The 40,580-nt window shown below is 75.0% G+C and carries 31 protein-coding genes and 1 pseudogene; 15 read left to right on the forward strand and 17 right to left on the reverse strand.

Annotated features, from left to right (window positions below; translation table 11 throughout):
- The first annotated feature begins 411 nt into the window (after positions 1-411).
- Positions 412-861 (forward strand): PTS sugar transporter subunit IIA, encoded by a 450-nt coding sequence (locus tag ACZ63H_RS21960; protein WP_469867469.1) that lies wholly within the window; start codon positions 412-414, stop codon positions 859-861.
- A 78-nt stretch (positions 862-939) separates the two neighbouring features.
- Positions 940-2,610, forward strand: coding sequence for a phosphoenolpyruvate--protein phosphotransferase (gene ptsP, locus ACZ63H_RS21965; protein ID WP_469867471.1), 1,671 nt, complete (start codon positions 940-942; stop codon positions 2,608-2,610).
- Positions 2,611-2,697: 87 nt separating this feature from the next.
- Here ptsP and ACZ63H_RS21970 read toward each other — a convergent pair whose 3' ends face one another.
- Together ACZ63H_RS21970 and ACZ63H_RS21975 are read right to left on the reverse strand one after the other, a co-directional pair.
- Entirely contained in the window at positions 2,698-3,591 is an 894-nt protein-coding gene (locus tag ACZ63H_RS21970; protein WP_469867473.1) for a hypothetical protein, read from the reverse strand.
- A gap of 199 nt (positions 3,592-3,790) precedes the next feature.
- Positions 3,791-5,767: an acetoacetate--CoA ligase gene (locus ACZ63H_RS21975; RefSeq protein WP_469867474.1), complete on the reverse strand. Its 1,977-nt coding sequence runs from the start codon at positions 5,765-5,767 to the stop codon at positions 3,791-3,793.
- 213 nt (positions 5,768-5,980) lie between these two features.
- Here ACZ63H_RS21975 and ACZ63H_RS21980 point away from each other — a divergent pair, with 213 nt between their 5' ends.
- Positions 5,981-8,341 carry a glycoside hydrolase family 31 protein gene (locus ACZ63H_RS21980; protein WP_469867476.1) on the forward strand — a complete coding sequence of 787 codons (2,361 nt, stop codon included), beginning with the start codon at positions 5,981-5,983 and terminating at the stop codon, positions 8,339-8,341.
- An 11-nt stretch (positions 8,342-8,352) separates the two neighbouring features.
- On the opposite strand, the gene ACZ63H_RS21985 is transcribed toward ACZ63H_RS21980, so the two are convergent.
- Positions 8,353-8,889 (reverse strand): NUDIX domain-containing protein, encoded by a 537-nt coding sequence (locus ACZ63H_RS21985; RefSeq protein ID WP_469867478.1) that lies wholly within the window; start codon positions 8,887-8,889, stop codon positions 8,353-8,355.
- 360 nt (positions 8,890-9,249) lie between these two features.
- Here ACZ63H_RS21985 and ACZ63H_RS21990 point away from each other — a divergent pair, with 360 nt between their 5' ends.
- The gene (locus ACZ63H_RS21990) at positions 9,250-10,899 is read left to right on the forward strand and encodes an EAL domain-containing protein (protein ID WP_469867480.1); all 1,650 of its coding nucleotides are present in this window, start codon (positions 9,250-9,252) and stop codon (positions 10,897-10,899) included.
- A 336-nt stretch (positions 10,900-11,235) separates the two neighbouring features.
- Here the strand turns inward: ACZ63H_RS21990 and ACZ63H_RS21995 are convergent, their stop codons facing one another.
- The 5 genes and pseudogenes from ACZ63H_RS21995 to ACZ63H_RS22015 form a co-directional block, all read right to left on the reverse strand.
- Positions 11,236-11,841, reverse strand: coding sequence for a GTP-binding protein (locus ACZ63H_RS21995; protein ID WP_469867481.1), 606 nt, complete (start codon positions 11,839-11,841; stop codon positions 11,236-11,238).
- Positions 11,822-12,007 (reverse strand): annotated as a pseudogene (locus ACZ63H_RS22000) (hypothetical protein); the annotation flags it as partial. The gene ACZ63H_RS21995 and the pseudogene ACZ63H_RS22000, both read right to left, overlap by 20 nt.
- A gap of 84 nt (positions 12,008-12,091) precedes the next feature.
- Positions 12,092-12,487, reverse strand: a complete 396-nt coding sequence (locus ACZ63H_RS22005) for a DUF742 domain-containing protein (RefSeq protein WP_467942106.1) — start codon at positions 12,485-12,487, stop codon at positions 12,092-12,094.
- Positions 12,488-12,496: 9 nt separating this feature from the next.
- Positions 12,497-12,931: a roadblock/LC7 domain-containing protein gene (locus tag ACZ63H_RS22010; RefSeq protein WP_467942107.1), complete on the reverse strand. Its 435-nt coding sequence runs from the start codon at positions 12,929-12,931 to the stop codon at positions 12,497-12,499.
- Entirely contained in the window at positions 12,928-15,732 is a 2,805-nt protein-coding gene (locus tag ACZ63H_RS22015; protein ID WP_469867484.1) for a nitrate- and nitrite sensing domain-containing protein, read from the reverse strand. The genes ACZ63H_RS22010 and ACZ63H_RS22015 overlap by 4 nt, the downstream gene beginning before the upstream one ends.
- 420 nt (positions 15,733-16,152) lie before the next feature.
- Here ACZ63H_RS22015 and ACZ63H_RS22020 point away from each other — a divergent pair, with 420 nt between their 5' ends.
- Together ACZ63H_RS22020 and ACZ63H_RS22025 are read left to right on the forward strand one after the other, a co-directional pair.
- Positions 16,153-16,662: a hypothetical protein gene (locus ACZ63H_RS22020; RefSeq protein WP_469867486.1), complete on the forward strand. Its 510-nt coding sequence runs from the start codon at positions 16,153-16,155 to the stop codon at positions 16,660-16,662.
- Between the two features lie 200 nt (positions 16,663-16,862).
- Positions 16,863-17,702, forward strand: coding sequence for an IclR family transcriptional regulator (locus ACZ63H_RS22025; RefSeq protein WP_469867487.1), 840 nt, complete (start codon positions 16,863-16,865; stop codon positions 17,700-17,702).
- A 106-nt stretch (positions 17,703-17,808) separates the two neighbouring features.
- Here the strand turns inward: ACZ63H_RS22025 and ACZ63H_RS22030 are convergent, their stop codons facing one another.
- From ACZ63H_RS22030 to ACZ63H_RS22045, 4 genes are all read right to left on the reverse strand, one after another.
- Positions 17,809-22,440: a hypothetical protein gene (locus ACZ63H_RS22030; RefSeq protein ID WP_469867489.1), complete on the reverse strand. Its 4,632-nt coding sequence runs from the start codon at positions 22,438-22,440 to the stop codon at positions 17,809-17,811.
- 38 nt (positions 22,441-22,478) lie between these two features.
- Positions 22,479-23,357, reverse strand: coding sequence for a hypothetical protein (locus ACZ63H_RS22035; RefSeq protein ID WP_469867491.1), 879 nt, complete (start codon positions 23,355-23,357; stop codon positions 22,479-22,481).
- 31 nt (positions 23,358-23,388) lie between these two features.
- Complete coding sequence (locus tag ACZ63H_RS22040; RefSeq protein ID WP_469867493.1) at positions 23,389-24,918, reverse strand: hypothetical protein; 1,530 nt, start codon at positions 24,916-24,918, stop codon at positions 23,389-23,391.
- Positions 24,919-25,113: 195 nt separating this feature from the next.
- A complete protein-coding gene (locus ACZ63H_RS22045; RefSeq protein ID WP_469867495.1) occupies positions 25,114-25,821 on the reverse strand; it encodes a GntR family transcriptional regulator in 708 nt (235 codons plus the stop codon).
- 124 nt (positions 25,822-25,945) lie between these two features.
- Here ACZ63H_RS22045 and ACZ63H_RS22050 point away from each other — a divergent pair, with 124 nt between their 5' ends.
- The 4 genes from ACZ63H_RS22050 to ACZ63H_RS22065 all read left to right on the forward strand — a co-directional run bounded on the left by ACZ63H_RS22050 (position 25,946) and on the right by ACZ63H_RS22065 (position 29,673).
- Complete coding sequence (locus tag ACZ63H_RS22050; protein ID WP_469867497.1) at positions 25,946-27,268, forward strand: MFS transporter; 1,323 nt, start codon at positions 25,946-25,948, stop codon at positions 27,266-27,268.
- A gap of 122 nt (positions 27,269-27,390) precedes the next feature.
- The gene (locus ACZ63H_RS22055; RefSeq protein ID WP_469867498.1) at positions 27,391-28,149 is read left to right on the forward strand and encodes a LamB/YcsF family protein; all 759 of its coding nucleotides are present in this window, start codon (positions 27,391-27,393) and stop codon (positions 28,147-28,149) included.
- Positions 28,146-28,763, forward strand: a complete 618-nt coding sequence (locus ACZ63H_RS22060; RefSeq protein ID WP_469867500.1) for a 5-oxoprolinase subunit B family protein — start codon at positions 28,146-28,148, stop codon at positions 28,761-28,763. The genes ACZ63H_RS22055 and ACZ63H_RS22060 overlap by 4 nt, the downstream gene beginning before the upstream one ends.
- A gap of 40 nt (positions 28,764-28,803) precedes the next feature.
- On the forward strand, positions 28,804-29,673 hold the full coding sequence (locus ACZ63H_RS22065) for a 5-oxoprolinase subunit C family protein (RefSeq protein WP_469867502.1): 870 nt from the start codon (positions 28,804-28,806) through the stop codon (positions 29,671-29,673).
- Positions 29,674-29,800: 127 nt separating this feature from the next.
- Here the strand turns inward: ACZ63H_RS22065 and ACZ63H_RS22070 are convergent, their stop codons facing one another.
- The 4 genes from ACZ63H_RS22070 to ACZ63H_RS22085 all read right to left on the reverse strand — a co-directional run bounded on the left by ACZ63H_RS22070 (position 29,801) and on the right by ACZ63H_RS22085 (position 34,470).
- Entirely contained in the window at positions 29,801-30,979 is a 1,179-nt protein-coding gene (locus tag ACZ63H_RS22070; protein WP_469867504.1) for a glycosyltransferase, read from the reverse strand.
- Positions 30,976-32,103 carry a glycosyltransferase family 4 protein gene (locus ACZ63H_RS22075; protein ID WP_469867506.1) on the reverse strand — a complete coding sequence of 376 codons (1,128 nt, stop codon included), beginning with the start codon at positions 32,101-32,103 and terminating at the stop codon, positions 30,976-30,978. The genes ACZ63H_RS22070 and ACZ63H_RS22075 overlap by 4 nt, the downstream gene beginning before the upstream one ends.
- Positions 32,104-32,357: 254 nt before the next feature.
- A complete protein-coding gene (locus ACZ63H_RS22080) occupies positions 32,358-33,776 on the reverse strand; it encodes a HEAT repeat domain-containing protein (protein WP_469867508.1) in 1,419 nt (472 codons plus the stop codon).
- A gap of 301 nt (positions 33,777-34,077) precedes the next feature.
- A complete protein-coding gene (locus ACZ63H_RS22085) occupies positions 34,078-34,470 on the reverse strand; it encodes an ankyrin repeat domain-containing protein (RefSeq protein WP_467942125.1) in 393 nt (130 codons plus the stop codon).
- A gap of 301 nt (positions 34,471-34,771) precedes the next feature.
- Between ACZ63H_RS22085 and ACZ63H_RS22090 the strand changes: the two genes are divergently transcribed.
- Positions 34,772-34,966, forward strand: coding sequence for a hypothetical protein (locus ACZ63H_RS22090; RefSeq protein WP_469867510.1), 195 nt, complete (start codon positions 34,772-34,774; stop codon positions 34,964-34,966).
- Between the two features lie 40 nt (positions 34,967-35,006).
- A complete protein-coding gene (locus ACZ63H_RS22095) occupies positions 35,007-36,632 on the forward strand; it encodes a hypothetical protein (RefSeq protein ID WP_469867512.1) in 1,626 nt (541 codons plus the stop codon).
- 61 nt (positions 36,633-36,693) lie between these two features.
- Here the strand turns inward: ACZ63H_RS22095 and ACZ63H_RS22100 are convergent, their stop codons facing one another.
- The gene (locus ACZ63H_RS22100; RefSeq protein WP_469867514.1) at positions 36,694-38,202 is read right to left on the reverse strand and encodes an SCO1417 family PLP biosynthesis transcription factor; all 1,509 of its coding nucleotides are present in this window, start codon (positions 38,200-38,202) and stop codon (positions 36,694-36,696) included.
- Positions 38,203-38,305: 103 nt separating this feature from the next.
- Here ACZ63H_RS22100 and yczE point away from each other — a divergent pair, with 103 nt between their 5' ends.
- The 3 genes from yczE to ACZ63H_RS22115 all read left to right on the forward strand — a co-directional run bounded on the left by yczE (position 38,306) and on the right by ACZ63H_RS22115 (position 40,437).
- Complete coding sequence (gene yczE / locus ACZ63H_RS22105; RefSeq protein WP_469867516.1) at positions 38,306-39,004, forward strand: membrane protein YczE; 699 nt, start codon at positions 38,306-38,308, stop codon at positions 39,002-39,004.
- Positions 39,001-39,777: a glycerophosphodiester phosphodiesterase gene (locus ACZ63H_RS22110; protein WP_469867518.1), complete on the forward strand. Its 777-nt coding sequence runs from the start codon at positions 39,001-39,003 to the stop codon at positions 39,775-39,777. The genes yczE and ACZ63H_RS22110 overlap by 4 nt, the downstream gene beginning before the upstream one ends.
- A 285-nt stretch (positions 39,778-40,062) precedes the next feature.
- Positions 40,063-40,437, forward strand: a complete 375-nt coding sequence (locus ACZ63H_RS22115) for an RNA polymerase-binding protein RbpA (RefSeq protein ID WP_003977404.1) — start codon at positions 40,063-40,065, stop codon at positions 40,435-40,437.
- Positions 40,438-40,580: the final 143 nt, after the last annotated feature.

Here is a 40,580-nt window from a genome sequence, read left to right on the forward strand (position 1 = left end):
TTTGGCACGCTGTTGAGTTCTCAAGGAACGGTCGCTTCCTTTGTACTCACCCTCTCGGGCTTTCCTCCGGGCGCTTCCCTTCGGTCTTGCGTTTCAAACTCTACCAGGCTTTTTCCGTCTCTCTGACCACCCTCCTGCGAGCATGCAGAAGAAGATCCGAGATCAGGATCTGATGAGTTTGGTTGCCGCCCGGAGCCGGACACTGTTTCGCGTCTCTCTGCCCCGAGCAGGAGTACGACTGTACACGCGGCTCGGAACGCCATGCAAATCGCCATGGTTGGTGGTCTAGACCACTAGCTGGTAGCTTCTATCCGGAACCGCCAGTTCATTTGACATACGCTGCTGCTCAGTGCGCCGTCCGGGACAGGCGGTGACGGTCCGCGAGCAGCTCCACTCCCTGGGAGGCTTCCCATGACCACCGTGACGTCCCCTCTCGCCGGACGGGCCATCGGGCTGGCCGCAGTGCCGGACCCGGTCTTCTCCGGGGCCATGGTCGGCCCGGGTACCGCGATCGATCCCGTGCGCGAGGCCTCCGAGGCGGTGGCGCCGGTGGACGGTGTCATCGTCTCCCTGCACCCGCACGCGTTCGTCGTGGTCGACGAGAGCGGCCACGGCGTGCTCACCCACCTCGGCATCGACACCGTCCAGCTCAACGGCGAGGGCTTCGAGCTGCTCGTCAACAAGGGGGACAAGGTCGCCCGCGGTCAGGCGGTCATCCGCTGGAACCCGGCCGCCGTCGAAGCCGCCGGCAAGTCCCCGGTGTGCCCGGTCGTCGCCCTCGAAGCCACCGCCGAGTCCCTCTCCGAGCTGCGGGAGAGCGGCGACGTGGAGGCCGGCGAGGACCTCTTCTCCTGGAAGTGACGGCCGTGCCGTCGCAGGGCGGCGAACAGGACAACCACCGCGGCGGCGGGGCCCGCCGCACTATCGGAGACGGGTGAGATGGAGACAACGCTGCGAGGCGTCGGTGTGAGCCACGGTGTGGCGATCGGCGAGGTTCGGCACATGGGCACGGCGGTGCTGGAACCGCCGGCGAAGCAGATCCCGGCCGAGGACGCCGAGCGGGAGCAGGGGCGTGCCCGGCAGGCCGTGGACGCCGTGGCCGCCGACCTGATGGCGCGCGGCAACCTGGCGGGCGGCGAGGCCCAGGCCGTGCTGGAAGCGCAGGCCATGATGGCGCAGGACCCCGAGCTGATGGCGGACGTGGACCGGCGGATCGCCGTCGGCAGCACCGCGGAGCGGGCGGTGTACGACGCGTTCGCGGCGTACCGGGAGCTGCTGGCCGGCGCCGGTGAGTACCTCGCGGGCCGCGTGGCCGACCTGGACGACGTGCGCAACCGCATCGTCGCCCGGCTGCTGGGCGTGCCGATGCCGGGTGTCCCGGACAGCGACCAGCCCTACGTCCTCGTGGCCCGGGACCTGGCTCCGGCCGACACCGCTCTGCTGGACCCGTCGCTCGTTCTCGGTTTCGTCACCGAGGAGGGCGGTCCGACCAGCCACAGCGCGATCCTCGCGCGGGCGCTGGGCGTGCCCGCCGTCGTGGCGCTGCCGGGCGCCGGTGAGCTGGCCGAGGGCACGCTCGTCGCCGTGGACGGCAGCACGGGTGATGTCTTCGTGAACCCGAGCGAGGAGCAGAAGGCGCGGCTTTCGGCCGCGGCCGCCGAGCGCAAGGCGGCGCTGGCCGCCTCCACGGGTCCGGGTGTGACCGCGGACGGGCACAAGGTGCCGCTGCTGGCCAACGTGGGCGGTCCGGCCGATGTGGCGGCGGCGGTCGAGGCCGGTGCCGAGGGCGTCGGCCTGTTCCGCACCGAGTTCCTCTTCCTGGACGACAGCAAGAAGGCTCCGTCCGAGGAGAAGCAGGTGGAGGCCTACCGGCAGGTGCTGGAGGCGTTCCCCGAGGGCCGTGTGGTCGTGCGGGTGCTGGACGCGGGCGCGGACAAGCCGCTGGACTTCCTGACGCCGGCGGACGAGCCGAACCCGGCGCTGGGCGTGCGGGGCCTGCGGACGCTGCTCGACCACCCGGAGGTGCTGCGCACCCAGCTGACGGCGCTGGCGAAGGCCGCCGAGGGGCTGCCCGTCCACCTCGAGGTGATGGCGCCCATGGTGGCGGACCGGCAGGACGCCAAGGCGTTCGCGGACGCCTGCCGGGAGGCGGGGCTCCAGGCGAAGTTCGGCGCGATGGTCGAGATCCCCTCGGCCGCGCTGCGGGCGCGCTCGATCCTGCGGGAGGTCGAGTTCCTGTCGCTGGGGACCAACGACCTCGCGCAGTACACGTTCGCCGCGGACCGGCAGGTGGGTGCGGTGTCGCGGCTCCAGGACCCGTGGCAGCCGGCGCTGCTCGACCTGGTCGCGCTGTCCGCCGAGGCGGCGAGGGCCGAGGGCAAGAGCTGCGGGGTGTGCGGTGAGGCCGCGTCCGATCCGCTGCTGGCCTGTGTGCTGACGGGCCTGGGTGTCACCTCCCTGTCCATGGGTTCGGCGTCGATTCCGTACGTCCGCGCCACGCTGGCGAAGTACACGCTGGCGCAGTGCGAGCGGGCCGCGGCGGCGGCGCGTGCGGCGGACAGTGCCGAGGAGGCGCGCGGCGCGGCCCAGGCGGTGCTGTCCGGCGAGTAGCCGTACCGGTTGCCTTCGGGTGCCGGCATCAGGGGCGTCCTGCCTTCGGGCGGGGCGCCCCTGACGTGTTCCGTGGGGGCCGGTGGGTCAGTGGCGGTGGTCCGAGGTGCTGTCGCCGTCGCCGAGGCCGGGGGGCGTGCCGTAGTCGACGCCGGACTCGGGTGCGATGAGGTCGCCGGATTCGACGTCGGTGCAGTAGGCGTCGAAGACTTCCGCGGCCGTCAGGGGTTCGAGGGTGCCGCCGCGCAGTCGCCAGCCGTAGACGCGGTCGGCGGTGCCGGGGGCGGTGGTGCGGATGACGAGTCCGCCGGGGCTGCGGGTGGCGAGTCCGAGGGCGAGGACGCTGGTGAATTCCAGGGCCTCGGCCTCGTCCAGGCGGGTGGCGCCGTGGCCGTCCTCGTCTCCGTGCAGCACGGAGACGAGGGTGTCCGGTGGTCCGGAGACGGTGCAGACGAGGTGCCTGTCGCCGGGCGGCGCGGTGTCGAGGATGCGCGCCAGGAGTGCGGAGGCGCGGGTGAAGGCGGCCCTGCCGATGTCCTCGCCGCAGGTCGGGCAGGGGCCGAGGCGGGTGAGGAGGGTGGTGGCGTACTCCCAGGTGGCCTGGCGGACGGCTTCGTCCACGAGCTGGGGCAGGAGGTCGGCGAGCGGGCGGCCGTCGTAGGAGACGGTGGGGCCGGTGGCCGCGAGCTGTGCGGTGAACCGGGTGCGGCTGGCCGGGGTGTCCGGGTCGAGGCCGGTGTCCGCGCAGTACGCGGCGTAGTCCTCGGGGTCGAAGAGGGCCAGTGTGGTGTGGCTGCCCTGTGCGGCGCGGGTCTTCAGGACCGTTTCGAGGTGGCGGAGGTATGCCGTGTGGTCGTCGAAGGTGAAGCTGCGGTAGCGCCGCATGGCGCGGAAGTCGTGGTCGTCGGTGAGGACGCCGATGGTGCCGGCGATCTCGCGGCGCAGGACGCGTCGCATGGTCTGGTGGTCGGTGTGCGCCATGATTCCCCCAATGCGCGGTCGATCAATGCTCACTCACCGTAACCGGCGGGACTGACAACGGGGGTGCGCAGGCGGGCGCGGACCTGGGGGCCGGAAGTGTTTTCCCAGGTCGAGGCGCGAGTTTGGGGGCGGTCGGTCCCGGGCCCGTGGTCGGGTCCGGTGGGTCCGGGACCTGTGCGGAGGGTGACGTTCCGGTGGGTCAGGCGCGTTCGCGGGCCAGTCGCTCGTAGAAGCCGAGCAGGGCGAGGTTGTCGATGGATCCGGGGTTGACCGCCTTCTCCAGGGGGGTGCCCTGCAGGAGGCGCTTGACCGGGACCTCGATGCGCTTGCCGGTGAGGGTGTGCGGGATGCCCGGGACCTCGATGACCTCGTCGGGGACGTGCCGGGGGGAGAGCTGTTCGCGGATGGCCCGCTTGACGCGGTCCAGGAGTGCCTCGTCCAGGACGGCGCCCGGTGCGAGGTGCACGAACAGGGGCATCCAGTAGCCGCCGTCGGGCTGCTCGACGCCGATGACGAGCGATTCCCTGATCTCGGGCAGGCGCTCGACGACCTCGTAGATGTCGGCCGAGCCCATGCGGACGCCCTGCCGGTTCAGGGTGGAGTCGGAGCGGCCGTGGATGATCACGGTGCCCCGGGTGGTGAGGGTGATCCAGTCGCCGTGGCGCCAGACGCCGGGGTAGGTGTCGAAGTAGCTGTCGTGGTAGCGGCTGCCGTCGGGGTCGTTCCAGAAGCGGATCGGCATGGACGGCATGGGCTGGGTGACGACCAGTTCGCCGACCTCGTCGACGAGGGGCTTGCCGTCCGGGTCCCAGGAGCGCAGGTCGGTGCCGAGGCCGGGTGCCTGGAGTTCGCCGGTGTACACGGGGAGGGTGGGTACGGCTCCGGCGAAGCAGGAGCAGACGTCCGTGCCGCCGCTGACGGAGGCGATCCACAGGTCGGCCCCGCTCTCGGCGAACTCGTCGTGCAGCCAGCGGAAGCCGTCGGGGGGCAGCGGGGAGCCGGTGGTGGCGACGCACTCGACCGTGGACAGGTCGTGGTCGCGGGCGGGGTGGACGCCGGCCTTGCGGCAGGCCATCACGTAGGCGGCGGAGGTGCCGAAGAGGGTGGCGCGGGTGCGCTCGGCGATCCGCCACTGGGCGCCGGTGTCGGGGTGGCCGGGGCTGCCGTCGTAGAGGACGACCGTGGTGCCCGTGAGGAGGCCGGAGACGAGGAAGTTCCACATCATCCAGCCGGTCGAGGTGTACCAGAAGAAGCGGTCCTCGGGGCCGAGGTCGCAGTGCAGGCCGAGCTGTTTGAGGTGTTCGACGAGGATGCCGCCCTGCGACTGGACGATGGCCTTGGGCAGGCCGGTCGTGCCGGAGGAGTACAGCACCCACAGCGGGTGGTCGAAGGGGACCTGTTCGTAGACGGGCTCGGTGTCCGCCGCCGTCAGTTCCGACCAGGCGAGGGTGCCCTCGGGGGTCTCGGTGCCCAGCAGCGGGACGTGGACGACGGCGCGCAGGGTGGGCAGTTCGCGGCGCAGTTCGGCGACGGTGTCGCGGCGGTCGTGTTCCTTGCCGCCGTAGCGGTAGCCGTCGACGGCGAACAGGACGACGGGTTCGACCTGCTGGAAGCGGTCGAGGACGCTGCGGGCGCCGAAGTCGGGGGCGCAGGAGGTCCAGACGGCGCCGACGGCGGCCGTGGCGAGGAGGGCGACGACGGCTTCCGGGATGTTCGGGAGGTAGCCGCTGACGCGGTCGCCCGGGCGCACGCCGAGCGCGCGGAGTCCGGCGGCCAGGGAGCCGACCTGGCGGCGCAGCTCGGACCAGGTCACCGGGCGGGGTTCGTGGGTCTCGTCCACGCACAGGAGGGCGGGTTCGCCGGCGCGGTCGGCGGCGGCGCGCAGGGCGTGTTCGGCGTAGTTCAGGGTGGCGCCGGGGAACCAGCGGGCACCGGGCATGGCGCGGTCGTCGAGCACGCGTGTCCAGGGGGTGGAGAAGCGCACGTCGAACCATTCGGTGACGGCTTTCCAGAAGGTGTCGAGCCGGTCGACGGACCACCGGTGCAGGGCCGGGTAACCGCCCTCGGCCGGGGCGCCGTGGTGTTCGGCGGCCCATGCCTGGAACCGGGTGATGCGGGCCTGGGCGATCCGTTCGGGATCGGGCTGCCAGAGCGGCTGGGGGTTCGCGGTCGACATCGGTGGCTCCCGGGCTGTGCGCGTCGTGTGCGTCGGTCCGCGCACGGGCTGGGGTGTGCGCGTGACGCGGCTGACACGGACGATGCCATGTGATCGACTTCTGCACCAGGGTGCGCCGCACATAGTCCGCGTCGTGAAGATGTGGCCCAGGCACGGGTGAACGGCAGTTGAACGGCGCCCGCGCGTGGGGCGCTCGGTGGCAGGGTGAGCAGCATGGACGGTCGTGACCTGGTGCGTTCGATGAGTGTGGTCGGTTCGGGGAGGGCGGCTCGGGGGTTGCGCACCGTGCGGGCCGCGTGGCGCAGGAGGCGGATCGACGCGGCGGGGCTGCCGCGGCGGGGGCCGGAGCGGGCCCGGGTGCCGGGGCGGGTGCAGGGCGTGGAGCCGGGTCCGGGCGGCGGTGTGATCCGGTTCGGGCGCTCCGAGCTGCGGATCGTCGTGGCGGCGAACGGAGCGGTGTTCTGGGGGTGGGACGGGGCGGCCGCGGTGCCGTCGTACGCGCTGGCGGGGAGCGGTCCGGAGCCGGATCCGCGGGCGGTGCTGGAGCCGGACAAGGACGGCGGCTGGCGGGTGGTGGCCGAGCGGGTGACGGTGGTCGTGTCCCGGCACGGTGCGGTGCAGGTGTGCACGCCGGGCGGGGTGGTGCTGCGGCGGGATCTGCCGCCGCGCTGGTGGGAACCGGTCGGCGGGGGCACGGCACGGTGGACGCAGCGGTCGGAGGTGGCGGCGGACGCCCGGTTCTTCGGGCTGGGCGGTCGGGCGTCCGGGCCGCGGCTGCGGGACGGCAGGTACCGACTGTGGAACACCGACCCGGGCCGTGCGTTCGGGCCCGGTGACGATCCGCTGTACCTGACGATGCCGGTGCAGCTGGTGGTGGCGGACGCGGGCACGCATCTGGTGTTCCACGACACCACCTGGGACGGCTCGGTGGTGCTGCGGGAGGGCGAGGAGGGCGCCGGGTCCGGGCACGACCGGGCGGGCCGCTGCGAGGTGCACATGGACGGCGGGCCGCTGCGCTGCTGGGCGATGGTGGGCACTCCCGCGCGCGTGCTGTACACGTGGGCCTCGCTGACCGGGGCGCCCGCGCTGCCGCCCGCGTGGGCCCTCGGGCACCAGCACGCGCCGCGGGACGCCGGCGGCGAGCAGGAGGTGCGCCGGATCGTCTCCGGTTATCAGGAGCGGGGCCTGCCGCTGGACGCGGTGCATCTCGGCATCGGCCACCACGAGGACCACCGGGTGTTCACCGTCGACCAGGACCGCTTCCCCAAGCTGCCGGTGCTGGCGGAGGAGCTGCGCCGGGACGGGATACGGCTGGTGTCGGCCGTGGAGCCGGCGGTGCGGGCGGAAGAGGGCGACGCGGTGTACGACGGCGGTGCGGCCGTGGACGCGTTCGTGCGGGACGCGCGGGGCCGCACGGTGGAGGGTGAGGCGCGGGCCGGCGGGTCCGTCTTCCCGGACTTCACGCACGCGCGCGTGCGCGCGTGGTGGGGCGGGCTGTACCGGGAGCGGCTGGAACAGGGCTTCGCGGGGTTCTGGCACGACATGGACGAGCCGACGTCGTTCAGCGCCTTCGGTGAGCCCACGCTGCCCCGGTCGGCCCGGCACGCCCTGGAGGGGCGCGGCGGCGACCACCGGGAGGCGCACAACGTGTACGCGCTGTGCATGGCCCGGGCGGCCTATGCGGGGCTGCGCGAGCTGGCGCCCGGGGAGCGGCCCTTCGTGGTCTCCCGTTCGGGCTGGGCGGGGTCGCAGCGGTACGGGGGCACGTGGTCGGGGGCCGTGGCGACGGGCTGGCCGGGGCTGCGGGCGTCGCTGTCGCTGGTGCTGGGGCTGGGACTGTGCGGCGTGCCGTACTCGGGTCCGGACGTGGGCGGCTGCGACGGCGGTCCGTCACCGGAGCTGTATCTGCGGTGGTTCCAGCTGGGTGCGTACCTGCCGTTGTTCCGCACCCACGCCGGTCCGCGGGCGGGGCGCCGGGAGCCGTGGGAGTTCGGCGCCGAGGTGCTGGAGCACGCGCGCGCGGCCCTGCTCGAACGCCGGCGGCTGCTGCCGTACTTCCTGACGCTGGCGCAGTTGGCCCGGCGGACCGGGGCGCCCTATGTGCGGCCGCTGTGGTGGGGGTCGCCGGAGGACCGGGCGCTGCGCGACTGCGAGGACGCGTTCCTGCTGGGCGACGGCCTGCTGGTGGCCCCGGTGCTGGAGCCCGGTGCGAGCCGGCGTGCGGTGCGCCTGCCGCGGGGCCGCTGGTACGACACGGTGACGGAGGAGGTCCACGAGGGGCCGGTGCGGGTGGTGGCCGACGCGCCGCTGTCCCGGGTGCCGGTCTTCGCGCGCGCGGGGGCGGTGCTGCCCGTGCGGGGGGCCGGCGGCGGGCTGGAGCTGGAGGTGTGGGCGCCCGCGCGCGGGCGGGCCGGGGGCGGCCTGGTGGTGCCGGACGCGGGCGACGGGTGGGCGGAACCGGAGATCGAGCGCTACGCGGCCCGCCGGCAGGAGGGGCGGGTGGTGGTCACCCGGGAGCGGGAGGACGGCCCGGCCGAGCCGCCCTACCCGGTGCGCGTGCGCGGGCTGGGGTGACCGGCGCGGGTTCACACGTAGCGGCCCTCGAACCAGGCTTTGACGGCCACGGTGTGCAGCGGGAAGGCGAGTTCCCCGGGCCGGCGCAGCAGGTGCCAGCCCTCGGTCTCGTCCGTGGGGCCGGAGGGCGGCAGTCCGTCGGCCGGGCGTTCGGGGAGCAGCCCGAACAGCAGCAGGTGCCCGTCGGGGGCGCTCATGGCGTCCACGAGCCGCACGTCGCGGGCGGCCGCGTGGATGCCGGTCTCCTCCTCGAGTTCGCGGACGACGGCCTGCTTCCAGTCCTCGCGGTCGTCGACGTAGCCGCCGGGCAGGGCCGTGCCGCCGCGCGCGGGGGCGACGGTGCGGGTGATGACGACCAGGGAGGTGCCCTTGGCGTCGTACACGGGCTGGAGCGCGATCGCGACCGGCAGCGGGTTGCGGTAGGCGGTGGCACCGCAGGACGGGCAGGTCCGCGGCCAGCCGGTGATGCCCTCTCCATAGGGCGCTCCGCAGCTCGAACAGTGGGAGTCCGGCACGCAATTGGCAGATGGTTGTCGAGTTTCGGACACGCGCGGACTGTATCCGATCACGATAGGGGCGTGTTCCGGCAGTGACGCCTCAGGAACGGGCGGAGAACGGGCGGATCGGGAAGAGGCGGCCGGAATCACCCCCGTCGGTCCCGGCCGCCCCTCCTGTAACACGACGCCGTTCGGGGCCGTTCGGTTCACCGCGGCAGTCTGCGCATTTCACTTTGCCCGCGGTGCACAACTGATGCTCCGTCAAATGCCTTCCGCGAGGAGAGGGTCTGCCGCGTACCCGCACACCCGCGGATCCGGACGCCCGCCCACTCTGCGTGATCATCACGGAATCCTGCGTGAACGTCTCATGAACTGCGCCAGGTCGTGCGCGGGCGGCGCCATCATGCTCCCGTGCACTCCTGGACGGATACTCTCCGCTTCGCCTTCCAGCCGGTGGTCAACCTGAGGACGGGCGCGGTCGCCGCACTGGAGGCACTCGCCCGCCCGGAAACCGGCGACATCCTGGCCGAGGCCCGCCGGGACCCCGAGCTGGACGGCAGGCTGGCCGTGCTGGCGTTCCGCGCGGCGGCACGCAGGGAGACGCTGCTGCCGCTGCACCTGAACGTGTTCGCGGGCACGCTCGCCGACCTGGGCGGCCTCACCCCGCTGCACGACGCGGTGCGCGGCGCGGGGCGCATGCCCTGGGAGGTGACGCTCGACATCGTCCCGCCCTTCACGCACGTGCCGCACCGCGCCCTGCTGGAGGCGGTGGCCTCGCTGCGCGAGCAGGGGTTCCGGATCAGCGCGGACGGCATCGGGGACGGCGACGTGCCGCTCAGGCTGCTCACCGACCTCTCCCCCGGCCTGGTCAAGCTCGACGCCTCCCTGCTGGCGCGGCCGGCCGCGGTACGGGCGATGCGGACGCTGTGCGAGGAGCTGGGCGCCCTGGTCGCGGTGGAGGGCGTGGAGACCGAGCACCAGTACGCGGCGGCCCTGGCGGCCGGTGCCCAACTGGCCCAGGGCGAGCTGTTCGCGCCGCCGGCCCGGATCCCCGTGGTGGACGTGTACGTTCCGCCCCGCGCGCCCGGTGCCGTGGCCGTACCCCGGTCCGGGCCGTCGGTGCGGGAGTTCGTGCGGCCCGCCGCCGTGCTGCCGCTGTCCGCCTCGGCCGAGCGGGTGCGGGCCCTGCTGACCGGTTCCCCGGACGTCTCCGGGGTGCTGCTGGTGGACGCGTCCGGGCGTCCCGTCCGGTCGGTGCACCGTTCGCGCTTCCTGCTGTCGATGTCGACCCGCTACGGGCATGCCCTGTACGCCGGCCGTCCCGCGTCCAAACTGGGCGACACGCCCCGCACGGTCGGGGTGGACGCCACGGCCTGGCAGGTGCTGGACGTGGTGGCGGACGGCGGCCGGGACCGGACCTCGGACGACGTCGCGGTGGTCGACGAACAGGGCCGGTGCGTGGGCGTCGTACGGCTCGCGGATCTGGTGCGGGCGCTGGCCGAGAGCCGGGTGGAGGAGGCGGCCGGGCTCAACCCGCTGACCCGGCTGCCCGGTTCGGACGCCATCGTGGGCGAGGTGGACCGGCGGATCTCCGAGGGCCGGGCCTTCGCGCTCAGCTGGCTGGACATCGACCACTTCAAGCAGGTCAACGACGGGGCCGGGTTCGCCGCGGGCGACGAGCTGATCCGCGCGGTCGGCGGCGCGCTCCGGCGGGCGGCGGGGCAGGCCCGGGTGGGGCACATCGGCGGGGACGACTTCCTGGTGCTGGCCGACGAGGAGGCGCTCGATCCGCTGGCGAGCGCCGTGCTGGACGCGTCCTGGGCGGCGGGCGGACGGCCGGTCACGCTGTCCCTGGCGACCGTCGTCTGCGCGCCGGGCACCGTCGGGGACCATCACCAGGCCGCCGCGTGGCTCGCCGAGCTGAAGAAGGCGGCCAAGGCGCTGCACGGCGCGAGCTGGGTGCTCGGCCGGGCCGGGCTCCCCGGCCACGAGATCCGGCGCGGCGGCCCGGGACCGGCCCCGGCGGGAACCGGAATGGCGGCCGCCGAACCACGGTGGTGAACCGCCGCCCCGTGCGGGGCCGTCCGCCACGGTGACCGCGGCGCGCCCGTACCGGCGCCGCGGCGGGCGGCCCGGGGTCACCGCCGCCGTCCACAGCCTTGACGCCCCCGCGGCGCCGGTGAAAACTTCCCGGTGTCAGCCGACATCGCCGTACATTCCCGGCGTTATCCGGCACTACGGCGCGACTGCGTCCTGCCCCACGGCCCGGCCGCGGGGCGCTCCGGCTGCCCCACAGGACCACGGCCCGTACCCCGGTCGGCGGGGGTGCGGGCCGTGCCCGGCGGCCGGTGGCGAGAGGGGACAGGGGGCCGGCCGGTGGCGAGAGGGGGCGGGCGGTCAGCCGGTGGCGGCCCGGCGTTGCCCGGCCGTGTACGCCATCGCGTGCCGCACGAGTCCGATGAGCACCTCCTTGACCGACTCCCGGTCCCGGGCGTCGCACAGCAGGAGGGGCACCCCGTCGTCGAGGTCGAGCGCCTGGCGGACGGACTCGGCGGGGTACCGCGCGGCGCCCTCGAAGCAGTTGATGCCGACGACGAAGGGGATGGAACGCCGCTCGAAGTAGTCCACGGCGGCGAAGCAGTCCTCCAGGCGGCGGGTGTCGGCGAGGACGACGGCGCCGAGCGCGCCCTCGGACAGCTCGTCCCACATGAACCAGAACCGCTCCTGCCCGGGCGTGCCGAACAGGTACAGCACCAGGTCCTCGCGCACCGTGATGCGGCCGAAGTCCATGGCCACCGTGGTGGTGTGCTTGCCCTCCACACCGCTCGTGTCGTCGACCGGCCGCCCGGCCTCGGTCAGCAACTCCTCGGTGCGCAGCGGTCTGATCTCGCTGACCGCGCCGACGAGCGTCGTCTTGCCCACGCCGAAGCCGCCGGCCACGAGGATCTTGAGCGTGACGGGCTCGACCGGGGGCTTGCCGCGCTCAGAACGCCCGAAGATCATCGATCTCTTCTCCTGCTTGATGGGGGTCGGGCGACGGTCGGCCGTGGCCGCCGCCACCGGGGGTCTCGATGACGAGTACGGCTGCGGGGCCGGCACCGGCCGAGCCGTTCGAGCCGTTCCCGCCCGGGGCAGTGCCGGTGCCGGCGGTCCGCTCCACCCGGTCCGCGGCGGGCCACGGCGTCCGCGAGGGTGCCGCCCGGTCCACCCGGAACTGCCGGCCAGTCACGTCGCTACCCCGCTCCCGCGCCGGTCACAGCGCCCGGAGGCCGTTGATCACGTCGCGCAGAATACTCTCGTCCGGCAGCTCGGCCGGCGGCACCGGGCGGGTCACGTGGACGAAACCGGTGTGCACCAGGTCGCCGATGAGGACGCGGACCACGCCGATGGGCAGGTCCAGTTCCGCGGCCAGTTCGGCGACCGACTGGGGCTCGTCCCGGCAGAGCCCGACGATGTCCACGTGCTCCGGGGACATCGTCGGATCCGCTTCCGGGTCGCCGGCGTCGGGCTCCGTGACGACCACGGCGATCAGATCGAGGCGGTGCTGGCCCTCACTCGTGGTGCGGCCGCGTGTCATGGCGTACGGCCGCACGACCGGCCCGGCCTCGTCGTCGAACCAGTGGTTTCTTCCCTGACCGTCTCCGCTCATGCCATCCCACTACCCGCCTGCGGACAGATCGGTGCGCGGGGCGGTGCCCAGATGCACGCCGACCCGCTTGACCAGCAGCGTCATCTCGTAGGCGACCTGTCCGACGTCGGAGTCGGCGTCCGAGAGGACGGCGAGGCAGCTGCCGTCGCCGGCGGCGGTGACGAACAGGAAGGCACCGTCCAGCTCGACGATGGTCTGCCGGACGCCGCCCGCGTCGAAGTGGCGGCCGACGCCCTTGGCGAGGCTGTGGAACCCGGACGCGACGGCGGCCAGGTGCTCGCTGTCCTCCCTGGTCAGGTCCTTGGACACTCCCGTCGGCAGTCCGTCGCCGGACAGGATGACCGCCTTGCGGATGCTGGCGACCCGGTCCACCAGGTCGTCCAGGAGCCAGTTCAGCTCCCCCTTGTTCGTCGCCGTGTGGCCGGTGGCCTTCGGTGCGGTCATCGACCGTCTCCCTTGGTCGTTCCTTGTGCTGTGCCGTCCCGGGCCCCGTCGCCCGCGGCGTTCTCCTCCCGGCCGCGCTGCCAGCCGCGCTGGAGCGAGGCCATCCTGCTGCGGACCTCGTCGGCGTCGCGGTCGTCGGGCTGTGCCGCGCGCGCGGCGCGCCGTTCGGTGTCCTGCTTGAGCTGGGGCGCCAGGCTGGCCTGCCGCACGCGCCGGGGCAGCGGCCGGGCGCCGGGCGCCGGGGCCGTGCCGCCGGCCGGCCCGGTCGGGCTGCCGGCGGGCGGTGCCGGGTCGGCCGGGCCGCCGGTGCCGGGTGTCCCGGTCCGGGTGCGCCGGGGCAGCGCGGGGGCCTCGGGCGTGCCGTCGGTGTTCCCGGCCGGGGTGGCGGCCCGGTTCCCGGGCGGGTCGCCGATGCCGGCGGGGCGCCGGGCGGCGCCGCCACGGCGGCGGGAGGGCAGCGGGGCCAGTCCGCCCGGGTCGGTGTCCTGCGGTCCGGCGGCGGGTCCCGGGGCGGGTTCGCCGCGGCGGGAGCGCTGGTCGGTGACGGGCTTGCCGTGCGAGCTGACCAGCTTGGGCGTCTGCCGCCGGGGCAGCGGTACGGTCCCCCGGTCGCCGGACTCGTGGTGCGGCGGCCGGCCGGCCGGATCGTCGCCGTCCGGGCGGGAGCGGCGGGGGCGGAACAGGCCGCCGCGCTCGCTGTCCTCGTCCGGGAGGGCACCGGGGAAGTCGTCCAGCGCGTCGAGGTCGACGGGCGCCTCCAGCTCCACCGGTCCGTCCAGCACGGAGGTCGGCAGGCCGGGCAGCCGCAGCGGGGCCGGGGAGCGCCCGCCGCCGTGGCCGAGCGCCTGCCCGGAACCGTCACCCGGGCGGTCCCGGTCGAGCCGGAAGCCGAGGCCGTTGGTGTCCGGGACGTCCTCGGTCAGCAGCGGGTCGGGGATGAACACCACGGCGGTGGTGCCGCCGTAGGGGGACGGCTGGAGGGAGACCCGGACGTTCTGGCGCTGGGCGAGGCGGCTGACGACGAACAGGCCCAGCCGGTCGGTGTCGGAGAGTTCGAACTCGGGTGTCTCGGCGAGGCGGAGATTGGCGTCGAGCAGCGCCTCGGCCGTCATGCCGAGCCCCCGGTCGTGGATCTCCAGGGTGAAGCCGTTGGCGACCCGCTCGCCGACGACCTGGACGGCGGTGTGCGGGGGCGAGAAGACCGTGGCGTTCTCCAGGAGTTCGGCCACGAGGTGGGTGAGGTCGGCGACGGCGGGCCCGGTGACGGCGACCCGCGGCAGCCGCCGGACCTCGATGCGCTCGTAGTCCTCGACCTCGGCGACGGCGGCCCGGACGACGTCCATCAGCTGCACGGGCCGGCGCCACTGCCGGGAGGGCGCGGCTCCGGAGAGGATCACCAGGCCCTCGGCGTGGCGGCGCATCCGGGTGGTGAGGTGGTCCAGGCGGAACAGGTCGGCGAGTTCGTCGGTGTCCTCGGTACGGCGCTCCATGCTGTCGAGCAGGGTGAGCTGCTTGTGCAGCAGCACCTGGCTGCGGCGGGCGAGGTTGACGAAGACCTCGGAGACGCCGGCGCGCAGTTCGGCCTGCTTGACGGCGGCCTCCACGGCGGCGCGCTGCAGGGTGTTGAGGGCCTGCCCGACCTCGCCGATCTCGTTCTTGTCGTACTCCAGGCGGGGCACCTCGGTCTCGACGTCGACCTGTTCGCCCGCGGACAGCCGGCGCATCACGCTGGGCAGCCGGACGCCGGACGCCTCGTGCGCCTCCAGGCGCAGCTGGCGCAGGTCCCGGATGAGGGCCCGGCCGACGCGGATGGACAGGACGACCGAGACGAGGAGGGCGATCAGGCCGAGGAGGCCCACCACGGCCGCCTTCGCGATGACGCCGACGGCCACCGGGCGCATGCGGTCCTGGTAGCGGTCGCTCGCCCGGTCGTCGAGGGTGCCCAGCTCGTCCAGGACGGTGGCGGCGGTGGCGTCCCAGCTCTTGGCGGTGACCCGGCGGGGGGTGCCGGAGGCGGTGGCGACGACGGACCGTTCTGCCTCGCGCAGGGGCGCCGTGGTGGCGTTCTTCCAGAAGCGTTCGTAGCGTGCGCGTTCGGCGGCGGGCAGCAGCGGGAGGCTGATGTCGTACAGGAGGGTGCGCTGGGCGACGAGGCCGGAGATGTCACGGCTCTCGTCCCGGGTGAGCCGGCCGACGACGAGGGAGGAGCCGAGCAGGGCGTCCTCGCGGGCGAGCAGTTCCCGGGCACGGTTGATGTTGACGAGGGCGCGGGCCTGCTTCTCGACCTCGACGTCGTCGATGCCGACGAGGGAGGCCAGCAGCGCGTAGCAGGGGTCCACGAGGCGGTTGTAGCGGCCGAGCGCCTCGGACCGGGTGACGGAGCGTTTTTCGACGCCGCGGCGCAGGGAGTCCAGGCCGTCGAAGGCGTCCATGACGGTGGCCAGGTGTTCGCGGTCGTCCGCCTCCAGGTCGGCCCGGGTGTCCCCGTCCCCGGCGTGCTCGCGGAGGGTGGCGATCGCCCGGTCGGTGGCGGCGCGGGTGCGGTGCAGCGCGGACAGGGACTCGGCGGCGCGCGGGTCGGCGAGGTAGACGAGGGCCTGGCGGCGTTCCTGCTGCAGGACGCGCACGGCGTCCTCGGTGGGGTAACCGATGTCCTCGACGACGTCGGACACGCGGAACAACTGAGCCACTTCCCGGCCGGCGAACACGGTGGCGAAGGCCCAGACACCGGTCAAGGACACCAGCGGCACGAGAAGCAGCGCCACGATCTTCCGGCGGATCGACTTCCCGCGAAAGCGCATGGCCTCCCCCAGCTCGACCCCCGCTGGCCGGGGGTGTTCATGTCCGTCAGCAAACGGCGCGAGCCTACTACCGCGCCACAGATAACTCGAAGACATGTCCGGCGGGTGAAGTTCCGCACCGACGACGGGAGAGGGCGAGTTGTCCGGGCATTGGGGGAGATTGCCACCGCGATCCGGAGGATCATGTCCGGTAGCCGGTGGGAACTTCGACGGACGGTTGGCCGGATTTTTTCGCTCGGCGGGAATCTTCGCGGGTCCTCGTTCGTCCTTCTCTAGGGGACTTGGGGGCGGAATGAGCCACAGCGGCCGCGTCCCGCGTTCCGGCGGCGTAAAGCAGCGCAAGCCGGGCAGCCACTGGGGAGTCGGGGTCTTCGGGATTCCGGGGCGAGCGGTCTGCCGGCGGTGGGGAGTGACACGGTGATGGGCACGGCGGGACGGCGCGGGGCGCCCGAGGATCACGGGACGGGGCGCGCGCGGACGCGGTGGGGCGGCGAGGCGCCGGATCACGGCGGTGCGCACGGCCACGCATCGCGGTACGGCCAACGGCCGTTGTGGGTGGAGGAGCCCGCGCACCGGCATCCGGTGCCCGATCCGGTGCGTGCGGCGGCGGTGCGGGCCGTCCTCGTCATCGCGGTCACGCTGATACAGGCGATGGTGGCGTTCCTGTGCACGCTGGCCGGGTCCTGGCTGGCCTTCCCGATGGTGATGAGCGGCGTCGCGAGCACGGTGGTGGCCACCTGGGCCGTGGTCGACGTGTGGGTGACCCGCCAGGTGTGGAACCAGCGGCACGGCGTGATCTCGGAGCCGAGCAGCACGGCCCGCTCCCTCCGCCGTGAGCGCCGGGCCCGCCGCCGCCAGGAGCGCGCGGCCTCGCGGGAACAGGAGCGGATACGCCGCGGGCGCGGCGCCGGTCGGCTCTCGCACTCCTGAACGGGTGGCCCGCGGGGGCGCCGTCTCTAACGGGGACGGCGCACGGCGGGGCCGGTCGGGAAGAGGAGGGCGCGCCGGCGGACGGTCGCGATCACCCGGTGGGGTGGGCGGGGCGCTTCGATAGCATCCCGTTTCGTATGGCGCACGACGAGGCGCTCTACGCAACGAACGCGCCCGCCCCAGGTAACGAGAGCCGAGCCATGCCCCGCACCCAGAAACAGCCCGACCGCGGCGAGGAGACGGCCCCGGACCCCGGCGGCCCGGAGAGGCGGGGCGGCCGTGGGGCGGCCGGCGCGGTGCAGTCGGTGGACCGTGCCGTGAGCGTGCTGGAGATCCTCGCCCGGCACGGCGAGGCGGGCGTCACCGAGATCGCCGCGGAGCTGGCCGTCCACAAGTCCACGGCGTTCCGGCTGCTCGGCGTCCTGGAGAACCGGGGCCTGGTGGCCCAGGCCAAGGACCGCGGGAAGTACTGCCTGGGGGCCGGCGTACTGCGCCTGGCGGGGGCGGCCGCGGTGCGGCTCGACATCTCCCAGGAGGGCGTCCCGGTGTGCCGGGAGGTCGCCGACGAACTCGGCGAGACGGTCAACATCGCCGTCCTCGACGCCGACGCGGCGGTCAACATCATGCAGGCCCGCGGCACCGCGGCCGTGACCGCGCAGAACTGGCTGGGCCGGCGCACCCCGCTGCACGCCACGTCCAGCGGCAAGGTGCTCCTCGCGCACCTGGCGCCGACCCTGCGCGAGGGCCTGCTGGCGCGGCCGTTGACGCGGTTCACGGACCGCACGGTCACCGGGGCGGCGAAGCTCCGCGCCGAGCTGGAGGCCGTGGTCCGGCAGGGGTACGGCGTCACGGTCGAGGAGTTCGAGCTGGGGCTCGCCGCCGTGGCCGCACCGGTCCGCGCGCACGACGGCGAGGTGATCGCGGCGATCAGCGTCTCGGGCCCGGTGTACCGGCTGGGCGCGGACCGGTTGCCGCAGGTGGCCGAGCGTACGGTCGCGGCGGGCGCCGAGCTGTCCCGGCGGATGGGGTACGGCTTCTGAGCACCCGGGGGCCGGCGCCCCCGCCCGCCGCGCCACCGGGGCCCTCGGTGGTGCGCAGCACACAGCTCGCCGCGCGGTGCGCCACACCGAGAGGGACGAACGCCTTCTACGACGCGCTCGGCGCCGGCTTCCTGAACATGCGCGTCGCCGTGATCTCGCTGTGCACCGTCTCCCCGGCCCGGGGCGGCTGCGGCAGGCCGGGCCGGAGGTGTTCCTCCACGCTGATGTACTTCAGGCCCGCCCGGAGGTCGGCGTCGTTGCGCAGACGGATGACCAGCGGGAACTCGGCGAGGGCGGTCGTGTCGAACAGGCCGGTGGTGTACAGCAGCTGCACGCCCAGCGCGTCGGACACCGCCCGCTGGAGCTCCAGCAGGTAGGTGGCGTTGGCACGGCCGATGGGGTTGTCCAGGAACAGGGTGCCCGCGTGCCGGTGCTTGTCGCGGCCCCGGTCGTTCGAGCGGAGCGCGGCCATCGTGCAGTACAGGGCGATGGCCGCGGTGAGCAGCTGGCCGCCGGAGAACACGTCGCCCATCTGGCCGACGGGGACGCGCTCGGCGCGCAGTACGGCGTCGGGCTTGAGGATCTCCACGGCCACGCCCTTGGGCTGGAGGGCCGCGGCGACGCCCCGCAGCAGCAGGGACATGCCGTCCCGGCGCAGGTCGGAGTTCTTCTTCACGGCCGCGCGGGTGGCCTCGTCGACGACCTCGCCGAGCCGCTCGGTGAGCGTGGCCTGGTCGGGTTCCTCGAAGCGGATGCGCAGGAACTCCTGCCCGGACCACTCGCCGAGTCCCTCCGGCAGCCGGGAGAGCCGCTGGGCGGATCGCAGGGTGGCGAGCGCCGACTCCACGAGGCCGCGCAGCCGGTCCACGATGGAGTCGCGGTTGCGCTCCAGCTGGGCCAGCTCGTCGGTCAGCACGCGCAGCCGGGGCGCGAACGCGTCCGACCACTTCTGGGCGTGCTCGGGCAGCGCGGCGGCGGGCAGCTCCCGGATCTGCTGCCGGGCGGGGGTGCGGACGTGCTCGTAGCGGGTGGAGTTGGCGTGCCGGACGAGGACGTCGCTCGCCTCGCGCACGGCGGCCTCGGCGGCGGACAGGTCGGCCGCGCAGCCGCGCAGGGAGCGGCGGGCCTCGGCGGCGGACTGCCGGGCCTCCTCCAGAGTGCCCGGGTACGGCTCCGGCTCCTCCTGCTCCTCCTCGGCCGCCTGCTCGCGCAGCAGGTCGCGGAGCATGGCGGCGATCTCGTCGAAGCCGCCGGCCGCGTCCTCGGCGGCGCGCTGGGCCGCCAGCAGCTCCGCGTGCGCCTCCCGGGCCCCGGTCAGCGCCTCGGTGCGGGCGGCGAGTTCGGTCGTGGCGGTGCGCAGCAGGGCCTGGGCGTGCTCGGCGTCGCGCGGGATCAGCTCCCCGGGCAGCTCGGTGTGCGCCTCGCCGTCCTCGGGGGCGAGGCGCTCGGCCTCGCCGCGCAGCCGGCCGAGCTGCTCGCTCGCGGTCGACATACGGGTCTCCAGGAGCTGCACCAGCTCCTCCGCGCGCGCGGCGGCGGCCTGCCGGGACGGCCCGTCGGAGCCGTCGGGCGACTGGAGCAGTTGCTCGGCGCGGGTGCGGACCTTGTTGCTGAGCCGGTCCAGTTCGGCGCGGGCGGCGCTCTCGTCGCTCTCCGCGCGGGCCTGTTCGGCGCGCAGGTCGGCGCCGACGCCGACCTTCTCGTACAGCTGGGAGGCGGCCCGGTATGCCTCGCGGAGGGCGGGCAGGGACGCCTCCGGGGCGTCCGTGTCCGCGGCGGGTACGTCGTCGGGGGCGCCGGCGATCTCGGAGCGCTCGGCGCGCAGGGCACGCGCGGTGCGGCGGGCGTCGTCGGCGGCGCGCTGGGCGGCCCGGCGGTCCTCGTCGGCGGCTCGGGCACGCTCCAGGCAGGTCTGGGCGCGGGCCTCTGACTCGGCGGCCTCGTCGGCGAGTTCGCGCAGTCTCGCCTGCCAGCCGGCGCGCTCGCGCAGCCGGTGGGCGAGGCCGGCGAGGGCGTCGGCGGAGCGCCGGGCCTTCTGCGCGGCCTCCTGCCGCTCGTCGCGGACCCGGACGGCCTCGGCCGCGGCCTCCTCCGCCTCCGCGCGGACGGTCCGCGCCTCGGCGAGTTCGGCCTCGGTCTCCTCGGCGAACGCGCGGGCCTCCTCGGCGGCCCGGGCCAGCTCGGTGAGGCGCCCGGCGGGGCAGCCGGTGCGCCAGGAGGCGAGCCGGGCGGCCAGTTCCCGGTCCTTGCCGAGGCGGGCGGCGAGGGCCCGGATCTCCTCGTCGCGTTCGGTGGCCCGGGCGCGCAGGGCCTGGCGTTCCTCGTCGGCGGCGTGTTCGTCGTGCATGGCCGGGTTCGGCGGTACCAGGAAGACGTCACCGGCGGCGGCGGGCGGCGGGGCGAGCAGCGCGGCGGCGGTGCCGACGGCGACGGCGGAGCGGGGCAGCAGGGCGGCGTCGCCGAGGACCTCGCGGGCACGCGCGTGCGTGTCCGGGTCGGTGATGATCACGCCGTCGACCAGTTCGGGGCGGGCGGCGAGCACGCGCGCGTGGTCGGCCGGGTCGACGGCCTGGGCGAGGTAGCGCCAGCCGGGGAGCGCCGGGATGCCGTGCTCGCCGAGGAACTCGACGGTGGCCAGCACGTCCGGGCCGGGCGGCAGCAGTCCGCCGTCGCCGAGGGCGCCGAGGATCCGGGCGTCGTCGGCGGCGGCCGTGCGCAGGTCGAACAGGTTCCGTTCGGCGGTGGCGACGGCGTCGTCGAGCAGTTCGCGCAGTTCGTCGGCGAAGCGGTCGAGGTCCTCGGGTGTGAGGGCGCCCTCCCCGGCGGCACGGGGGGCGGGGACGGCGTCGTCGGCGCCGGTGCGCGGCCCGGGCACGCGGACCGGGTTCGGTGCCCCCGGCAGGCTCAGCAGTTCCGCCAGCCGTTCCTCGGCGGCCAGCGACTCGGCGAGGCGCCGCTCGGCCTCGTACGCCCGTCCGGCGGCGGTCGCCGCGTCCGCCGCGCGGGCCGCGGTCAGTTCCGCGCGGGACTCGGCCGAGGCCGCCTCGCGGGCGTGCTCGGTGGCCTTGCGGGCGGCCTCGCGGGCCGTGTCCCAGGCGGCCACGGCGGTCTTCTCGGCGTCACTGGCGGCGAGCGCGGCCCGCGCCGGGTCGGCGTCCGGGGTGCTGTCGTCCAGCCAGCCGGCGCGGACGGCCTCGGCGGTCTCCTGCTCGACCTCGGCGAGGCGCTGGCGCAGGTGGCCGGCCTCGCTGCGGGCCCGCTGCGCCTCGGTGGCGGCGGTGGTGGAGTCCCGGTGGGCGCCGTCGCCGATCTCCTGGAGGGCGGCGGACCGCTCCTCCTCCTCGTTGGCGAGGGCCTCGGCGCTCCCGGCGGCGGCGTGCAGGGCGCGTACGAGGTCCACGGCGGCCTTGGCGCGGGCGGCGAGCGCGGGGGCCGCGTCCCGTTCGGCCTCCTGGATGGCGGCGGACACCCGCGCGACGCGGTCGGCGGCGGCCCGGTGGCGCAGCACGGCCTCGGCGGCCTGCCAGGCGGCGTGCAGGGTGCGGGCGTCGGCCAGTTCGCGCTTCTGCGCGGCGGCGGACTTCTCGGCGGCGGCGAGCGCCAGCGAGGCGTGCCGGTAGGCGAGTTCGGCGGCGATGAGGGAGCTGCGCTCGCGGGCGCCCTCGGAGTGGGTGACGGCGTAGGCGGCGGCCGTGACCCGCTGGGCGAGGTCGGTGGCCCTGGCCCGCTCCCGCACGGCCCGCGCGGACAGCCGGCGGGCCAGCGTGCGGGTGCGGCGCTCGGCGCCCGCGTGCACGTCACGCGCGCGTGCCCGTGCGTCGGCGGCCTCCACGATCTTTCCGAGCAGGTCGGCCGAGCCGGCGGTGAAGTCGCGTTCGGCGATCAGTTCGGCGCGCCGGCCGAGCTTGTTGCCGAAGCCGCTGACGAGGTCGGCGAGGCCGTCGGTGTCGCGGGTGTCGGTGACGGCGCGCAGCAGCAGGTCGGTGAAGTCGGAGTCCTTCTTGACCGCGAAGAGGCCGGCCGCCTCGCCCTCGTCGGCGTTCATCTCGCGCTGGTAGCGGAAGAGCTCGGGGTCCAGGCCGAGGTCGCCGAGGTGCTCGGTCCAGCGCTCGTGGATCTCCTCCCAGTGCACCTCCAGGTGCGGGTAGGCCTTGCCGGCCTCCATGAGGGCGTCGCGGAAGCCCTTCATGGTGCGGCGGCGGCCGTGCGCGCCGGAGGTGCCCTCGGCGGGCGGCCGTACGGCGGTGGCCTCGGCGACGGGCAGGTTGTCCAGGCTGAGGCCGGGGCCGGGCCGGAAGGAGTACCAGGCCTCGGCGAACTTGCGCGGGTCGTTGGAGACCTGCCGTCCGCGCCATTCGCTGACCTTGCCGACGACCACGCACTCGCCGGTCTGCACGTGCTGCCACTCCAGGGCCACGTGACCGCAGTCGTCGGCCAGCAGGAACTTGCGCAGCACACCGGAGCTGGCGCCGCCGAGGGTGTTGCGGTGGCCCGGCAGCATCACCGAGAAGATCAGCTTGAGCAGGACGGACTTGCCCCCGCCGTTCTCCAGGAACAGCACGCCCGCGGGCGCGGGCCGGCGCGGCGGGCCGGCGGGCTCCTCCTCGAAGAACTCCGCCTGCGTGGGCGCCGGGTCGGGCACGGGCTCGCCGACACCCCGCAGGTCAAGCACGGTGTCGGCGTAGCGCGCACCGGCGGGACCGATGGAGTAGAGGCGGACCCGGGACAGCTCGTACATGGCGGACTCTCGTCAGTGTTCTTGCGGTGGAGGGGGTTTCAGGAGTGGAACGGCAGCCCGGCGTCGGCCACCAGGTCCAGGTCGTCGGTGTCCTCGGCGGGCAGCAGGGTGGCCGTGCCGTCGGTGACCGGGACGACGCCCAGCTCCGCCAGTTCGGCCAGGGCGGCGTTGCCGGCCATGTCGCGGACCTGGAGCTGGTAGCGGGCGGTGGTGCGGTAGGTGCCGCCGCTGTCGTCGCCGGTGCGCTGCAGGAAGCCCGAGTCGGTGAGGAAGGCCAGGGCCTTGGCGACGATGCCGGTGGTGGAGGCGGCGGGGCGGCGGGCGTCCTTGGTGGCGCCGGTGGCGCTGCGCCTGGCCCAGATCCGCCAGGCGGCCTCCAGTCCGGGCGCGTCGGTCGCCGGGTCGGTGTTCTCGCCGCGCTCCTCGGCGCGTTCCTCCAGGCGGCGGCAGGCCTGCCGGACGAAGGCGTCGACGCCGTTGACGGTGACCCGGCCGATGTAGGAGTCGTCGGCGAGGTCCTCGGGGCGCGGGAACGCCAGGGCGGCGACGGCGAGATGGGCGAGGCCGTGCAGGAAGCGGTCGCCGGAGTCGGCGGTGGTGCGACGCGCGTAGTCACCCATGCGGACGGCGAAGACCGAGTCCTCGGCGGCGGTGACGGCCATGCCCGCGCGCGGCGACACCTCCAGCACGACGAGTCCGAGTCCGGCGGCGACGGCGTCGGCGAGCCGGGCGAAGGCCGGGTCCTCGCGGTAGCGGCGCAGCAGTTCGGTGTACTCCTGGTCGCGCGCGGGCGCCAGCTTGGGCTGGAGTCCGAAGGCGACGAGCCGCGCCGCGTCGGCGGCGTCGGCGGGGGTGACGGCGGTGGACGCCGGCGGGGCGGGTGTCTCCGCCTCGGTCCACTCGACGTGCTCGGTCACGGGTTGGGCTCCTTGTCGCGGTCGTGCTCGGTCATGCTGCTTCCGTCCGGTCGGCCGCCATCCCGGCGGCGTCCAGCAGGGCCGTGCCCACGATGAGGTCGGCCCCGCCGAAGTCGGGATCGTCCAGCTCGGTCCCGTCGTCCACGGCGAAGAGCAGCCTCTCCTCGCCCTGCCGGTAGGCGGTGCCGACGGGCGGGCTGGCCGCGTGGACCGCGAGCAGGGCCACCAGATAGGCCAGTTCGTAGCCGTCCCGGGCCCTGGCCTCGGCGAGCAGTCCGGACAGTCTTCTGGGCGCGTCCGGCGGCAGGTCCAGCAGGTCGGTCGCCGCGGCGAGCTGTTCCTCGCTGAACCGGCTGTCGTCGGGCGTGGCGATCAGGTCGGGCTCCGGCATCTCCGCGCCCAGGTGCTCCCGTTCCACGGGCGGGGTCAGCAGGATGTCGACGAGGTCGCCGACCCGGACGGAGACCGGTGTGCGCAGTCCGGTGCCGCGCGCGAAGAAGGCGTCGGTGACCCGGATGGCCTGCTCCAGGGGCAACGGCAGCACGGGGGCGACCAGATGGCCGTAGAGGTCTATCCCGGACGTCGCCGCCGGGGTGGCGAAGGCCTGCCGGTCCTGTTCGGCGCGGAACAGCGGGCCGGCCTCCAGCAGGCGCGACTGGAGCTGGGTGTGGCGCCGGATGCAGTCCTTGACGATGTCGACGAGTTCGGCGGCGCGGCGCTTGTGCTCGGGCTCCTCGGTCTCGTCGCGGGCCTTGCGGATGTTGGTGAGGATGGCGTTCTCGTGGCGGTAGCGCTCGGCCACGTGGTCCAGGGCCTCGGCGATCATGTCGGGGACGGTGTTGAGCCAGTCCACCGCTCGGACGTTGCGCCGGGTGGCGTCCAGGGCGCGGCGCAGCGTCTCGGAGTACTGCACCGTGCGGTAGCGGGCCTGCTCGGCGGCGAGCTGGGCGTCGGCGAGCCGGCCGCGGCTGATCAGCACCTCCAGCTTGACCTCGGCGGCGATCTGGGCGCTGGTGACGTCCGTGTCGAGGGCGCCGACCAGGACGTTGACCGCCTCGTCCGTGGTGCGCAGGTAGACCGTGCCGCCGGGGCCGGGGACCTCCTCGAGCAGCTTGAAGTCGTAGTCCCGGCGGACGTACGTGCCGTCCGGCGCGAAGGTGCCGTAGACGGCGCGGAAGCCGCGGTCCACGCTGCCGACGTTGATCAGGTTCTCCAGGACCCAGCGGGCCACGCGCTCGTGTTCGGCGGCGGACCGGTGCGGGGCCTGGGCGGCGATGCGCGGGACGAGCCGGGCCACGACCTGTTCGTGGTCGGCGCCGGTGTCGAAGTCCATGTTCAGCGTGACCAGGTCGATGGCGGCGAGCGCCACCTCCGCCATTCCGTACACCGAGTACTCGCCGGCCAGGTTGGCCTTGCGGGCGTCCAGGTCGTGCAGCGGCGCGGTGCACGCGAGCGCGCGCAGCCGACGCGCCAGTCCCTCGTCGGCGGCCGGGCCCTGAGCGGGGCGCGGCCCCGCGCTGAGCTGGGGCGGAACACGGTCCGTCGTTGCAGGCGAAGTCACGGTGCACAGACTAGGTCCTGGGTCCGACATCGACCCAAACGGCTCAGAAGCGGCGGCCGTCGCAGAGGCGGAAGACGGCCGGCCGCACCGGTCCGGGGCCGGCCGGCCGCGTCGGCCGGGACGGACCGGCCGCACCGGTCCAGGAGGACCGGCCGCACCGGTTCGCCGACGGCCCGACGGCCCTGCCGCACCGGTTCAGGACAGGCCGGCCGTGTCCTCGCCCACCCGGCGGCGGTACACCTCGACGACCCGTTCCAGGGAGTCGGCGAGGTACGTCTCCAGCAGCCGTTCGGCGCCTCGGGTGTCCCCCTTCTGGAGCGCTTGCAGGATGCGGGCGTTGCGGGCGAGGTACGGCTCGTGCAGGCGGCGCGGGTCGTCCGCCACGTGGAAGGCCAGGCGCAGCTCGGCGAAGACGCTGCGCATCAGCTCGTCGGTGCGTTCGCTGCCGGCGAGGGCGACCAGTTCCCGGTGGAAGTGGATGTTGGCCGTGCCCAGCCCCTTCCAGTCGTTCCGGGCGGCGGCCGCGTGCCCTTCCTCGACCGCCGAGACCAGTCCGCCGAGCCGGTACGGCGGGGCGCCGAGGCCCCGCACGACGGCGCACTCCACGAGCGCGCGCGTGCGGTAGATGTCCTGCACGTCCTCGACCGTCAGGACCCGGACGAACACCCCCCGGTTGAGTTCGTGGATCAGCAGGCGCTCGTGGGTGAGCAGCCGGAAGGCCTCGCGCAGGGTGTTGCGGGAGACGCCGAGGGCCCCGCCGATGCTGTCCTCCGACAGCCGGGTGCCGGGCGGGAAGTAGCCCTCGGAGATGCGGCTCCTGAGGATGTCGGAGACCCGCTCGGCGGTGCTGGTGCGGCCCAGGAGGACGCGGTCGCCGGCCAGTCCCGTCAGCTGCTCTGCCATGCCCGGAATTCAAGCGCACACACCGGGACGAGACAACATGGGTATTGAAGGATCGTTGAACGATCCCCTACGGTGCTCGACACGGCTCACTTCCCAGCACCCTCCCCCCTCCTGTGAGGTGCCCATGAGCACGACCCCACCCCCCTCGTCCGGGCCCTTGGCCGGCGTACGGCAGGCGCGAGACGGGCGGGCCGCCGAGGACGGCGCGTTCGGCTGGCTGCGCGCCCTCGGCCCGCACGGCCGGCGCGCGTTCGGCGGGGCCTTCGGCGGATACGCCCTGGATTCCTACGACTACTTCACCCTGCCGCTGAGCATGGTGGCGCTCGCCGCGCACTTCGGCCTGAACAGCGGCCAGACCGGTCTGTTCACCACCGTCACGCTGGTGGTCTCGGCGGTCGGCGGCGCCGCGGCCGGCGTGGTCGCGGACCGGGTCGGCCGGGTCCGGGCCCTGATGATCACGGTGGTCACGTACGCCGTGTTCACCGTCGCCTGCGGCTTCGCGCCCGACTACGGGACGCTGCTGGTCTTCCGCGCCCTGCAGGGCCTCGGCTTCGGCGGCGAGTGGGCGGTCGGCGCGATCCTGGTCGCCGAGTACGCGGGCGCGCGCCACCGGGGCCGTACGCTCGGCGCGGTCCAGAGCGCCTGGGCGGCCGGCTGGGGACTGGCGGCGCTGGTCTACACCCTGGTCTTCTCCTTCGTGGACGAGGATCTGGCCTGGCGGGTGATGTTCTGGACCGGGGCGCTGCCGGCGCTGCTCGTGGTGTGGCTGCGCCGCCGGGTGCACGACGCCCCCACCGCGACGGCGGCCCGGGAACGGGACCCGCGGCGCGGCTCGTTCACGGCCGTCTTCCGCCCCGGCCGGGACGGCGCCCCGGGGCTGCTGCGCACGACGGTCCTGGCGAGCCTGCTGTCGACGGGCGTGCAGGGCGGCTACTACACGCTGGCGACCTGGGTGCCGACGTACCTGAAGTCCGAACGCGGTCTGTCGGTCGTCGGTACCGGCGGCTACCTGGCCCTCCTGATCTCCGGCGCGTTCCTCGGCTACCTGACCGGCGGCCTGCTGACCGACCGGCTGGGCCGGCGGAACAACATCTGGCTGTTCGCGCTGCTGTCGGCGCTGTGCATCCTGGCGTACGCCAACATCCCGCACGGCGCCGACACCCTCCTGCTGGTGCTCGGCTTCCCGCTCGGCTTCTGCATGTCGGCCATCTTCAGCGGCTTCGGCTCCTACCTGGCCGAGCTGTACCCGACGGCCGTGCGCGGCACCGGTCAGGGGTTCGCGTACAACACCGGCCGCGCGGTGGGCGCGGTGTTCCCCACCCTGGTCGGCTTCCTCGCGGACGGCTGGGGCGTCGGCGGCGCGCTGGTCTTCGGCGCGATCGGCTACGGCATCGCCGCGCTGGCCCTGCTGGGACTGCCGGAGACCCGCGGGAGGGAGCTGGACTGAGGCGCGCGCCCCCCGCGGGACGCGCCGCGTCGCCGCGGCGTCCCACCCGCACGAGAATCGCCGTACGCCCCACCGCACGAGAACCCACGAGAACCCACGAGAACCGGAGACACGAGAACACCATGACCGCGATCGATCTGAACGCCGACCTCGGCGAGGGCTTCGGGCGCTGGCGGCTGACCGACGACGAGCAGCTGCTGTCCGTCGTCACCAGCGCCAACGTGGCCTGCGGTTTCCACGCGGGGGACCCGGTCATCATGCGCCGGGTGTGCGAACTGGCGGCCGAGCGCGGGGTGACGATCGGCGCGCAGGTCTCCTACCGTGACCTGGCCGGGTTCGGGCGGCGCGCGATGGACGTGCCGCCCGCCGAACTGGCGGCCGAGGTCGCCTACCAGATCGGCGCCCTGGAGGTGTTCGCCCGGGCGGCGGGCTCGCGGGTGGCGTACGTCAAGCCGCACGGCGCGCTCTACAACCGGGTGGTGGGCGACGCGGAGCAGGCCCGCGCGGTCATCGACGGCGTGCGGCTCGCGGGCACCGCGCTGCCGGTGCTGGGCCTGCCCGGCTCGCGGCTGCTGGAGCTGGCCGCCGAGGCGGGGCTGCCCGCCGTCACGGAGGCCTTCGCGGACCGCGCGTACACCGACGAGGGCACACTGGTGCCGCGCGGCCGGGAGGGCGCCGTGGTGACCGACCCGGAGGCGGTCGTGGAGCGCTCGGTGAGCCTGGCGCGCTCCGGTGCGGTCATCGCGCTCTCCGGCGCGCGGATCCCGGTACGCGCCCGGTCCTTGTGCCTGCACGGCGACACGCCCGGCGCGGTGGACCTGGCCCGCCGGGTGCGCGAGCGGCTGGTGGCGGCGGGCGTGCGGGTGGAGGCGTTCGCGTGAGGGCGCTCGCCGTGGGCGACGACGCGCTCCTCCTGGAGGTGCCCTCCGGTGAGGAGGCGAGGGCCCTGCACGCGTGGCTGCTGCGCCGCCGCGCGGAGGGCGCGCTCGCCGTGCGGGAGATCGTCCCCGCGGCCCGCACGGTCCTGCTCGACGGCCTCGCCGACCCGGACCGCTGGGCGGCGGAACTGACCACCGCGCGGATCCCCGAGGCGCCGTCCGGGGCGGGTGAGCTGATCGAGCTGCCGGTGCGCTACGACGGCCCGGACCTCGCGGTGGTCGCCGGGCACTGGGGGGTGACCGGGCGGGAGGCGGCCCGCATCCACGCCGGTACGGAGTTCACGGTGGCCTTCTGCGGCTTCGCCCCGGGCTTCGGCTACCTCACCGGCCTCCCGGACCGCTACGCCGTCCCGCGCCGCGCCACCCCGCGCACGGCCGTCCCCGCGGGCGCCGTCGCCCTGGCCGGTCCGTACACGGGCGTGTACCCGCGCTCCTCCCCGGGCGGCTGGCAGCTGATCGGCACGACGGACGCGGTGCTGTGGGACCACCGGCGCGTGCCCGCCGCGCTGCTGGCGCCGGGGGCGCGGGTGCGGTTCGTGCCGGTGGAGGAGACGTGAGGGGGACGGCCCGCCCGGCGGTCCCCGGGGAGGCGGGCCCGTGAGCGATCGGGTGCTCGTCGTGGTGCGGGCCGGGGCGCTGACCACCGTGCAGGACCGGGGTCGGCCGGGGTACGCGCACCTCGGCGTGCCGCGCTCCGGGGCGCTCGACGCGCCCGCGGCGGCGCTGGTGAACCGGCTCGTGGGCAATCCGCCGGACGCCGCCGTGCTGGAGACCACGCTGGACGGCTGTGCGCTGCGCCCGCGTTCGACGGTGACGGTCGCCGTCGGCGGCGCGCCGGGCCCGGTGTCGGTGGGCGGCCGCCCGGCCGCGTGGGGCGCCCCGGTCGTGGTGCCGGCGGGCGAGCTGCTGGAGGTGGGCGCGGTCACGGCCGGTGTGCGCGGCTACGTGGCCGTCGCCGGTGGCATCGCCGTGGAACCGGTCCTCGGCAGCCGCGCGACCGACCTGCTGTCGGGCCTCGGCCCGGCCCCGCTCACGGACGGGACGGTGCTGCCGCTGGGCCCCCCGGCCGGCGCTGCCGCGCGCGTGGACGTCGCCCCGCAGCCGCGTCCGCCCGCCGAGCTGGTACTCCGGGTGACCCTGGGGCCGCGCGACGACTGGTTCACGGCGGGCGCGGTCCGGGACCTCACCACGCGCGCGTACCGGGTGTCCACGGCGAGCAACCGCATCGGCCTGCGCACCGAGGGGCCCGCCCTGGAGCGGGCCCGGTCCGGGGAGCTGCCCAGCGAGGGGATGGTGCTCGGCGCGGTCCAGGTGCCGCCGGACGGGCGGCCGGTGGTGTTCCTCGCGGACCATCCGACGACGGGCGGCTACCCGGTGATCGCGGTGGTGCGCGCCGCCGACCTGCCGGCCGCCGCGCAGGCGCCGCCGGGCACGCCGGTCAGGTTCGTACCGGTGCGCCCCCGCTGACCCCGACCGTGCCTTCCGGCCGTACCCCGGAGCGACGCCGGGTGCCGCCACCGGCCCGGCACCGCCCTGCGGCCACACCTGCGGAACGGCGCGGTGCGGCCACCACCGGCCCCGGCGGCGCCGGCCGTCAGGCCACGCCCTCCGGGACGGCGGGCCGGGCGCCGACGCGGCGGCGCGGGACGTCCGCGTCGTGGGCCGCGAGGAACGCCTCCACGGCCGCTTTCCAGCCGAAGCGCTCCGCACGCGCGCGTGCCGCCTCCCGCCGCTCGGCCTCGCCGCGTTCCAGGAGCAGTTCCACGGCGTCGGCGAAGGTCTCGGGCCCGCCGGCCGCGGCGGCCCCGGCGGGCCCGATGACCTCGGGCAGCGCGGAGCGGGCGCTCGCCACGACCGGCGTGCCGCACGCCATGGCCTCCAGCGCGGCCAGCCCGAAGGTCTCGGCGGGCCCGGGCGCCAGGCACACGTCGGCGCAGGCCTGGAGCGCGGCGAGGGCGGCCCGGTCGAAGACGTGCCCGAGAAAGGTCACCGGGAGCCCTCGGTCGCGGGCGCGCCGCTCCAGCCGGGCCCGCAGCGGGCCGTCCCCGGCGACCACGAGCACCGCCCGCCGGCCGCGCCGCAGCAGCGCCTCCAGGGTGTCCAGGGCCGTGCCGGGCCGCTTCTCCACGGACAGCCGGGAGGCCATCACGAGCAGCGTCTCGTCCGCGCGCGCGTGGCGGGCCCGCAGCCCGGGGTCGCGGAGCGCGGGGTGGCGTTCGGCGAGGTCGACGCCGAGGGGGGCGCGTACGACGTTGCGCGCGCCGACGCGGACGAACTCGCGCTCGGCGAACCCGGTGGTGCACACCACCCGTGAGTAGACGTGCGCGGTGCGGGTGTTGAGGGAGTCGGCGGCGCGCCGGGCGAGCGGTTCGGGCAGGCCCCAGGTGCGCAGGACGCCGTCGGCGGTCTCGTGGGAGACCATCACGGCGGGCACGCGCGCGCGCCGGGCCCAGCGGCCGGTCCAGCGCAGGGTGGTCCGGTCGGAGACCTCCAGCCGGTCCGGGGCCAGCTCCGCCAGGAGGGCGGCCACCCGCCGCCGGTCGGCGAGGACCCGGTAGCCGCCGGTGCCGGGCAGCGACGGGCCGGGCAGGGTGACGACCCGGCCCTGTTCGGTGGCGCGGTCGGTGTGCCGCTCGCCGGGCACGACCAGGACGGGTTCGTGTCCGGCGGCCAGGTAGCCCTTGCCGAGTTCGCGCAGGGCGGTGCGCAGGCCCCCGGAGGCGGGGGTGACGAAGTTGGCGAGGCGGACGATGCGCAGGGCGGGTCCGGTCATGCCGCCACCGCCGTCCTGCGGGCCGCGAGGACCTGGTCGTAGTGGTCGACGAGTTGGTCGCCGACGGCGGCCCAGGTGCGGCCCTCGACGCTCGCGCGGGCGGCGGCGCCGTACGCGGCCCGCCGCGCGGGGTCGGCGACCAGGGCGCGGACGGCCTCCCGGAGGGCGGCGGGGTCGCGCGGCGGGACGAGCAGCCCGGTGCGGCCGTGGGCGACCAGGTCGAGCGGGCCGCCGACGGCCGGCGCGACCACCGGCACTCCGCCGGCCATGGCCTCCTGGACGGTCTGGCAGAAGGTCTCGTACGGGCCGGTGTGCGCGAACACGTCCAGCGAGGCGACGATCCGGCCGAGTTCGCCGCCGGTGCGGCGGCCCAGGAAGACGGCGCCGGGCAGGGCCTCGGTGAGCTGGGCCCGGCTGGGCCCGTCACCCACGACCACGACCCGTACGCCGGGCAGCCCGCAGACCCCGGAGAGGAGGTCGACGCGCTTCTCGGGGGCGAGCCGGCCGACGTAGCCGACGATCGCCTCGCCGTGCGGGGCGAGTGCGCGGCGCAGTGCCTCGTCGCGGCGGTCCGGCCGGAAACGCACGGTGTCCACGCCGCGCGGCCACAGCCGCACCCGGGGCACGCCGTGCTCCTCCAGGTCGGCTCGTGCGGCGCTGGACGGGGCCAGGGTGCGGTCGGCGGCGGCGTGCACGGAGCGAATCCGCCGCCACGCCGCGGCCTCCCCGGCGCCCAGATAGGTGCGGGCGTAGCCGGCCAGGTCGGTCTGGTAGACGGCGACGGTGGGGATGCCGAGCCGGGCGGCGGCGGCCATGCCCCGCACGCCGAGGACGAAGGGACTGGCCAGGTGGACCACGTCGGGGCGGTGCGTGAGGAGGGCGGCGGCGAGGCGCCGGCTGGGCAGGGCGACGCGGACCTGGGGGTAGCCGGGCAGCGGCAGGGAGGGGACCCGGACGACCGGGCAGGGGGCGTCCGGGTCCGGACCGGTGCCGGGCGCGGGGGCGGGGGCGACGACGAGCGGGTGGTGACCGCGGTCCACGAGGTGCCGGGCGGTCTGGAGCGCGCAGTGGGCCACGCCGTTCACATCGGGGGGAAAGGATTCGGTCACGATGACGACACGCATACGGGTGTTGTCGCCGCGCCGGACGTGCCCACGTCAACTTCGATCTTTCCGCGCGGGGAACGTCCCATGAGCGTTGGGCGGCCCGCCCGGGCGGGTCCGGGTCCCCTGACGACGGCCCGCCCCCGCGGGTCGGGCGCACGTGACGACGGGCCCGCCCCCGCGGGTCAGGCCCCCGTCACGACGGCCTGGCCCGCGGGTCGTCCACCGTTCACCCGCCGGGCGGTCGTCGGCCCGGGCGGAAGGCGCGGGTGGGGTCAGCCGAGGGTGGCGTCGGGCCCGAAGCGGCTGCGTACGGCGGTCTGCACCTCGTCCTCCTCGGCCGGGTCGGCGGCCAGGCGGCGCAGGCGCTCCACGACCCGGGCGTCCCCGGTCTCGGCGTGCCGGGCGGCGAGTTCGCGGGTGGTCTCCTCGCAGTCCCACAGGCACTCGACGGCGAAGCCGGCGGCGAAGGAGGGGTCGGTGGCGGCCAGCGCGCGGGCGGCGCGGCCACGCAGGTGGGAGGAGGCCGTCTCGCGGTAGACGTGCCGCAGGACGGGGGCCGCGCAGCCGATGCCGAGGCGTCCGGCGCCGTCGACGAGGGTCCACAGGGTGGGCGCGTCGGGGCCCTCGGCGCGCACGGCCTGGCGCAGGGCGGCGAGGACGAGGTCGCGGTCGCGGGTGCCGCCGCGGCAGGCGAGGATGCGGCCGGCGGCGGCGCCGAGCGCGTCGGAGCGGCGGGCCCAGCCGCGCGCCCGGTCCACGGCGGTCACGCCGCGCATCCGTTCGAAGGCGTCGACGGCGGCCTCCACGACGACGGTGCTCCCGTCGGCGACCGCGGCCTCGATCAGGTCGGGGGCGTCGGGGTCCTCGCTGTCGGCGAGGTAGCGCAGGGCGGTGCAGCGGGCTCCGTCGTCGCCCGTCCTGGCGGCCCGGAGGATCTCGGGCCGGTCCTCGGGACCGGCCACGGCGACCAGGCAGCGGGCCGCGGGCACGTGGAGGGCGGCACCGCGCTCCATGCCCTGCTGGGCCCATTCGAAGACGGCGCGCACGCTCCAGCCGGGCCGGGGGCCGGTGGGGCGCATCTGCCGCTGCCAGCGGTCGAAGCAGCCGGCCTCCTGGGCGGCGCGCACGCGTGCGGCGATCGCCGTGCGGGGGTCCTCGGCCCACAATCGCCAGGGCCGCGGCTCGAAGGCGTCGCGCACGGCGGCGGCCAGCTCGGCCTCGCCCTCGGGATCGGTGGCGAAGCGGGCCAGGACGGGGGCGGCGAGGGCGCGCAGGCCCGCGTCGTCGTCCCGGAGCGCCAGCTCGTCCAGGGCCCAGGCCCAGTTGGAGCCGTGCGCGGCGTACCTGCGCAGCAGGTCCAGGGCGTCCCGTCGGCCGTAGGAGGCGAGGTGCCCGAGGACGGCCAGGGCCAGGCCGGTGCGGGACTCGTCGGTGTCGAGGACGTCCTCGGCGTCGAAGAGGTGCGCCTCGACGGCGTCCAGCCCGCCGTTCAGGTCGAGGTAGAGGCGGGCGTAGTAGAGGGAGCGGTTCTCCACCTGCCAGTCGTGGCGGGGGTCGCGCAGCACACAGTGGTTCAGGGCCGCGAGCGCTTCGGCGCGCGGGGCCGTCAGCGCGTGCAGCGTTCCGTCGCCACGGCCGCGCTGGAGCAGCCCGAGCAGGGTACCGCTGGGCGCTATGACCGGATCGAACATGGGAAACAGCCTCACATCAAGCGTCGACGCAACCGGGTGAACACGCGTTACCTGGCCGCGCGACACAACGTCGGAGCGCCCGCCGTCTCGTGCTTGCTGTAGACCATCTCTCTCTGCCTCTCGTCGGTGGCCCATGCGGACCGCATCACGGCCCGCGCGGTGCGGCAACACCTGCCCAGCCATCGCGTCCGTGAATCACGTCGTCATGATGACCCGCGGTGTGTGCTGCCGCGACCGTATTTCCGGCGGCCCCGTACCGCCTCCCCCGTTTTCCGTGTGGTTGCTGGTCGGAACAATCGGTTCAGCGCGCGCCGAACAGTTCCAGCAGTTCCGCCTTGCCGAACATGCGGGCCGTGTCGACGGCCGACGGCGTGCCCTTGGCGGGGTCGGCGCCGCCCTCCAGGAGGGCCTTGATCACGTCCGTCTCGCCCTTGAAGACGGCGCCCGCGAGCGGGGTCTGGCCCCGGTCGTTGATCTGGTCGGCGGCGGCGCCGCGGGCGAGCAGGGCCCGCACGGCGTCGGCGTGGCCGTGGTACGCGGCGAGCATCACCAGGGAGTCGCCGCGGTCGTTGGTGAGGTTGGCGGGCACACCCGCGTCGACATACGCCACGAGCGCCTCGGTCTGTCCCTGCCGGGCCAGATCGAAGATCTTGGTCGCCAGCTCCACGACCTCGGGGTCGGGGGCTTCACTCATGGCCGGACCGCCTCTCCATGCTGATTGGGGACTGCTTGGCTGACTGGGGGACTGCTTCGTACGAGTGAATCGCCAGCGTACTGGCTGCCGGGGCACATGACCCGATGTGCCCGAGGTAAAGATCACCGACAGGCCCGGGGGGAGGCAACCGCCCTGGTCGACCGGGCCATGACCGCCTCCTCCGAGTGGGCGGGATCCACCGGTTTTCACCCAGTTGCACCTTTAATCGTATGGATACATGCTGTGATCCTGGAAGAACTCATGGTGACTGTCCCCCACCTTCGACACCAGGAGGCCCCAAATGATCCTGTCCCTCTCCGGCGTGCTGCTGCTCGGCACCGTCGTCTTCCTGTTCTCCCGCAAGGACGGGCTGAAGGGCTCGCACGCCACGGTGTCGGCCCTGTTCGGTTTCTACCTGTCGACCACCGGCATCGCCCCGAGCATCAAAGCCGGGGGCGAGAGCCTCGCCAGCCTCCTGGGCGGCATCAAGTTCTGACCCCGCCCGTACCGCCCGCACGCACGATCAGGAGTCAGCAGTGGCCCGGCGCCCCCTCCCCCGCATCCTGAGCAAGGACAGCGCCCAGCTCGCCCGGACGCAGCTCGCCCGGAGCAGGGAGCTGGCCCGGACGGCGGCCGACAGCGCCACCGACATCCTCCATCCGCTGATCACCGTCACGCGCGGGCTGGGCGTGCTGGCCGCGGCCGGCCGGCGCCGGTGGACGGACACGCCGAAGGACCGGCGCGGGCCCCTGCTGTTCCTCGCGGCCTCCGCGGTCATGGTCGTGGCCCTGATGCCGTACGGGCCGCTGCTCGCCGTCGTCACCGTGATGGCGGCGGCGGCCTGGCAGGGCCGCGACCGCACCCCGTCGGCGTCCGCAGATGCCGACGCGGCCCGGACCGAACGCCTCACGGCGCTCTACGAGGCCCTGGTTCCCCACTTCTCCGGCACCGACGACCCGGCGCCGCTGTACGCGCACGGCGGGGAGTGGGAGAAGGCGTTCACAGCGGCCGAGTTCGACGCCGCCGGGCGCGTCGGCCACCTGGTGATCCGCTACCCCGCCTACTTCCCGGACGGCGAGCCCGAGTCCCGCGCACGGGTCGAGCAGCTGCTCACCGCCAAGGCCGGGCGGAGCCGCGAGTACCACTTCGACTGGGACGAGGAGGCCAACCGGCTCACCGTCACCGCGCTCGTCCCGCTGCCCGCCGACATCCCCGCCCAGCGCTTCGTCACCGCGCCCGGCGAGACCGTCCTCGGCTACACCGACCCCAGCGAGGTCCAGCGCACGCTTCCCCTGTCCTACGGAGAGGAACGGGTCGACGTCCCGCCGGTCGTCTGGCGCACCGGCGTCCGCTCCACCGAGCCGCACCTGCTGGCCGTCGGCCACCCCGGCAGCGGCACCTCCACCCTGCTGCGCTCCATCGCCCTGCAGGCCCTGCGCCACGGCGATGTGCTGATCGTCGACGGCGGCGGCACCGGCGAGTACGCCTGCCTGACCGGCCGGGACGGGGTCCTGGCCGTGGAGTGCGCGCTCGCCGGGGCGCTGGCCAGCCTGGAGTGGGCCGCGCGGGAGACCGAGCGGCGGCTCATCGCGGTCAACCTGGCCCGGCAGGCGGGCGACCCGCCGCCCGAGGACACCCGGCGTCCGCTGTGGATCCTGCTGGACCGGCCCGCCGTCTTCACGCACCTCGCGGCGGCCGACGGCCGCAAGGACCCGCAGGCGCTGCTCCAGGTGCCGCTGCGGCACGGCCGCGCGGCGAACGTGACCGTCGTCGTCGCCGAGCAGTTCGACAGCGCGGAGACGCTCGGCGACGCGGTACGGCAGCACACGCGCGCGCGGGTCGTGCTCGGGGCCGCGGCCCCGCGGCAGGTCGAGGCGGTGCTCGGGGCGGTGCCGCACACCACGCCGCCGGCGCACGTGCCGCCCGGGCGGGGGTACGCCCGGCTGGGCGCGGGCCCGGTGCACCGGCTCCAGGTGCCGCGCACGCCCGACCCCTACGACGACGCCACGAGCGACGCCGACCGGCAGGCGGTGCTGGACCTGCTGCCCGCGCGGCCCACCGCCGCCCCGGCGACCGCCGCCCCGGCCGGGCCGGCGGACCTGTCGAAACCGGTACCGGCCGGGACACCGGTACCGGCGGAAGCCGTGGCGGCGGAGTCCTGACCCGGTCCCGGGCGCCCCGGCGGGGCGCCCCCTCCCCCGCTCCCGGGGCGGGCGTGCCGCCCTACGCCACGAACGTGCGCGGCGACTCCGTCCCCCCGGTCAGGCCGGCTTCCACCAGGCGCGCCGCCGCGGCCAGCCGGGCCGCCGCCTCGTCCGCCACCGCTCCCCCGACGGTGAACGGAAGCCGCAGATAGCCCTCGAACGCCCCGTCGACACCGAAGCGCGGCCCGGACGGCACCCGGACGCCCGTCCGCTCACCGGCCTCCGCGATCCGGGACCCGGACAGACCGCCGGCCCGCACCCAGAGCGTCAGCCCCCCGCGCGGCACCTCGAACTCCCAGTCGGGCAGCTCCCGGCGCACCGCCGCCACCAGGGCGTCCCGGTTCTCTCGGGCCTGCGCGCGGCGCAGCTCCACCGCCTGCGCCCAGCCACCGGTGCTGAACAGCCAGTTCACGGCCAGCTGCTCCAGCACCGGCGTCCCCAGGTCGGCGTAGGCCCGCGCGGCGACCAGGCTGCGGACGACGTCCGGCGCCGCCCGCACCCAGCCGATCCGCATCCCCGCCCAGAACGCCTTGCTGGCCGAGCCGACCGTGATCACCGTGGAGCCGGCCGGGTCGAAGCCGCACACCGGCCGGGGCATGCCGCCGTCCCGCGCATCCTCGTCGAGCCACAGCTCGCTCATCGTCTCGTCGGCGACCAGCACCGTGCCGGCCGAGCGCGCCGCGTCCACCAGCCGGCGCCGCTGGTCCTCGTCGGCGAGCGCCCCGGTGGGGTTGTGGAAGTCGGCGACCACGTAGGCGATGCGCGGCGCGGCCTCGCGCAGCACCTGCCGCCAGCGGTCCACGTCCCAGCCGGTGAGTCCCTCGGCCATCGCGACCGGGACCAGCCGGGCGCCCGCCTCGCGCATGAGCTGGAGGATGTTGGCGTAGGACGGCGACTCGACGGCGATGCGTTCGCCGCGGCCCCCGAAGAGATGGCAGATCGCGTCGATGGCGCCCATCGCGCCGGTCGTCACCATGATCTGCTCCGGCATGGTGGGGATGCCGCGCGCGGTGTAGCGCTCGGCGATCATCGAGCGCAGCGCGGGCAGCCCGGCCGGGTAGTCGCCGTGGGTGTGGGCGTACGGCGGCAGCTCCTCCAGGGCGCCCTGCACGGCCCGGGTGAGCCACGGCTCGGGCGCCGGGAGCGAGGCGCAGCCCAGGTCGATCATCGACCCGAGGGACTCCGGGGGCAGCGGCTCCAGGCCGCGCGCCGGGATCGGGTTGCCGGCCGGCACGGCGGTCCAGCTGCCGGCGCCGCGCCGGGACTCCAGGAAGCCCTCGCCGCGCAGCGCCTCGTAGGCCGCCGCGACGGTGGTGCGGCTGACGGCGAGGGCCAGGGCCAGTTCGCGTTCGGCGGGCAGGCGCGCGGCCACCGGGACGCGGCCCTCCAGGACGAGCAGCCGGATGCCGTCGGCGAGGGCGCGGTAGGCGGGGGGACGGCGGGTGCCGGGGCCGGCCGGGCGGTCCTGCTGGGAGGTGAGGAGCCGGGCGAGTTGCGCCGCCCCCACCGCCGAGGTCCACTGCGCCATGAAGATCAGTCCACCTTCCCCGGATTGGCCATGGATGGCGAGGGTTATCGAGCCACAGAGTGACATGTGTCAGGCCACCGCCACCACTCAGGGGGGTATTTCCATGTCCACTGTCGGCTCCGATGCCACCGGGTCCACCGTCGGCACGTCCGCGCCCGGCCGGCGACTCGGACGGCGCCTGGTCCGGCTCTACGCCGGACTCGCCCTCTACGGCGCGAGTTCCGCGCTGCTCGTGGCGGCCGGACTGGGTCTGGAGCCGTGGAACGTGCTGCACCAGGGGCTCGCGGAGCTGACCGGACTCAGCATCGGGGTCGTGTCGATCCTCGTGGGGGCGGCGGTGCTGCTGCTGTGGGTCCCGCTGCGGCAGCGGCCCGGGCTGGGCACGGTCTCCAACGTCTTCGTGGTCGGTCTGGCGATGGACGGCACCCTCGCGCTGCTCCCGGACGTCCGCTCCCTCGCCGTCCGCGTCCCCCTGCTCCTGGCCGGCGTGGTGCTCAACGGCATGGCGACCGGCCTGTACATCGCGGCGCGCTTCGGCCCCGGCCCGCGCGACGGGCTGATGACCGGGCTGCACCGGCGCACCGGACGCTCGATCCGGCTGATGCGCACGGCCGTGGAGGTGGCGGTGGTGGCGACCGGGTTCGTCCTGGGCGGCACCATCGGGGTGGGCACCGTGCTGTACGCCGTGTCCATCGGCCCGCTGGCGCAGGTGTTCCTGCGGATGTTCGCCGCCCCGGCGGCACCGGCGGGCAGCACCGTCGTTGCCGCCGGGACACCCGAACGGGCGATACTGCGTCCGTGACCTCGACGACGCCCCCGCCGCGCCATCCGTATCTGGACCACCCGGGGCCGATCGCCTTCGCCCACCGGGGCGGCGCGGCCGACGGCCTGGAGAACACCGTGGCGCAGTTCCGGCGGGCGGTGGAGCTGGGCTACCGGTACATCGAGACCGATGTGCACGCCACGGCGGACGGCCGGATCGTCGCCTTCCACGACGACACGCTGGACCGGGTCACCGACGGCGCGGGCCGGATCGCCGGCCTGCCGTGGGCGCGGGTGCGGCAGGCGCGCGTGGCGGGCCGCGAACCGGTGCCCCTGTTCGAGGAGCTGCTGGAGACCTTCCCCGGGGTGCGCTGGAACATCGACGTCAAGGCGGAGCCGGCGCTGCGGCCCCTGCTGGCGCTGCTCGAGCGGGCGAACGCCTGGGACCGGGTCTGCGTGGGCTCCTTCTCCGAGGCCCGGGTGCTGCGCGCGCAGCGGCTGGCCGGGCCGAGGCTCGCCACCTCGTTCGGCACGCGCGGGGTGCTGGGCCTGCGGCTGCGCTCCTGGGGGCTGCCCGCGGCGGTGCGCCGGTCGGCCGTGGCCGCGCAGGTGCCCGAGGACCGGTCGGGCGTGCCCGTGGTCGACCACCGCTTCGTCCGCGCCGCCCACGCGCGCGGGCTCCAGGTGCACGTGTGGACCGTCAACGAGGCGGAGCGGATGCACCGGCTGCTGGACCTCGGCGTGGATGGCATCATGACGGACCGCATCGACATCCTGCGCGAGGTCATGGAGAAGCGCGGCGTCTGGGCCTGACCGCCCCGGGGCGACCCGGACCCGATTTCGCACTCGGCGTGAAAGAGCGGTAGTGTACGCGTTTGGCCTGCCAGGCGTACCGTTACTGCGCGTCAAAGATGCCGAAACGCTGGGTGACATCTTCTAGCAGATGTGACAAACCGGGCGCCTGTGGGTAGAACAAGGGGCGGCTACGACGGCGACGCATGACCCGGAACGGGAATCTTTACCGCCGACCGGACGTTGACCGGATGACGACGACAGCGACACCTGTCCTGTGGGCGACAAGCCCGGGAGGCACGATTCATGAGTGAGCGAGCTCTTCGCGGTACGCGCCTCGTGGTGACCAGCTACGAGACGGACCGCGGCATCGACCTGGCTCCGCGCCAGGCCGTGGAGTACGCATGCGAGAAGGGGCATCGCTTCGAGATGCCCTTCTCGGTGGAGGCGGAGATCCCGCCGGAGTGGGAGTGCAAGGTCTGCGGTGCCCAGGCACTCCTGGTGGACGGCGACGGCCCTGAGGAGAAGAAGGCCAAGCCCGCGCGCACCCATTGGGACATGCTGATGGAGCGGCGCACCCGCGAGGAACTCGAAGAGGTCCTCGAGGAGCGTCTGGCGGTGCTGCGTTCGGGCGCGATGAACATCGCGGTCCACCCCAGGGACAGCCGCAAGAGCGCCTAGTCCCCGCGCGGGACCGGGCCGATTCACAGCGCGACACAACGACCGCGGGGGGGGTGGCGCGGGGGGATGGGCGGGGTGATGGGGGGTGTGGCGTGTGGGGGCGGGGGAGATATCGACACACAGGGGGGCTCCCGCGAGGCTAA

This window comes from Streptomyces sp. NPDC104831 (assembly GCF_055583025.1).

Excerpts from the sequence above, each read along its gene's own strand:
- ACZ63H_RS22100 (WP_469867514.1), bottom strand. The coding sequence starts at position 38,202 with ATGGCGCAGTGGACCTCGGCGGTGGGGGCGGCGCAACTCGCCCGGCTC.
- ACZ63H_RS22020 (WP_469867486.1), top strand. The coding sequence starts at position 16,153 with ATGGGCACGGCGGGACGGCGCGGGGCGCCCGAGGATCACGGGACGGGG.
- ACZ63H_RS21975 (WP_469867474.1), bottom strand. The coding sequence starts at position 5,767 with ATGTCGACCGCGAACCCCCAGCCGCTCTGGCAGCCCGATCCCGAACGG.
- ACZ63H_RS22075 (WP_469867506.1), bottom strand. The coding sequence starts at position 32,103 with ATGCGTGTCGTCATCGTGACCGAATCCTTTCCCCCCGATGTGAACGGC.
- ACZ63H_RS21970 (WP_469867473.1), bottom strand. The coding sequence starts at position 3,591 with ATGGCGCACACCGACCACCAGACCATGCGACGCGTCCTGCGCCGCGAG.
- ptsP (WP_469867471.1), top strand. The coding sequence starts at position 940 with ATGGAGACAACGCTGCGAGGCGTCGGTGTGAGCCACGGTGTGGCGATC.
- ACZ63H_RS21960 (WP_469867469.1), top strand. The coding sequence starts at position 412 with ATGACCACCGTGACGTCCCCTCTCGCCGGACGGGCCATCGGGCTGGCC.
- ACZ63H_RS22045 (WP_469867495.1), bottom strand. The coding sequence starts at position 25,821 with ATGGCAGAGCAGCTGACGGGACTGGCCGGCGACCGCGTCCTCCTGGGC.
- ACZ63H_RS22080 (WP_469867508.1), bottom strand. The coding sequence starts at position 33,776 with ATGTTCGATCCGGTCATAGCGCCCAGCGGTACCCTGCTCGGGCTGCTC.
- ACZ63H_RS22085 (WP_467942125.1), bottom strand. The coding sequence starts at position 34,470 with ATGAGTGAAGCCCCCGACCCCGAGGTCGTGGAGCTGGCGACCAAGATC.
- ACZ63H_RS22005 (WP_467942106.1), bottom strand. The coding sequence starts at position 12,487 with ATGAGCGGAGACGGTCAGGGAAGAAACCACTGGTTCGACGACGAGGCC.
- ACZ63H_RS22025 (WP_469867487.1), top strand. The coding sequence starts at position 16,863 with ATGCCCCGCACCCAGAAACAGCCCGACCGCGGCGAGGAGACGGCCCCG.
- ACZ63H_RS22055 (WP_469867498.1), top strand. The coding sequence starts at position 27,391 with ATGACCGCGATCGATCTGAACGCCGACCTCGGCGAGGGCTTCGGGCGC.
- ACZ63H_RS22050 (WP_469867497.1), top strand. The coding sequence starts at position 25,946 with ATGAGCACGACCCCACCCCCCTCGTCCGGGCCCTTGGCCGGCGTACGG.
- ACZ63H_RS22015 (WP_469867484.1), bottom strand. The coding sequence starts at position 15,732 with ATGCGCTTTCGCGGGAAGTCGATCCGCCGGAAGATCGTGGCGCTGCTT.
- ACZ63H_RS22070 (WP_469867504.1), bottom strand. The coding sequence starts at position 30,979 with ATGACCGGACCCGCCCTGCGCATCGTCCGCCTCGCCAACTTCGTCACC.
- ACZ63H_RS21980 (WP_469867476.1), top strand. The coding sequence starts at position 5,981 with ATGGACGGTCGTGACCTGGTGCGTTCGATGAGTGTGGTCGGTTCGGGG.
- ACZ63H_RS22090 (WP_469867510.1), top strand. The coding sequence starts at position 34,772 with ATGATCCTGTCCCTCTCCGGCGTGCTGCTGCTCGGCACCGTCGTCTTC.
- ACZ63H_RS22010 (WP_467942107.1), bottom strand. The coding sequence starts at position 12,931 with ATGACCGCACCGAAGGCCACCGGCCACACGGCGACGAACAAGGGGGAG.
- ACZ63H_RS21995 (WP_469867481.1), bottom strand. The coding sequence starts at position 11,841 with ATGATCTTCGGGCGTTCTGAGCGCGGCAAGCCCCCGGTCGAGCCCGTC.
- yczE (WP_469867516.1), top strand. The coding sequence starts at position 38,306 with ATGTCCACTGTCGGCTCCGATGCCACCGGGTCCACCGTCGGCACGTCC.
- ACZ63H_RS22115 (WP_003977404.1), top strand. The coding sequence starts at position 40,063 with ATGAGTGAGCGAGCTCTTCGCGGTACGCGCCTCGTGGTGACCAGCTAC.
- ACZ63H_RS22030 (WP_469867489.1), bottom strand. The coding sequence starts at position 22,440 with ATGTACGAGCTGTCCCGGGTCCGCCTCTACTCCATCGGTCCCGCCGGT.